Source organism: Pseudomonas sp. WT-JTC (genome assembly GCF_056711565.1).
Genome location: NZ_CM160042.1, coordinates 5,595,644 through 5,651,569, shown reverse-complemented (window position 1 = coordinate 5,651,569; position 55,926 = coordinate 5,595,644). Strand labels below are relative to the sequence as shown.

Here is a 55,926-nt window from a genome sequence, read left to right as displayed (position 1 = left end):
TTGCCTGGCACCAGATGCAAACGCTCGGGGCGCACCGACAACGCGACGTTGGCACCGACCCGCACATTGCTGCACGGCTGCGCAGGCAGCGGGTGACCGGCCGGGCCGGCGAACCAGGCCAGGCCATCTTCGACGCGGGTGACGGTGCCTTCGATGAAGTTGGTTTCACCGATGAAGTCCGCGACAAAACGATTGCGCGGGCGCTCGTAGATGTCTTCCGGGCGGCCGACCTGCTGCACTTCGCCTTCGGACAACACGGCGATGCGGTCGGACATGGTCAGGGCTTCTTCCTGGTCGTGGGTGACGAAGATGAAGGTGATGCCGGTACGCGCCTGGATGGTTTTCAGCTCTTCGCGCATGGCCTGGCGCAGCTTGAGGTCCAGGGCCGAGAGCGGTTCGTCGAGCAGCAACACTTTCGGGTGTGGCGCCAATGCACGAGCGAGGGCGACGCGCTGTTGCTGACCACCGGACAGTTGTGCCGGCTTGCGGTTGGCGAAGCGCTCCATCTGCACCAGGGCAAGCATCTCGCGCACCCGTTCGGCCATCTGCGTTTTGTTCAGGATCTTGCCCATCGGGTGGGACTCAAGACCGAAGGCCAGGTTCTCGGCGATGGTCATGTGCGGGAACAGCGCGTAATGCTGGAACACCGTGTTGACCGGACGCTGGAATGGCGGGCGGTCGGCGATGTTTTCGCCGTAGAGCAGAATCTCGCCTTCGGTAGGGAATTCGAACCCGGCGATCATCCGCAGGAGCGTGGTTTTGCCACAGCCCGAAGGGCCGAGAAGGGTGAAGAATTCGTTGTCGCGAATGTCCAGGTCGATGCTTTTGAGCGCCACCGGGCCAGTCTTTGGATCACCGTAGACTTTGCGCACTGAGCGGATGGACACCGCCAGCGTTTGCAGCGAATGCAGGGCATTCATGCGTTACCTCCGATTCCCCCATCGTCCGCGAGCGCTGTAAACAGCGGAGCCGTCGGACCATGGATATTATTTTTCTGGGCAGGATCGAGATTGCGTTCGAGTGTTGTAACCAGCTGTTCTTTTGTTCTGCTGTGGCTCGATTATCAGCGAGGGGTTGCGGGGGCGAAACTTCAATTTTAACATAGGGGCTGTTAAAAAATTTAACAGCACAAGGCGTCCGAAAACCATGCCTGACCACCGTTTGCCGCCGCTCAACGCGGTGCGTGCCTTTGATGCCGCGGCCCGGTTGGGCAGCTATGTCGAAGCCTCCAAAGCCCTGCACGTGACCCAGCCGGCCATCGGCCGCCATGTGAAGCTGCTGGAGGACTGGCTGGGCATCCAACTGTTCGAGCGCACCTCTCGCGGAGTCAACCTGACGGCGGCAGGGGAGAAGTACCACCGCAAGATCAGCGCCGCCCTGCAACTGATCATCGAAGCCGGAAAAGAGGCGCAGCCCAAACACGCCGAGCGCTGGTTGCGCATCATGGTGGTGCCGGGGTTCGCCAAGCGCTGGCTGATGCCACGCATAGAGACCATGCGCCATCTGCGTCCGGGTTTGAAATTCGCCATCGAACCCAATTCGACCTTCACCGAAGTGGATGGCAAAAGCGCTGACCTGGGCATCGTCTACGGGTTGGACGGCCAATATGCCCACTCCCGCACCAGCCTGATTTGTCCTCGGGTGTTTCCGATCTGTTCCCCCGAATATCTGGCCAGCGTCGGGCCCATCGACAGCCCCGCGGACCTGGTGAAACACAACCTGATCCACGTCGATGACGGTGAGTGGTGGAACCTGTGGTTCGCCGCCAACGACCTCGACATGCACCTCAATTCGGACATGCTCTACGTCAACAACGACCACGCGTTGTCGGTGGCCGAGAGCGGGCAGGGCATTGCGCTGGCCAACGAAGTGCTGGTGCGCGAAGAACTCCACAGCGGCAAGTTGGTGCGGGTGGTGGACGCGCAAGTGAAGCTGGAAAGCTATCGGGTGCTCACGCCGTCCACCGAGCTCTCGGCGGACGTGGTGTGGTTTATCGACTGGCTCAAGACCGAGCTGGAGCAGGACTTCCCGGAGGCGGTGATCCGCGCCTGAGCAGCGCTGCCGGATTCAACTCAAGCGGAAGCGCCCGGTGTTGTCGCTGAGGGCCTTGCTGCCGTGGCTCAAGGTGTCCGCTGCCTGGTTCACCGCGCGCGCACCTTCGAGCAAACGCAACGCCGCTTGATCGACCTGCTGGATATTGCCGCTGACCTCGTCGGCGGTACTGGCCTGCTCCTCCACCGCCGTGGCGATTTGCGCCAGGGTATCGGTGACACTTTGCACCGCGCTGGCGATTTCCCCGAGCCGCTCACCCAGGCCTGTCACTGCCTGCGCATCGGATTGTGCCTGACCACAGGCCGCTTCCATCAGGCTCACGGCTTCGTTCACCGTGTTGCGCAAGCTATCGACTGTGCCGGCAATCTGCGCAGTCGAAGATTGCGTACGTTGCGACAGACTGCGCACTTCATCGGCCACCACCGCAAAGCCGCGACCCTGTTCGCCGGCCCGAGCTGCCTCGATCGCGGCGTTGAGTGCCAACAGGTTGGTCTGCTCGGCGACGCCACGAATGGTGTCGACCACCAGCTGGATCTGCTGCCCCTGCTCGCTGACCCGGCCCAGCGCCGCTGCCGTTTCATTCAGGCGTTGATTGAGTTGCTGGATGCTCGCAGTGGTGCGCTGGCTGTCACGGCTGCTGTCGGTGGCGATGCGCCGGGTGTGCTGGGCGCTACCGGATGCCTGCTCGCAACTGTGGGCCACCCCTTGTGAGGTGGCGGCCAGTTGCGTCGCCGCCGCGGCGATCTGGCTTATCTGCAACTGCTGGGCTTCGACTTCGCCCAAGGCGTCGCTGGAGTGATGGTTGAGGGTTTGCACGGCGTGGCTCAATTGCAGGGTTTCGTGATCCACCCCTTGCAGGCTGGTGCGCAGTTGCACCACGGCGACGTTCAGCGCGGTGCTGATGGCCGCCAGTTCGTCCCGACCCTGAACTGGTACTTGCAGGCTCAGATTGCCATCGCGCAAGGCCTCGGCCAGTAGCGTGATGCCGCTGGCGCTGCGGCGGATCGAGGCCTGCAAACAGATGAACAGATACAGCGCGGCCAACAGCAGGCAGCCCAACACGGCGGCCACCACAATGAACTGGCGGATCGCCGAGCCGTGGTAGTAATCAAGGCGTTGATCCAGCGACACCAGCGATTGCTGGCGCAACGAGGCGAGGTCGGAGAGCAGGGCATCGAGACTGCGTTCGAAGTCATCCGGCTTGAGGTTGATGCTGCCGCCGAACACGCCGTCATCCAGCACCTTCAGGCCCGCGTCCAGGTGTTTGAGGCTGTCATGGTATTGCCCGGCCCAGGTTTGCAGGGCGCCAGGCAGGCGCGCTTCGAGCAGACCTGCGGTTTTCACCAACTGCTCGCGCGCATCACCGATGCGGCTGCGCAAGTCGCGCAGTTGCAAGCGACTTTGCAGAGTGAACTGCCCGGACACTACCGACGCCTGGCCCACCGCCGCCAAGCGCCCGACTCGCTCGATCAGGTCCGGCGCATGTTGGGTGGAGATCTGCGTGAGCAGGTAGGTTTCCAGCCACGGTGCCAGCGTCAGGCGATTGTCCATGGCGATCTGCTCGCGCAAGGGTTGCAGGGCGCTCAAGGCGTTGGTGAAGCGATCGTAGCCATCCGGCCACCAGCCGACATTGCTCAGGCTTTTTGAATCGAGGCCATCGAGGGTGGTTTGCAGGGCGTGATAACGCGACAGCGTTTCACCCTCGGCAGCTTCTTTTTGCAGAGCATTGCCCAACTCGGCAGTGGCCTGGCTGACGGCGGGTTGAGCCGCATCGAACGCGGCCATCGCAGCGAGGGTGGCCGGCGTTGGCTGGCGATTGGTTTCTGTGGCGCGCCACCGGGCGGCGCGATCACGCTGGGCGGCGAGCAGGTCATCCAGCGCATCAAGAGCGAGCAGTTGCCGCACCCCGGCGCGTTCGCCGGAGATCAGGCTGAGTTTGTCGCGATAGTCCTGGCCGATCATCCACAGGCTGCCGGCCAGCGGCAGGATAAACAGCAGAAACAACAGCTGGAATTTGCGTGCGAAGCCGAAATGCCCCAGCAACCCGATCCCCGGTGATAAAAAAGCCTGCATGCCCCATGACTCCTCTGGACACCACGCACCATTGGCGTGCGTCGGAGGTTGTTGCACCGCCGACTCGTGCCCTCTAAAAAGGCCTCGAAAGTTCACCCTTGCCCGCTCTGTAGGCCGACTCTGTGGCGAAACTTCCCATTGCCGGCCTCCTTTGTAAGGAAGCCGCGTTCAAGCAGACAAGCAAGGCAAGATTCAGACCATGGCTATGCGCCATCAACGTTGTGGCGATGAAATCGAAGTAGTTAGCAGGCTAAGGGGATGGCGTTGCTGCACTGAAAAATGGCACATTGGCGCACCTGCCCGTTTGCACCCACCTGTTGTACGGAAAACCCCATGGCTATCAGCAACGCCCAGACCGGTTCAGTGCCGGCGTCCGCTACGCCCCAAAGCAGCCCCTTGGTGATGCGCATCATCGGCGCGGTGGCGCTGGCGCATTTGATCAACGACCTGATCCAGTCGGTGCTGCCGTCGATCTACCCGATGCTCAAGGCCAACTATGGCCTGACCTTCACCCAGGTCGGCCTGATCACCCTGACGTTCCAGTTGACGGCCTCGCTGTTGCAGCCGTGGGTCGGTTACTACACCGACCGTCATCCCAAGCCATGGCTACTGCCGGCGGGTACGGTCTGCACCTTGATCGGGATTCTTATGATGTCGGTGGTCGGCAGCTTTCCGTTGATTCTGCTGGCGGCGGGTTTGATTGGCATCGGCTCTTCGACTTTCCACCCCGAAGCGTCCCGCGTGGCGCGCCTGGCTTCAGGCGGACGCTTCGGGCTGGCGCAATCGACCTTCCAGGTCGGGGGTAACGCAGGCTCGGCGTTCGGCCCGTTACTGGCGGCGGCGATCATCATTCCCTTCGGTCAAGGGCACGTGGCGTGGTTCGGCCTGTTCGCGGTATTTGCGCTGTTCGTGCTCTACCGGATCAGCCGCTGGTACGCCAACCACTTGAGCCTGTTCAAGCTCAAGCAGGGTCAGGCGGCGACTCACGGCCTGTCCAGGGGGCGAGTCATCAGCGCGCTGGTCGTGCTCGGGTTGCTGGTGTTCTCCAAGTATTTCTACATGTCCAGTCTCACCAGCTACTTCACCTTCTACCTGATCGAGAAATTCGACCTGTCGGTCGCCAGTTCGCAATTGCACCTGTTCCTGTTTCTGGGCGCGGTAGCGGCGGGGACATTCTTTGGCGGGCCGATCGGCGACAAAATCGGGCGTAAGGCGGTGATCTGGTTTTCGATCCTCGGCGTTGCACCGTTCACCTTGCTGCTGCCACATGTCGACCTGTTCTGGACCAGCATTCTCAGCGTGGTCATCGGCTTCATTCTCGCCTCGGCGTTCTCGGCCATCGTGGTGTACGCCCAGGAACTGGTGCCGGGCAATGTCGGGATGATCGCCGGGGTGTTCTTCGGCCTGATGTTCGGCTTCGGCGGGATTGGCGCGGCGTTGCTGGGCCATCTGGCGGATATTCACGGCATCGAGTACGTGTACTACCTGTGTTCGTTCCTGCCGTTGTTTGGGGGGTTGGCGATCTTTTTGCCGCGTACCAAAAAGGCCTGAACCAACAACCATCGAGTGTGGGGGCGGTGGTGTGGCCGAAATTTCTGTCGTGTTGCGTCCTGAATATGGTTTACGCCGGTTTCAGGACCTCTAAAAATTCAGCCGTTTCGATAGATATAGCTGTACGCGTTAATCGCCGGTACACCACCGAGATGTGCATAAAGCACCTTCGACCCATCCGGGAAAAACCCCTGGCGGACGAGATCAATGAGGCCTTGCATGGATTTTCCCTCGTAGACCGGGTCCGTCATCATGCCTTCCATGCGAGCGCACAACCGGATGGCTGCATTGGTTTCTTCTGATGGGATGCCGTAGGCCGGATAGGCATATTCTTCTTTAAGGACAACATCGTCAGCTGTGATTTCCTGGCCAAGCCCAATAAGTCTGGCCGTTTGCTGAGCAATGGCCAGCACTTGTGCCCTGGTTTGTTCAGGTGTGGCGGAGGCGTCGATACCAATCACATTGCGGGCACGACCATCCTTGGCAAATCCCACCAACATGCCTGCATGCGTGGAGCCGGTCACAGTGCAGACGATTATGTAATCAAACCTGATCCCCATCCTGGTCTCTTGTTCGCGTACTTCTTCGGCGAAGCCGACATAGCCGAGACCTCCAAATTTGTGCACAGAAGCGCCGGCGGGAATGGCATACGGTTTACCTCCTTTCGCCTTAACATCTTCCAGCGCCCGCTCCCAGCTCTCGCGGATGCCGATATCGAAACCTTCGTCGACGAATTCAATTTCGGCCCCCAGCACGCGGCTCATCAGGATATTCCCAACCCGGTCATAGACCGCATCCGGGAACGGAACCCAGCTTTCTTGAACGAGACGGCACTTCATGCCGAGTTTGGCAGCAACAGCCGCGACCTGGCGCGTGTGGTTTGACTGGACGCCACCGATGGACACCAGCGTATCTGCCTGCGAGGCAATGGCATCGGGAATAATGTATTCCAGCTTTCGGATCTTGTTACCGCCAAACGCGAGCCCGGAGTTGCAATCCTCTCGTTTGGCATAGAGCTCGACATTGCCCCCGAGACACGCCGATAGGCGATTCAGTTTCTCAATCGGCGTAGGGCCGAACATGAGTGGATAGCGTTCAAATTTATCCAGCATGACGGTTCTCCAGATCACGGATGAGCCGTTTTTAGTCTAGCAGAGCACATGTGAGAGGGCTGCGCGCTACCACGATCCCAAAAAGCAAAATCCCCGTATCAGCGAGTGATTACGGGGATTTTCAGTCTATCGGGTTCCGTGTAAATCCACGGTCACCGTTACACGTTGAAGCGGAAGTGCATCACGTCGCCGTCTTTGACGATGTAATCCTTGCCTTCCAGACGCCATTTACCGGCTTCCTTGGTACCGGCTTCGCCCTTGTACTGGATGAAGTCGTTGTAGGCGATCACTTCGGCGCGGATGAAGCCTTTTTCGAAGTCGGTGTGGATCACGCCAGCGGCTTGTGGTGCGGTGGCACCGACGCGGACGGTCCAGGCGCGGACTTCTTCGACACCGGCGGTGAAGTAGGTCTGCAGGTGTAGCATTTCGTAGCCGGCACGGATCACGCGGTTCAGGCCAGGCTCTTCGAGGCCCAGGGCTTCGAGGAACATGTCTTTTTCTTCGCCGTCATCGAGCTCGGCGATTTCCGCTTCGATCTTGTTGCACACCGGAACAACCACGGCGCCTTCTTCTTCGGCGATGGCCTTGACCACGTCCAGGTGCGGGTTGTTTTCGAAACCGTCTTCAGCGACGTTGGCGATGTACATGACCGGTTTGGTGGTCAGCAGGTGGAAGCCCTTGATCACCGCTTTCTCGTCGGTGCCCATGTTCTTCATCAGGCTGCGCGCCGGCTTGCCTTCGGTGAAGTGAGCGATCAGTTGCTCCAGCAGGCCTTTCTGGACCACTGCGTCCTTGTCACCGCCCTTGGCGTTGCGCGCGACTTTCTGCAGTTGTTTCTCGCAGCTGTCGAGGTCGGCGAAAATCAGTTCCAGGTCGATGATTTCGATATCGCGTTTCGGGTCGACGCTGTTGGAGACGTGAATCACGTTCTCGTCTTCGAAGCAGCGGACCACGTGGGCGATGGCATCGGTTTCACGGATGTTGGCCAGGAACTTGTTGCCCAGGCCTTCACCTTTCGACGCGCCGGCAACCAGGCCCGCGATGTCGACGAATTCCATGGTGGTCGGCAGGATGCGCTTTGGATTGACGATGGCCGCCAGAGCGTCCAGACGCGGATCCGGCATCGGCACGATACCGCTGTTCGGCTCGATGGTGCAGAAGGGGAAGTTCTCGGCCGCGATCCCGGATTTGGTCAGGGCGTTGAACAGGGTGGACTTGCCGACGTTAGGCAGGCCGACGATGCCGCAATTGAATCCCATGGTGTTTCCCCTCGGATAAGAGTCAGGCCTTCTGGCTGTGCAGGTTTTTCATCGCGCGGTTCCATTCCCCGGCGAGGATATCCGGCAGCACGCCGAGGGCAAAGTCGATGCTGGCATCGAGTTTTTCCTGTTCGGCGCGTGGCGCACGACCCAGGACGAAATTTGAAACCATGCTGGCGACGCCCGGGTGACCGATGCCAAGCCGCAGGCGGTGGAAAGTGTTCTGATTGCCCAGTTGCGCAATGATGTCGCGCAACCCGTTATGACCGCCATGGCCGCCGCCCACTTTGAGTTTGGCGACGCCCGGAGGCAGATCGAGTTCGTCGTGTGCCACGAGGATTTCTTCAGGCTTGATGCGGAAGAAACCTGCAAGGGCCGCCACGGCCTGGCCGCTGCGGTTCATGTACGTGGTGGGAATCAGCAGACGAACATCCTGACCCTGATGCGAATAGCGCCCGGTCAGGCCGAAATATTTGCGGTCCGCCACAAGGTTCACGCCTTGTGCGTTCGCGATGCGCTCAACAAAAAGGGCCCCTGCGTTATGCCGGGTCTGTTCGTATTCAGCACCTGGATTTCCCAGGCCAACGATCAGTTTGATGGCAGTCACGATAGGGGCCCTTCATTGGAGTGGTGGATAACATCGCCGCAATCAGGAAGTGCGGCGAAAGTGGACGAAAATTGCTCATTTACCATGATGTAAACTCCGCGTTCTCGCCCGCTTTCTCGCTATGCTCTAGTCCGCGATGTTTCCGGTCACTCCGGCGTACAGAGTAAAATTACTCTGCAGCGCCTTCTGCAGCTTCTGGAGCAACACGTGGAGCGTGGACGTTGGCAACAGCCTTGTCATCGCCGTGTGCCAGAGCAACGAACTCAACGCCTTTAGGAGCTTTGAGGTCGGACAGGTGAATGATCGAACCGATTTCAGCGTTAGCCAGGTCGACTTCGATGAACTCAGGCAGATCTTTCGGCAGGCAGGAAACTTCGATCTCGCCAACAACGTGGGAGATTTCGCCGCCTTTCTTGGTCGGTGCTTCTTCGTTGATGAAGTGCACTGGAACGATAGCGGTCAGTTTCTGGCCAGCTACAACGCGTACGAAGTCAGCGTGCATCACGTGGCCTTTGGCCGGGTGACGTTGCAGGGCTTTGATCACGACGTTCTGCTTGGTGCCACCAACGTTCAGCTCGATGATGTGGCTGTAAGCCGCTTCGTTTTCGAGCAGTTTGGCAACTTCTTTGGCCAGCATGCTGATGGATTCAGGGGCTTTGTCGCCACCGTAAACTACAGCTGGAACCAGGCTTGCGAGACGACGCAGGCGGCGGCTCGCACCTTTCCCCAGGTCGGAACGCACTTCAGCATTCAGAGTAAAATCGTTCATGTTGTATCTCCAAAATAACCACACTCGCCCCAGCGTTTGCGACCAGCGCTAAAGGCGATATGGGCAAAAAAGCCCCGCCCCGACAGGAATGCCGGGGCGGGGCGCTTTTCGTCAACGAGACATTTCGAGAAGGGCAGGGCCCTTAGCGGAACATCGCGCTGATCGATTCTTCATTGCTGATGCGGCGGACCGCCTCGGCAACTACCGGTGCGATATCCAGTTGGCGGATACGCGCACAGGCTTGTGCTGCAGCGGACAGAGGAATGGTGTTAGTCACCACCAACTCGTCCAGCACGGAATTTTCAATGTTTTCGATCGCCCGACCCGAAAGCACCGGGTGCGTGCAGTAGGCGAAAACCTTGGCTGCGCCATGCTCTTTCAGGGCCTTGGCCGCGTGGCACAGGGTGCCGGCGGTATCGACCATGTCATCGACCAGAATACAGGTACGCCCTTCGACATCACCGATGATATGCATCACTTCAGAGTGATTGGCTTTCTCACGGCGTTTGTCGATGATCCCGAGATCCACGCCCAGGGATTTGGCAACGGCACGTGCACGCACGACGCCACCAATATCCGGGGACACGATCATCAGGTTTTCGAAGCGCTGATCTTCGATGTCATCCACCAGAACCGGGGAGCCGTAGATGTTATCTACCGGAATATCGAAGAAACCCTGGATTTGGTCAGCATGCAGATCAACCGTGAGAACACGGTCGATGCCGACTACGGTAAGCATGTCAGCCACGACTTTCGCGCTGATAGCCACACGTGCGGAACGCGGACGGCGATCCTGACGGGCATAACCAAAGTAAGGAATAACAGCAGTGATACGAGTAGCCGAGGAGCGGCGGAAGGCATCAGCCATCACTACCAGTTCCATCAGGTTATCGTTGGTCGGAGCGCAAGTCGGCTGAATAATGAAGACGTCTTTACCGCGGACGTTTTCATTGATCTCGGCTGTAATTTCGCCGTCGGAGAATTTACCGACAGAGATGTCACCGAGAGGGATATGCAGCTGACGTACGACACGCCGAGCCAGATCGGGGTTAGCGTTCCCCGTAAAGACCATCATCTTGGACACGCGCAGTACCTGAAGGCTGAGGGTAACCTGGATGAGTATAGGAAAATGGCAGGGGCGGCTGGATTCGAACCAACGCATGGCAGGATCAAAACCTGCTGCCTTACCGCTTGGCGACGCCCCTGTATCTGTTGCAACGATTACCCTGTAATCGGTTCCTTTAGAGCAGACTCTGTAGCTTGCGATGCAACATCGAAACGTTGCTTCCTTTTGCTACAAACCCTGTAAGGGTCTCTGTAAGAAGGGCCGAGACTTTATCAGCTTCAGCTTTGCTTGGGAAGCCCCCAAACACACAACTTCCAGTTCCGGTGAGTTTTGCTTCGGTAAATTTACCTAACAAATTCAAAGCGTTACGTACCTCTGGATAACGCCTTGTTACCACCGGCAAGCAGTCATTTCGACTGTTTCCCTTGGGAACGGGGCGCACTTTAATGGGAGGAGTGTTACGTGTCAACAACGGATCTGAAAAAATTTCTGCCGTACTTACAGAGACTTGCGGCACGAGCACGAGATACCACGGTTCCTCCGGGTCGACAGGGGTCAGTTTTTCCCCCACACCCTCGGCGAAAGCCGCGTGGCCACGTACGAAAACCGGGACGTCGGCGCCCAGCGTCAATCCCAGGCCAGCCAGGCGATCTTCATCCCAACCCAATTGCCACAGGTGATTGAGGCCGAGCAGAGTCGTTGCAGCATTCGAACTGCCGCCGCCAATGCCGCCGCCCATGGGCAGGATTTTTTCGATCCAGATGTCGACACCCAGTGTGCACCCGGACTGTTCCTGGAGTTTTTTCGCGGCCTTGACGATCAGGTTGCTGTCGTGGGGGACGCCTGCGAATTCGGTGTGCAGTTGAATGACGCCGTCATCGCGCAGGGCATAAGTGATTTCGTCGCCGTAATCGAGAAACTGAAACATCGTTTGCAGTTCGTGGTAGCCGTCTTCGCGGCGACCGAGAATGTGCAGCATCAGGTTGAGTTTGGCCGGAGACGGCAAAGTCAGGCGATTGGCTGGCATGTCACGACCCCAGTTTGCGCGGTTGCCAGGCCTTGATCACCAGTGTGACGTCAAGGTCGGTGCCATGCAGCTTGATTCGCTCGGGCAGCCAGTAGCCGTTTTGCTGGGTGTAGTCGGTGTATTCGACCTGCCAGCCATCCTGTTCGAGGTTGGCCAGGCGACTGTCGGCATCCAGTGTCACGTGGCTTTTGCTGTCCGGAGCCGGAAGCCCGCGGACCCACCACGCCAGGTTGGACACCGGCAACTTCCAGCCCAGTTGCTCTTCGAGCAGCACTTCAGGGTTCGGTGCGTCGTAACGCCCCTGGTTGGCGACTTCCAGCGAAACCTTGCCCGGCCGTCCGGTCAGGCGTGCCGCGCCACGACCCAGCGGGCCGGAGAGGCGAATGTCGTAGTAATCCTGGCGTTGCAGCCAGAACAGCGTGCCGCTGCCCGAGTCTTTCGGGGCGCGGATGCCGATCTTGCCGTCGATCTGCCAGCCATCGAGGCTGGTCAGTTGCTGTTTGTGCTCACGCCATTGGGCTGGATTGCCGTGTCCCTCGACCGATTCGCGGGGACCCAGTCCGGCGCAACCGGCGAGCAGGGCGATAAAACTGAAAACGATGAAATGGCGCAAAAACATAATCTTAAAGAGTCTCTGATCCGGTCAGGCGTTTGATGGTGCCGCGCAGGGTAGGGCTGTCAGGCTGTTCCTTGAGGAACTTGCCCCAGACCTGTCTGGCTTCGCGCTGTTTGCCATTGGCCCACAGGACCTCGCCCAGGTGAGCGGCGACTTCCTGATCGGGGAAGCGATCCAGGGCTTGGCGCAGCAGGCGCTCGGCTTCGTCGAGGTTGCCCATGCGGTAATTCACCCAGCCAAGGCTGTCGAGTACCGCCGGGTCTTCCGGACTGATCTGGTGCGCCTGTTCGATCAGGGCCTTGGCTTCGGCGTAGCGCGTTGTGCGGTCGGACAGGGTGTAGCCGAGGGCGTTCAACGCCATGGCATTGTCCGGGTCGCGCTTGATGATCGTGCGCAGGTCTTTTTCCATCTGCGCCAGGTCATTGCGTTTTTCCGCCTGCATGGCGCGGGTGTAGAGCAGGTTCAAGTCGTCCGGGTATTTCTGCAAGGCCTGTTGCAGAACATTCCAGGCCTTGTCGCCCTGATTGTTGGCGGACAGGGTTTCGACTTCGATCAGGTACAACTGGATGGCGTAATCCGGCTGTTCATCGCGCTCTGCCGCCAGCTTGCGTTGCGCTTCGGCGGTCTTGCCGTTGTTGATCAGGATGTCGGCCTGACGCAATTGCGCCGGCAGGAAGTCGTTGCCCGGGCCAACCTTGGCATATTCGATCAGTGCGCCTTGCGGGTCGTTTTGTTCTTCGGCGATGCGGCCGAGGTTCAGGTGCGCCGAGTCGACATGGCTTTCCCGGGCGATCAGGTCTTCAAGATGACCCTTGGCCTCCTTCCAGTCCTTGGCTTCCAGGCAGACCAGCGCCAGGGAGTAACGCAGTTCGTCGTCTTCCGGGTATTGCTGGACCAGGCTCGAGAACTCGGCCTTGGCGTCGTTCATGCGGTCCTGTTCAACCAGCATGCGTGCGTAAGTCAGGCGCAGGCGCTTGTCGTCCGGGTATTTCTTGATGCTTTTCTGCAGCAGCGGCAGGGCTTCGTCACCGCGATTGAGGGTTTGCAGCAGGCGTGCGCGCAGCAGGATCGGAGCGATTTCGCCGTCATCCGGTGGATTGTTTTCCAGCAGCGTCAGCGCGCCTTTGGCGTCGCCATCCTGTTGCATCAGCAGCGCCTTGCCGAAAATCAGCTGGCTGTTGTTCGGGTGACGCTGCAACAAACGGTCGAAGCTTTTCATCAAGCCGTTGCGGGTGTCCTGGTCGGTGTCGGCCGCGGACAGCGCGAGGAAGTCGAAATGGGTGTCGCCCTTGCCTTGCAGGACTTTCTCCATATAGGCCATGGAGTCGTCATAACGCCCGGCGCGCGCCAGTTGCACGGCGGCTGCGCGTTGCGCTTCGAGGTCGCTGGGGGCGTTCCTGGCCCAGATCAGCGCGGTATCCAGGGCTGCCTGATCGGCGCCCAGGTATTCGGCGATACGGAATGCCCGCTCGGAGATGCCCGGATCCTGGGTGTTGATGGCCTGGGTCACATAATTGTCCAGCGCAATGTCGAAACGATTGCGTTGGCCAGCCAGTTCGGCGCTCAACAGGCTGAAGATGGTTTCCTCGCTGAACGAGCTGTAGACCTTGGGCTTTTCAGGGGCCGGGGTGCTGTCTTCAACCGGCGGCGTACCGTCCGACGAAACGGGTGCCAAGGCCTGGCAGCCGCTGAGGAAGACAAAAGCGAGGAGCAACGCGGAAGATCTATTCATATAGGAAGAGGACGACTAACCTGCGGTCAGATCATCATGACACAAGCTTTCGGCCAAACATAACCGAGCCGCCAATTTACCCGTGTACACCGGGTCCTTGTGTAGGAGCTGGCTTGCCAGCGATGGTCGTTAACGATGACGCGTTTTAACCGCAAAGACGCGGCGCCTGTCGGTCCATCGCTGGCAAGCCAGCTCCTACAAAGGGATGCGAAACAAGAACCGCTCTCAGTATGCGACGACGCCTACCGGGCCAATAGATATCGAGTAGTTGTTCTGACTCCGTCGAAGTAGGACAATTACCGGCTTCACGTCACAATCAGCGACTTTGAATGGCCTTCCTTGCACTCGGTATTAACCACAAGACTGCTTCAGTAGACGTCCGCGAGCGCGTGGCTTTTACCCCTGAGCAACTGGTTGAGGCCTTGCAGCAGCTCTGCCGACTCACCGACAGCCGCGAAGCTGCGATCCTCTCCACCTGCAATCGCAGTGAACTCTATATAGAACAGGATCACCTGTCGGCGGACGTCGTGCTGCACTGGCTGGCCGAATATCATCATTTGAGCTTCGACGAGCTGCGCGCAAGCGCCTATGTGCATGAAGATGATGCGGCAGTTCGTCACATGATGCGGGTGGCTTCCGGGCTCGACTCGCTGGTGTTGGGCGAACCGCAGATTCTCGGCCAGATGAAGTCAGCCTATGCCGTGGCCCGCGAGGCCGGCACTATCGGGCCATTGCTCGGGCGGCTGTTCCAGGCCACGTTCAACGCGGCCAAGCAGGTGCGCACCGACACGGCCATCGGCGAGAACCCGGTATCGGTGGCGTTTGCCGCGGTGAGCCTGGCGAAACAGATTTTCAGCGACTTGCAGCGCAGCCAGGCCTTGTTGATCGGCGCCGGCGAGACCATCACCCTGGTCGCCCGCCATCTGCATGACCTGGGTGTAAAGCGCATCGTGGTCGCCAACCGTACCCTGGAGCGCGCCAGCATTCTGGCCGAACAGTTCGGCGCCCATGCCGTGTTGCTGTCGGATATTCCGGCGGAGCTGGTGCGCAGCGATATCGTCATCAGTTCCACCGCCAGCCAGTTACCGATTCTGGGCAAGGGTGCAGTGGAAAGCGCCTTGAAACTGCGCAAGCACAAACCGATCTTCATGGTGGATATCGCCGTTCCGCGTGACATCGAGCCAGAAGTCGGCGAGTTGGACGATGTTTACCTCTATAGCGTCGACGATCTCCACGAAGTGGTCGCCGAGAACCTCAAGAGCCGCCAGGGCGCAGCCCAGGCTGCCGAAGAGATGGTCTCGGTCGGCGCCGAAGACTTCATGGTCCGCCTGCGTGAATTGGCGGCGGTGGATGTACTCAAGGCCTATCGTCAACAGAGCGAACGCCTGCGCGACGAAGAATTGCAAAAGGCCCAGCGCCTGCTGGCCAACGGCACCAGTGCCGAAGAGGTGCTGGTGCAACTGGCTCGTGGGCTGACCAACAAACTGTTGCACGCACCGAGCGTGCAGTTGAAAAAGCTCTCTGCCGAAGGTCGCCTGGATGCGCTGGCGATGGCCCAGGAACTCTTTGCCCTCGGTGAGGGCTCATCGGATAGCTTTTCGGATAAAAAACCGCAATGAAAGCGTCACTGCTCAATAAGCTGGATATTCTCCAGGATCGTTTCGAGGAATTGACCGCCCTGCTGGGCGACGGCGAGGTCATTTCCGATCAGAACAAGTTCCGCACCTATTCCAAGGAGTACGCGGAAGTTGAACCGGTCGTGAACGCCTATAAACAGCTGCTGAAAGTGCAGGCCGACCTCGAAGGCGCCCAGGCTCTGCTCAAGGACAGCGACCCGGACATGCGTGAAATGGCCGTGGAAGAAGTCCGCGAGGCCAAGGAACGCCTGGTCTCGCTCGAGGCCGACCTGCAGCGCATGCTGCTGCCCAAGGACCCGAACGACGGGCGCAACGTGTTCCTCGAAATCCGTGCCGGCACCGGCGGCGACGAGGCGGCGATTTTCTCCGGCGACCTGTTCCGCATGTATTCGCGCTACGCCGAGCGTCGTGGCTGGCGGGTGGAAATCCTCTCGGAAAACGAGGGTGAGCACGGCGGCTATAAAGAGGTGATTGCCCGGGTCGAAGGCGATAACGTCTACGGCAAGCTGAAATTTGAATCCGGTGCCCACCGCGTGCAGCGGGTGCCGGCGACCGAATCCCAGGGCCGCATCCACACGTCGGCCTGCACCGTGGCGGTATTGCCCGAGCCGGACGAGCAGGAAGCCATCGAGATCAACCCGGCCGACCTGCGCATCGATACCTATCGCTCCTCCGGCGCCGGTGGCCAGCACGTCAACAAGACCGACTCGGCTATTCGTATCACGCACTTGCCGTCCGGCATCGTGGTCGAGTGCCAGGAAGAACGTTCACAGCACAAGAACCGTGCCCGGGCGATGTCCTGGTTGTCGGCCAAGCTGAACGATCAGCAGACCTCGGCCGCGGCCAACGCCATCGCCAGCGAGCGCAAGTTGCTGGTCGGTTCCGGTGATCGCTCCGAGCGCATCCGCACCTACAATTTTGCCCAGGGCCGGGTCACCGACCACCGGGTCAACCTGACCCTGTATTCCCTCGACGAGATCCTTGCCGGCGGCGTCGAGGCGGTGATCGAGCCATTGCTGGCCGAGTACCAGGCCGATCAACTGGCAGCGATAGGTGAGTAAATGACGATCATTGCCAGTTTGTTGCGCGCCGCCGATTTACCCGACTCGCCGACGGCGCGTCTGGATGCCGAATTGCTGCTGGCGGCGGCGTTGGGCAAGTCCCGCAGTTTCCTGCATACCTGGCCGGAACGCATCGTGCCGAGCGAAGCGGCGCTGACGTTCGCCGAGTATTTGCAGCGCCGCCGCAGCGGCGAGCCGGTGGCCTATATCCTCGGCCAGCAAGGTTTCTGGAAGCTGGATCTGGAAGTGGCACCGCACACGCTGATCCCGCGCCCGGACACCGAACTGCTGGTGGAGGCTGCGCTGGAGTTGCTGCCGGCCACGCCGGCCAAGGTCCTCGACCTGGGCACCGGCAGTGGCGCGATTGCCCTGGCGCTGGCGAGCGAGCGTCCGGCCTGGAGCGTCACTGCCGTGGATCGCGTGCTGGAAGCCGTGGCCCTGGCCGAGCGCAATCGCCAGCGCCTGCATCTGAATAACGCCAAGGTGCTGAGCAGCCATTGGTTCAGCGCCCTGGAAGGTCAGCGTTTTCAACTGATCATCAGCAACCCGCCCTACATTGCAGCGGCCGATCCGCATCTGGTCGAGGGCGATGTGCGCTTTGAACCGGCCAGCGCACTGGTGGCCGGTGTCGACGGGCTCGACGATCTGCGTCTGATCGTCGCCCAGGCACCGGACCATCTCGACGCTGGCGGTTGGCTGATGCTCGAGCATGGTTATGATCAGGCCGAGGCGGTCCGCGATTTGCTGCTGACCCGCGGTTTCGAGGAAGTTCACAGCCGCACCGATCTGGGCGGTCACCAACGCATCAGTCTGGGGCGCCTGCCGTGCTGAATGATCAGGAGTTGCTGCGTTACAGTCGGCAGATTCTGCTGCAACACATCGATATCGACGGCCAGTTGCGCCTCAAGGACAGCCGCGTATTGATCGTCGGCCTCGGTGGCCTCGGCTCGCCGGTGGCGCTGTATCTCGCCGCCGCAGGGGTCGGCGAGTTGCATCTGGCGGACTTCGATACGGTCGACATGACTAACCTGCAGCGCCAGATCATTCACGACACCGACAGCATCGGCATGGGCAAAGTCGATTCGGCGATCAAACGCCTGACGGCGATCAATCCCGAGATACGGTTGATCGCTCATCGTGCGGCGCTGGATGAAGATTCCCTGGCCGCTACTGTCGCCGCCGTGGATCTGGTGCTCGATTGCTCGGACAATTTCGCCACCCGTGAAGCGGTCAACGGCGCTTGTGTGGCCGCCGGCAAACCGCTGGTCAGCGGCGCGGCGATTCGCCTCGAAGGGCAATTGTCGGTGTTCGATCCGCGTCGGCCAGAGAGCCCGTGCTACCACTGTTTATACGGGCACGGCAGCGAAGCCGAACTGACATGCAGCGAAGCCGGGGTGGTCGGGCCGCTGGTGGGGCTGGTCGGCAGTCTGCAAGCGCTTGAAGCGCTGAAGTTGCTGGCCGGATTCGGCGAACCGCTGGTGGGGCGCCTGCTGTTGATCGATGCCTTGGGTACGCGCTTTCGCGAATTGCGGGTCAAGCGTGATCCGGGCTGCAGCGTTTGTGGATCGAAACATGCGTGAGGCGCCAATCGGCGTGTTCGATTCTGGTGTCGGTGGGCTCTCGGTGCTCGCCGAGATCCAGCGCTTGTTGCCCAACGAGACGCTGATGTACGTCGCCGATTGCGGGAATGTTCCCTATGGCGAGAAAACCCCGGAATTCATCCGGCAGCGTTGCAGTGTGATGGCCGATTTTTTTCAGCAGCAGGGCGCCAAGGCTTTGGTGCTGGCCTGCAACACGGCGACGGTGTCCGGCGTCGCCGACTTGCGCCGAGACTATCCCGAATGGCCCATCGTCGGCATGGAGCCAGCAGTCAAGCCGGCCGCCGCCGCAACCCGCTCCGGTGTGGTGGGGGTGCTGGCTACCACCGGCACCTTGCAGAGCGCCAAATTCGCTGCATTGCTCGACCGTTTCGCCGCGGACGTGAAAGTCATTACCCAGCCGTGCCCCGGGCTGGTGGAGCTGATTGAAAACGGCGATCTGCATAGCCCCGAGCTTCGCCAGCTGTTGGCCAGGTATGTCCAGCCGCTGCTGGCCGCCGGCGCGGACACGCTGATTCTCGGCTGCACCCATTACCCCTTTCTCAAGCAGATGCTCCGGCAGATGATCCCCGAGGACATCAGCCTGATCGACACCGGTGCCGCCGTCGCACGGCAACTCCAGCGGCTTTTGGCCGAAGGCGAACTGCTCGCCGAAGGGCCTGCCCGTGAGGCGCAGTTCTGGACCAGCGCCGATCCGCAGCATTTCAGAAATATATTGCCGAAACTGTGGAATAGCTGTGGCGTTGTGCGAAGCTTCAACAGGTAAAAGATTGACCGGGGGAATACGAAAAATCGGGTGAGCTTCTGATTGATCGCTGACTTCTACAGCGTTGCAGGGCTGGGCAACAAAAAAATCATACGAAATCGTTCGGAAAAGGAAGTTTCTCGTGAAGCGACTATTCTGTTTGGCCGCGATTGCGGCCGCATTAATGGGGCACACCTTTACTGCGCAGGCGGCAGGTGTGGAGTTCGCGGTTGGTCAGACCAGCGATTCGACCATGACGTATCGACTGGGCATGCAATTCGATTGGGACCAGAGCTGGTGGCAGAGTGACGTCGGTCGCATGACCGGCTACTGGAGCGGTGCCTACACCTATTGGGAAGGCGACAAGACCTCAAGCAACAACAGCCTGTCGTTCTCTCCGGTGTTCGTTTACGAGTTTGCCGGCCAGAACGTCAAACCGTTCGTTGAAGCTGGCATTGGCGTGGCGGTGTTCTCCCATACCCGACTCGAAGACAACAACATCGGCGGTGCTTTCCAGTTTGAAGACCGGCTCGGTTTTGGCCTGCGCTTCAACGGTGGCCATGAAGTCGGGATCCGCGCAACGCACTATTCCAACGCCGGGCTCGCCAGTTCCAACGACGGTGTAGAAAGCTACTCGCTGCATTACACGTTGCCGTTGTAAGACACGACGCTGTACTAAATGTGGGAGCGGGCTTGCTCGCGAAAGCAGTGGATCAGTCGACACTGTAATTGACTGATCTGACGCTTTCGTCGGATCGCCGCCCGGAGACAAGCCCGCTCCCACATTTGTATTTGGGTGACTTCAAACTAGCGATACGCCGTCGAAATCCCCTGGCGTTCGTCGATGCACTCCGGTGCACCCATCTCGAACTCCCGGCAGATCAGCGGGCGTTTTTCGTAGATGGTGCACATCATCGAGTTGCGATCCAGTGCGGCACACCAGCCGTCGTCCAGACGCAGCATGACTTCCCCGCCCCAATCATCGGTATCGATGAACCGTTCAGGCACACCCGTATCGGTGATCAGCATGACTTCGAGCTGGCAGCAGCAGGCTGCGCAGGTCGAACACGTGACCGCGGGTTCCGCGATTTGCGTATGGGGGATGGTATTCATGGCGCGCAGTGTAAGGCAGTCACCGGGTGCTGTGTGAAAGGTCGGACGGACGCAGGTCCGCCCCCGAAACTCCCCTTCCGATGATGGCGATTTTCACGGTTGATCCTTGAACGGCGGCTGGCTGCGCACCATGCGTTTACCTATCTCCAGTTTCACATGGTCCGGCAGTCTGGAGAGCGGCCACAGGGTAGCCATGAACGCTGCCGGGAAAGCGATTTCCAGCGGGCGGTCCTTGAGCTTTTCGAAGATGTACCGTGCGGCTTTCGCCACCGGCCAGCTCAAGGGCATGGAGAAGTCGTCTTTCGTCGTCAGCAGCGTTTCAACAAAACCGGGGCTGATCACCGTGACTTCTATGCCTTCGGGAGCCAGGTCGATGCGCAGGGATTCGAACAAATGACGCAACCCGGCCTTCGAGGCGCCGCAGGCTTCTGCCTTGGGCAGCGGCAGGTAAGTCACCGCACTGGCCATGGGCACCATATGCGGTGCGGTGCCAGCCCGTAGCAAAGGCAGGGCAGCCTCGATGCAATAGCTGCTGGCCAACAGGTTGGTGCGCACCACGTGCTCGACAATCGACGCATCGAACTGCCTGGCGTCCACGTACTCGCAGGTGCCGGCGTTGAGTATCACGGTGTCCAGCGAACCCCAATCCTCGGCAATTTGCTCGCCGATTTCGCGCACGGTCTGGCTATTGGTCAGGTCTCCGGCGACCACCAGCACTTGTCCCGGATAACGTTGCGACAAGACTTTCAGTGGCGCAACTGACCTTGAGCTTACCGCCAGGTGCGCGCCGGTTTTCAGGATTTTCTCGGCCAGCGCGGCACCAATACCGCTGCTGGCGCCGGTCAGCCAATAACGGCGAGGAGGTGTACGACTCATCCCAAGCTCCTTTTCAGCCAGGCAACAGCCCGGTCCGCTAAATGTTGCAGGTTGTCTTTGTCGAGCGCCATGAACTGCCGGCATACGGCTGCAGGAAACTACTCACAGGCACTCCCGGCCAGTTCGGCGGACAGTTGCCGTGACGGCAGATTCTTGAATGCGGCCAAGGCGCGTGTACGCGAAGCATTCAGGTCGACGATCGGTGACGGGTAATCCACAACACTGAAAAGGCCGCCGAGACTGGCGGGGTTGTGCACGTCTTTTTTACTCACCCCGGCCAGTTCCGGTAGCCAGTGCTTGATGAACAGGCCTTCGGGGTCGAATTTTTCCGACTGGCTCAACGGGTTGAAAATCCGGAAATAAGGCGCCGAGTCGGTACCGGTGGAGGAACTCCATTGCCAGCCACCATTGTTCGCCGCCAGGTCACCATCGATCAGGTGTCGCATGAAAAAGCGTTCGCCTTCGCGCCAGTCGATCAGCAGGTTCTTGGTCAGGAACATCGCCACCACCATACGCAGGCGGTTGTGCATCCAGCCGGTAGCCAGCAGTTGGCGCATGGCGGCGTCGATGATCGGCAAACCGGTACGCGCCTGTTGCCAGGCGGCCAGTTCTTCGGGGGCATCGCGCCAGGCCAGCGCTTCGGTTTCCGGGCGAAACGCGCGGTGCCGGGACACCCGTGGGTAGCCCACCAGGATGTGTTTGTAGAACTCGCGCCACAGCAGTTCGTTGATCCAGGTGACGGCGCCGGTCTTGCCGCTTTCGAACTCACCCTGATTGCTGTTCAAGGCGGCGTGCAGGCATTGGCGGGGAGAAATCACTCCGGCCGCGAGATAGGCCGAGAGCTGACTGGTGCCGGGTTTTGCCGGGAAGTCGCGCTCGTTATGGTAATGGTCGATCTGTGCATCGCTGAAGCTGTCGAGGCGCTGCCGGGCTTGGGCTTCGCCCGCCGGCCACAGGCTGCGCAGGTTATCACCGGGCGTCGTAAAACCCTCGACACTCAAGGGGATCGCATCGCTGGCAATGTTCAGCGGCGCTTGCCTGTGTGGTGCGCGGACCAGGCTGGGCAGCGAGTGGTGCAAGCGTTCGTAGCAGACTTTGCGGAACTGGCTGAAGACCTGAAAGTAAGTGCCGGTCCGGGTCAGCACACTCCCGGGCTTGAACAGCAATTGATCGAGGTAGCGGTGAACTTCGATGCCTTCGGCCCCGAGTGTCCTGGCGACCGCCGCATCGCGACGGGTTTCATGGATGCCGTACTCTTCGTTGAGGTACACCGCGTCGATCTGCCATTGCCGGCACAGATTCAGCAACACGGCTGGCGCATCCTCCCAGCGCGGTGCCCGGCGGACCAGCAGGGGAATGTTCAGTTGACCCAGTTCGCGGCTCAATTCGCGCAGGTTACGCAGCCAGAAGTCCACTTTGCAGGGCGCGTCGTCGTGTTCCAGCCATTGTTCCGGACTCAGCAGATACACGGCCACGCACGGCCCGCGGGCCGCGGCGGCCGAGAGGGCGGTGTTGTCGTGTAGGCGCAAGTCGCTGCGCAACCAGATCAATTGCATGTTGGTATCCACGCGATTCATTTAAATCAGCCCGCGCTGAATGAGTGCCTGATGTGCCGACAATGGATCTTCGGCCAGGTACAAATCAGCGATCTCGGGAGTACTTGCGGACAACTCGGCGTGGTGGATGCATACCGTTGGTCCGGCAATCATTCTTGGGCAACTGATGCCTTTGAAAAGTTTCGGCAGTTGCGCCAGGTTCATGGCCTTGCTGGAGTACAGCAGAACCCCGCGGGGTCGCAGCAGCTCGACCGCCAGTGCCAGTTCACCGACAGGCAGTGGCCCGTCGAAGACCTCCACCGGGCAATCGGCACTGCTGATCAGCCAGGCCGTTAGCCACAGCTGAGGCTCCATGGGCAAGTCCGAGTGGTTGATCAACAGCAGTGGTGCGCTGCGCAACTGACGATTGTTATGGTAGATGCGTGCGCCGAACTTGCTGCGCAACCAGGCACAAAAAAAGACTCGCTCCATCTGCGCCCCGAACTGGCTTTGCCAGCGTAGCTCCAGAGCGGCCAGCAGGGGCATCAGCAATTGCTCGCACAGGGTTCGCGGCGGATACAGCGCCATCGCCTGATTGACGCTGTCATCCAGGGCGCGTTCCTGTAATCCGCTGACCGCCTGCAGCAACGTTTGCAGCAAGGCGTGCCAATCGTTGTCGACGGACTCGCTGAAGGCTTGCGGCGTATCGAGCAATTGCTTGACCTGGCTGACGGCAACGCCACGGTTGAGCCAGGTGAGGATGGTCAGGATGCGTTGTACATGGTCGGCCGAAAACAACCGGTGCCCCTTGGGCGTGCGTTGCGGCACGATCAGGCCGTAGCGCCGCTCCCATGCGCGCAAGGTCACGGCATTGACGCCGGTTTGCCGCGCCACTTCACGGATCGGCAGCCAACCTTCGTCCAGCGCCTTGTTAAAGTCATCGCCGAGGTCATCGCGGGCGCTGGTGTCGGGTGCTTTTTTCATTGGATGGCGTTTCGCAGGCTGAGGTCTTCCGGGGGCGGTTGCAGGTAAACCTGCTGTGCGATGTACGGATCGGGGTGTCGGTTAAAGTGATGTTTGAGCAGTGTCAACGGCACCACCAACGGCACGATGCCCAGGCGATACTGGCTGATCACGTGTTGCAACTCCTGCTTGTCTTCGCGGCTGATGGCCTGTTTCAGGTAGCCACTGAGGTGTTGCAGGACATTGGCATGAGTGCCGCGGGTGGCGCACTTTTTCAGGGCCGCCATCAGTTCAATGAAATAGCGCGCGCCAAGCTCCTTCGGATCGGTATGGCCCATGTTGCCCAGCAGGTTGCCGAGCACTTTGTATTGCTGTGGATTGTGCGCCATCAACAGGTATTTGTAGCGCGAGTGAAAGTCCGTGAGACCGCGCCGGGTCAGGCCTTCCTGGCACAGCTGCTGCCAGGCGCTGCAGGCGAATACGCGAGTGAGGAAGTTTTCCCGCAGCTCCGGATCGTTGAGCCGGCCGTCTTCCTTCACCGGCAAATCCGGGTGCAGCAGGCAGGCGCTGATGGCGATTTTCGGTTTGGCGGGGGAGTGGGGCATCGGAGCACCTCGAATCTGAACCTGTACAAACATTCGAGTCTGTACAAGACAACTTCATCATAGATTCAAAGTTGTACAAGTCAAATTATATGTATAGGTATTTTGACCGGCTGCTGTCCATGACGACAGCAGCGACTTGCTCGGATCGATGCTCTTTACTGCAGGTGTTCATGCAAGCGGCGGGCAGCTTCCTGACCGCTGAGCCAGGCCCCTTCGACGCGTCCGGACAGGCACCAGTCGCCACAGGCGTACAGCCCCAGGTCGGCATCGGCCAGGGTGCCCCATTCGTGACTGGTGGCAGGGCGGGCGTAGAGCCAGCGGTGGGCGAGGCTGAAGCTCGGCGCGGGCATGGAGTCGTGCAGCAGTTCGGCGAATGCGCCATGCAGCTGTTCGATCACAGCCTCCTTGGGCAGGTCAATGTGCTGGCGACTCCAGGCGCTGGTGGCGTGCAGCACCCAGGTGTCGAGGGTGTTGTCGCGTCCGGGTTTGCTACGGTTGCGGGCCAGCCAGTCGAGTGGGCTGTCCTGTACGAAGCAGCCTTCCATGGGGGTTTCCAACGGTGTTTCGAAGGCCAGGGCAATCGCCCAGGTCGGGTCCATCTTCACCCCGGCGGCGGCGCCCGCGAGCTTCGGCGCAGATGCCAGCAGAGCCGTGGCCTGTGGGGCTGGCGTGGCGATGACCACGTGGCTGAACGGCCCGTGGGTGAAGCCCTCGGCGTCCTGCAGATGCCAGTGTTCTTCACCGCGATAGACCTCGGTGATCCGGCAGGCGAAATGCACTTCAAGGTCACCGAGCAGGGAGCGGGTAATGGCGCTCATGCGGGGCGTACCGACCCAGCGGGTCTGCTCGTCCGGCGACAGGTTGAGCTGGCCGCCATGGTAGGTGTACAGCTGCGGCGTCCACTCGGCGACCCAGCCGTTGGCTTGCCAGCGCTGGACTTCCGTGACAAAGCGGCGATCGCGGGCGGTGAAATATTGCGCGCCCATGTCCAGAGCACCCGCATCGCTGCGCTTGCTTGACATGCGCCCGCCGCTGCCGCGGCTTTTATCGAACAGTTGAACCACGTGCCCGAGGTCGGTCAGGGCCTGGGCGGCGGAGAGTCCGGCAATGCCGGTGCCAATGATTGCGATAGGTACAGTCATAGGGGCCTCGTTTACCTTTCTGTACAGACTACGCCGGGGTTGAAACCTGTACAATATTGTTTTTTGGTATAACTTTTAGCGTTCTCGTTCTGACAGCTTGGCCTATTGTTAAACATAGCGCCTGCTCGATACCAAAGATCCCTGCTTATAAAAATAGACTAATGGACAGGGTAAAACGCCACGCGAGGAAGAAGTCATGCACATATTGCTGACCGGCGGTACTGGTTTGATAGGACGTCAGCTCTGCCGGCACTGGTCAGGGCAGGGCCATCGCCTGACAGTCTGGAGTCGCAAGCCTGAAAAGGTCGCGAAAATATGTGGTGCCCAAGTGCGTGGAGTTGCTCGGCTGGAGGATCTGGGGCAGGAGCCGGTGGATGCGATCGTCAACCTTGCCGGAGCGCCAATTGCCGACCGTCCCTGGACGCACAAGCGCAAAGCCTTGTTGTGGAGCAGCCGGATCACGCTGACTGAAACCCTGTTGGCGTGGCTTGAAAGCCTCGAGCAGAAACCAAGGGTCTTGATTTCCGGTTCGGCTGCTGGTTGGTATGGCGATGGTGGCGAGCGCGAACTGACCGAGGACACGGCGCCGGTCAGCGAAGATTTCGCCAGCCAGTTATGCATCGCCTGGGAAGAGACTGCACAGCGGGCTGAAACGCTGGGCATTCGCGTCATTCTCATCCGTACCGGGTTGGTGCTATCGGCGGAGGGCGGCTTTTTGTCGCGGCTGTTACTGCCGTTCAAACTGGGCCTGGGAGGGCCGATCGGCAACGGCCGGCAGTGGATGCCGTGGATTCATATCGACGATCAAATCGCCCTGATTGATTTTCTTCTGCACCGCAACGAGGCCAGCGGTCCCTATAATGCGTGCGCGCCCAGACCGGTGCGCAACCGCGAGTTTGCCAAGGCGCTGGGCAGCGTGCTGCATCGCCCGGCGTTCATGCCGATGCCGGCCCTCGCATTGAAGGTGGGGCTGGGCGAGTTGTCCTTGCTGTTGCTGGGTGGCCAACGGGCCACGCCGGTTCGCCTGTTGAAGGCGGGTTTCACTTTTCAGTTCACGGATTTGCGCGCGGCTCTGGACGATCTGTCCGGTCGCCTTTGAAATAGGACGTTGCATGACCGATCACGCGTTGCTTCTGGTCAACCTGGGTTCACCTGCCTCCACCTCGGTGGCGGATGTGCGCAGCTACCTCAATCAATTTCTGATGGACCCGTACGTGATCGACCTGCCATGGCCGGTTCGACGCTTGCTGGTGTCGCTGATCCTGATCAAGCGCCCCGAGCAGTCGGCCCACGCCTATGCCTCGATCTGGTGGGACGAGGGCTCGCCGCTGGTGGTGCTCAGCCGCCGCCTGCAACAAGCCATGACCGGCCAGTGGCAGCATGGCCCGGTCGAACTGGCGATGCGCTACGGCGAGCCGTCGATTGAATCGACGCTGGTGCGCATGGCCGCCGCGGGGCACAAGCGAATCACGCTGGCGCCGCTGTATCCACAGTTCGCCGACAGCACCACCACTACCGTCATTGAGGAAGCCAGACGTGTGGTGCGCGAGAAGAGCCTCGACGTACAGCTGTCGGTGCTCCAGCCGTTCTACGATCAACCGGAGTACCTCGATGCGCTGGTGGCCACGACCCGGCCGCATTTGCAGCAGGACTTCGATCACCTGTTGATGAGTTTTCATGGGTTGCCGGAACGGCATCTGAAGAAGCTCAACCCCGGGCACAGCTTCGAGGGTGGCGGTGATTGCTGCGCCGGGGCGCCACCCGAGGTGGTCGCCACCTGTTATCGCGGCCAATGCCTGCGTACGGCGGCAGAGTTTGCCAAGCGCATGGGATTGCCGGAGGGCAAGTGGTCGGTGTCGTTCCAGTCGCGTCTGGGGCGCGCCAAGTGGATCGAACCCTACACCGAAGCGCGCCTCGATGAGTTGGCCAAAAGCGGCGCGAAAAAGATTCTGGTGATGTGCCCGGCATTCGTGGCCGATTGCATCGAAACACTGGAAGAGATTGGTGATCGCGGGAAGGAGCAATTCCGCGCAGCAGGGGGAGAGGACCTGGTGCTGGTGCCGTGCCTCAACGATGACCCGCATTGGGCGAAGGCGTTGAGTGCGTTGTGCGAGCGAGCGCCTCTGGCGCTTTAAAAGCTTCACGAGCAAGCCCGCTCCCACAGGGTCGGTGATTAACCTGTGGGAGCGGGCTTGCTCGCGAAGTGGGTCTTTCAGTCAGCGAAGAATCCGAGTCTGCTTAGATCAGCGGCTCATTCGCCTTCTTGTGCTTCCAGCTGTCATTGCCCGGCAGGATCAGATTCAAACCAATCGCCACTACCGCGCACAGCGCGATGCCCTTGAGGCCGAAATCGTCCGGCCCGGTGCCGGTGCCGATCAGCACGCCGCCGATCCCGAATACCAGGGTCACCGAAACGATCACCAGATTGCGCGCCTCGCCCAGATCGATCTTGTGGCGGATCAGCGTGTTCATCCCCACCGCCGCAATCGAACCGAACAACAAGCAGAGAATCCCGCCCATCACCGGCACCGGAATGCTTTGCAGCAGTGCACCGAACTTGCCGATAAACGCCAGGCTGATGGCGAAGATCGCCGCCCAGGTCATGATTTTCGGGTTGTAGTTCTTGGTCAGCATGACCGCGCCGGTCACTTCGGCGTAGGTGGTGTTGGGTGGGCCGCCGAACAGGCCGGCCGCCGTGGTGGCAATGCCGTCGCCGAGCAGGGTGCGGTGCAGGCCCGGCTTCTTCAGGTAATCGCGACCAGTCACGCTACCCACGGCAATCACGCCGCCGATGTGCTCGATGGCCGGGGCCAGGGCCACCGGAACGATGAACAGGATCGCTTGCCAGTTGAATTCCGGCGCGGTGAAGTTCGGGATGGCGAACCACGGTGCCGCAGCAATCTTCGCAACATCGACCACACCGAAGTAGAACGACATGCCGAAACCGACCAGCACGCCGGAGATGATCGGCACCAGGCGGAAGATGCCCTTGCCGAAAACCGCGACGATCAGCGTGGTCAGCAGCGCGGGCATCGAGATCATCATCGCCGTCTGGTAATGAATCAATTCACTGCCATCGCCAGCCTTGCCCATGGCCATGTTGGCGGCAATCGGCGCCATGGCCAGGCCGATCGAAATGATCACCGGCCCGATCACCACCGGCGGCAGCAGGCGGTCGATGAAACCGGTGCCTTTGATCTTCACCGCGAGGCCGAGGAAGGTGTAGACGAATCCCGCCGCCATCACACCGCCCATGGTCGCCGCCAGGCCGAACTGGCCCTTGGCGAGAATGATCGGGGTAATGAAAGCAAAGCTCGATGCCAGGAACACCGGCACCTGACGCCCGGTGACGATCTGGAACAGGATCGTCCCCAGGCCGGCCGTGAACAGCGCCACGTTCGGGTCGAGACCGGTAATCAGCGGCATCAACACCAGAGCGCCGAAGGCCACGAACAGCATCTGCGCACCCGACAGCACCGTGCGCCAGAGCGGATCGTTGAACTCTTGCTGCATGCTCACGCGTCCTTCTGCTTGGTGCCGAAGATCTTGTCACCGGCATCGCCCAGCCCTGGGATGATGTAGCCGTGCTCGTTGAGTTTCTGATCAATGGAAGCGGTGTAGATGATCACGTCCGGGTGAGCTTTCTCGACCACAGCGATGCCTTCTGGCGCGGCGACCAGCACCATGGCGCGGATGTCCTTGCAGCCGGCTTTTTTCAGCAGGTCGATGGTGGCAACCATCGAGCCACCGGTGGCAAGCATCGGGTCGATGATCATTGCCAGGCGTTCGTCGATTTCCGGTACCAGTTTTTCCAGGTAGGTGTGGGCTTCAAGGGTTTCCTCGTTGCGAGCCACGCCGACGGCGCTGACCTTGGCGCCCGGGATCAGGCTGAGCACGCCTTCGAGCATGCCGATGCCGGCACGCAGGATCGGTACCACGGTGATTTTCTTGCCGGCGATTTTCTCGACCGATACGGTGCCGCACCAGCCCTCGATATCGTAGGACTCCAGCGGCAGGTCTTTGGTGGCTTCATAGGTCAACAGGGCGCCGACTTCCTGAGCGAGCTCACGGAAATTCTTGGTGCTGATGTCTGCGCGGCGCATAAGGCCAAGTTTATGACGGATCAGCGGGTGGCGGATCTCATGGATGGGCATGGGGAAAGGCTCCGGCGGCGGGCAAAAAAACCGGCCTAGATTAATCTATCCGAGGGTGTTGTCCTATAGACATACAGTACGTTAGTCCACAAACGCTTGATCTGGCCGTGCGGGATGCGTACCTTTGCCCGCTTTTCCTGACTTCCAACCCCCTGGAGAGCGCCATGTCCGCTGATCTCGAGCATATCCGTCAAATCATGCGAGAGGCTGACTGCCTGTACACCGAAGCTGAAGTCGAGGCGGCCATCGCCCGCGTCGGTGCACAAATCAACGAACAAATGGCCGACAGCAACCCGGTGGTGTTCTGCGTGATGAACGGCGGGCTGATTTTCTCCGGCAAGCTGCTGACCTATCTGCAGTTCCCGCTGGAAGCGTCCTACCTGCACGCCACCCGCTATCGCAACGAAACCAGCGGCGGCGACCTGTTCTGGAAAGCCAAGCCGGAAGTGTCCTTCATCGACCGTGATGTGCTGATCATCGACGACATCCTTGATGAAGGTCACACCCTGGGCGCGATCATCGACTTCTGCAAACACGCTGGCGCACGTAAAGTGCACACTGCCGTGTTGATCGACAAAGACCACGACCGCAAGGCCCGGCCGGACCTCAAGGCCGATTTCGTCGGTCTGCCGTGCATCGACCGTTACATCTTCGGTTATGGCATGGACTACAAAGGCTACTGGCGTAACGCCAACGGGATTTTTGCCGTTAAAGGAATGTAAGAACATGATCGCGCCTCGCTTTCTGGATCAGACCCTGTTCACCGAGTTGGCCGGGAAAGCCGCGGCCAATCCTCGTGGGCGCCAGCATCACAACTTCCATCAGATGGAAGACGCTTGCCATCGCATGGCGGTGGGGTTGCAGCCGTCCACGTATATCCCGCCTCACCGGCATTTGGGCGACAACAAGGCCGAAACCCTGTTGGTCCTCAAGGGGCGGCTGGGTGTGTTGATCTTTGACGAGACCGGTACGGTGCTGAGCAAGACCGTGCTTCAGGCCGGTGGCGACTGTGTTGGCGTGGACCTGCCGGCCGGTGTGTTCCACGGCTTGGTGGTGCTGGAGGCCGACAGCCTGATGTTCGAATGCAAGGCCGGCCCTTACCGTCCGGTCGGTGAAGGTGAACTGGCGCATTGGGCGCCACGCGAAGGCGAGCCCGGTGTTGCCGAGTATCAGGCCTGGATGCACGCGCAGTTCGATTGATATACACCACTTGTAGGAGCGAGCTTGCTCGCGATGGACGTGAACGATGACGCTTGTCTGGAAAAAGCGTCGCCTTCAATTACATCGCGAGCAAGCTCGCTCCTACACCCGTCCTCTGGAGCCTGCCATGAGCCGTTCGATCCGCTGCTGTGCCGCCCTGTTGCTGACCCTCAGCCTGCCACTTGCCGCGGCCCCGGCGCCCATGCACAGTCAATTTCTGCCGCCGGACGATCTCACTCTGCGCGCTGCTGATCCCGAGCAGCAACAACTGCTGCAGGTTACCGAGTATTCGGTGGTGGTCGGCAGCCAGCGTCAATCCAGTCAACAGCCCATTCCGGTCACTTCGCCCCTGCTGATTCGACTCAAGGGCAAATCCCTGAACAAGGGCGCCAGCATCAGTCAGGTGCTGGTCAATTTCGACGGCGAAAGCAAAAGCCTGAAGAAGCCGGTCTATGACGCGCCGAGCAAGACCCTGACCCTCTATTACCCGCTGGCGCAATACCGGGTGGTGATCGACTTGTTGCGCAACGACACGGTGTATTGCCAGTTTCTCAGCTACGCCAATGGGCATGTCTGGGCCGATCTGCACACCGGCAGCACTCGTCCGCGTTGAGCCCTGTGCCTGCGCAGGGGTAAACTGCCCGCCCCGTGAAATGTCTGCGAGCTGGAGTCGGCAATGCGTAAAGATAAAAAACAAGTGATTGGTGACGAGATCGGCGATGAGCAGATCAAGTTGTTCCTCGATTTCGAACCGGTCGACGCGACTTCTCCGTCCCTGCACAAACTGGTCAAGGCCTACCGTGGCCTGCGCATCGACGATTTCGAGCGTTTCCTGACGTTCTTCGTCGAAGCGGGTTACGACGTGAATGGCAAGGATGAGCACGGCAATGACTTCGTTGCCCTGATCAAGGATCAGCGCAACGCGGCGGATTACATCGAGCTGATCGAGAAAGCTCGCGGCTGAGTAAATTTCAGCCATAAAAAAACGCCCCGTTCTCACCGAGAACGGGGCGTTTTTCATGGCGCCGAATCAAGCGTAGCTTTCGGTCTCGCTGCTGGCTTCAACCAGTTCCAGGGCAACGTTGTTCTGCGCGTTGATCTTGCGATACAGCGCAGCGTCGGTTTCCAGAACTTTTTCCCGGGCCGGGAAAATTTCGGCCAGTTTGGTGGCCCATTCGCCCTTGGCTTTGCTCGGGAAGCATTTTTCGATCAGCTCGAGCATGATCGAAACGGTCACCGAGGCACCTGGAGAAGCGCCGAGCAGTGCCGCCAGGGAACCGTCCTTGGCCGCGACCAGTTCGGTACCGAATTGCAGGATGCCGCCTTTTTTCGGGTCTTTCTTGATGATCTGCACCCGTTGGCCGGCCACTTCCAGACGCCAGTCTTCGGGTTTCGCCTGCGGGTAGAAGCGACGCAGGGAATCCAGGCGCTGCTCCATCGACTGCATCACTTCGCTGACCAGGTATTTGGTCAGGTCCATGTTGTTTTTCGCCACGGCGAGCATCGGGCCGATGTTGCCGGCGCGAACCGACATCGGCAGGTCCATGAAGGAACCGTGCTTGAGGAACTTGGTGGTGAAGCCGGCGTACGGTCCGAACAGCAGGGACTTCTTGCCATCGACTACGCGGGTGTCAAGGTGCGGCACGGACATGGGTGGCGAACCTACTGCGGCCTGGCTGTAGACCTTGGCCTGGTGGTGCTTGACCACTTCCGGGTTGTCGCAGCGCAGCCACTGGCCGCTGATCGGGAAGCCGCCGAAGCCTTTGCTTTCTTCGATGCCCGAGGCTTGCAGCAGCGGCAGTGCCGCGCCGCCAGCGCCGAGGAAGACGAATTTGGCGTCGACTTCACGGGTATTGCCGCTGTTGACGTCCTTGATGCTGACGGTCCAGCCGCCGTTGCTGCGCTTGAGGCCGGTCACGCGCTTGCAGTACTTGACCTGGGCATCGGGTGCGCTGGTCAGGTGCTTGAGCAACTGGTTGGTCAGAGCGCCGAAGTTGACGTCGGTGCCATTGATCACGCGGGTCGCGGCGAGGGTTTCGCCAGGATCGCGGCCAGGCATCATCAGCGGCATCCACTCGGCCATTTTGGCCTTGTCTTCGGTGTATTCCATGTCGGCGAAGGCGTGGTGCTTGCTCAGCACCCTGAAGCGTTCCTTGAGGAAGGACACGCCGCTGTCGCCCTGCACGAAACTCAGGTGTGGCACCGGGCTGATAAACGATTTGCACGAGCCGAACGTGCCTTTTCGGGTCAGGTACGACCAGAACTGCTTCGACACCTCGAACTGGGTGTTGATGTGCACGGCTTTCTTGATGTCGACGGCGCCATCGGCTGCCTGCGGCGTGTAGTTGAGCTCACACAGCCCGGCGTGACCGGTACCGGCGTTGTTCCACGGGTTGGAACTCTCCGCAGCACCGGAATCCATCAGCTCGACGACTTCCAGCTTGATCGCGGGGTCGAGCTCTTTGAGCAGTACCGCCAGGGTGGCACTCATGATGCCGGCCCCAACCAGTACTACGTCGACTGCTTCGTTATGCGCCATTTAACGCGTCTCCAAAATCTGCAGCACCAAATTGTCGGCATGGCTGCCAGGAGTGACGGGGCGTGTCAGTGTTGCCCCAGGTACCCATGGCAGTGTCGCCATGTCCGAATCTTCGCAATTTATCGCAACTTCGACGGACGCTACCTGCCGGGCCTATGAGCCATATGAACTCATTTCAGCGCGCGGGAGGCAATTCGACTTATGGTCGATACATCCGTTTGTGCAACCAAATCCGTAGCGGACAGGCTTCAGGCTCCGGTGTTAGAGGAATACTCGGTCCTGTGTCGTTGGGCTGTTGTAGACGCTAATGGTGCATGTTCAGACGCAAAACTATTCATTTGCTCGCCACACTCTTGTGAAGTTGTGAAAACCCGTTTTTTTCACGCTCTTTTGAAGACGTGAACCTCAAAAAGGGCTGTCCCAGCCTGGCACCGTGCCCGGATGGATTGCCGCCATGGGATACAGGGCAGGCAAAACGGGCAAACAGCTCAGTGACCGAGCGTAATGACAGCTCTGCAGATTCGCGAAAAGTGGAGGTTTTGCTCAACGAAACAGCAAGCGCGCCAGCTTCACTCGATCTGTGTGGGCGGCTCTCTGTGGGCGGTGCGGGGTGTCAACACAAGCGCATTGACGATGCTGCGAGGCCCGATCAGGAGACGTCCTTATAATCGGGGGGAGATTGTATCTAAGAAACGCAGGGAATTGGTCGTGTTTAATGACTTTTATTAGGTGTTTGGTCAGGTCGTCATCAATTGCTGTGCACGCGAGCGTGGCTGCTGCTGTTGCGAAACGACGCGGGCACCGGCCGGCAGCGGCTGATTCAGCCAGTTCAGGCGGATTTCTTCGATTTCAACCCAGCCATCACCCATGGGCTGGAGGCTGCACTGCTTGAACGCCTGGCAATGGCCATTGCTGTCGAGCAGGGCAAAGCAGCGGTGCAGTGGGCGTGGTGCGAACAACGAGACGAGGTATCGCATGGCAAATTACCTTGTAGGGCGGTTATTGTGAAAATAGCCCACTAGCCGTTACGTGCAAGTGTATGGGCGATGACAGATAGGTGACAAGAACCGCTTTCCCAGGGAGTTGTCAGAGATTTCATCAAACACGGTGAGGTGCTGGTTCCCCGCGGTGGCGCACCGCTATACTGCTGGCCTGTTTGTGCCTGATTCTGGAGAGAAGAGCATGTTGCAACGCCTGTTGTTCGGTTTGATCACTGTGACCAGTTTGACCCTGGTTGGCTGCGCCCACAGCCCGCAACAACTGAGCCCGGAACCCAAGCTGACCGCCCAGCTGGCCCCGGTCGGCCATGGCCAGCCCGTTGTGGTACGTGTAGTGGACGGTCGTCCGTCGCCAACCCTGGGAACCCGTGGCGGCCTGTATCCGGAGACCAGCGCGATCACCGTGCAGGGCGCGCAGATCCTGCCGAAACTGCAGGCCCAGGCTGAAGCCGCCGTGCGTCTGTTGGGCTTTACCCCGACGAACAATGCCATGAATGCACCGCAACTGACCGTGACCCTGGCAGAGTTGAAGTACCAGTCGCCCAAGGAAGGCATGTACGTGACCGAAGCCACCATCGGCGCGACGTTCCGCTCGGATGTACAGAACGCCAACCGTCGCTACAGCGGCCGTTATGGTTCGTCCCTGGACCAGCGCTTCGGTATGGCGCCGAACCAGGAAACCAACACCAAGCTGGTCAGCGATGTGTTGAGCGATGCGTTGACCCGCCTGTTCAAGGACCCGACCGTGGGCCAGATTCTCGGCGAGTAATGCGAGCCCACTGTAGGAGTGAGCTTGCTCGCGATGGGCTTAAGGGCGCCGCGGGGTATCAGAACTCCCGCGTAATCGTTAACGACCATCGCGAGCAAGCTCGCTCCTACAGGGGGCAAGGGAATCACGCGGCTTGCGAGTAGAAATCCAGCACGCTCACACCGGTCAGCAAATCCGTTTCCGGCAAATCCGCATGTTGATGTCCACCCAGGGCGCAATACACCAGCCAATGGCGGTCTTGAACATTGAAAGCGAGGCTGCCGACGAGGGCTTGTTGTTCTTCGCTGGGGGTGATGAGGTAAAGACGATCCTGGTTTTCGGCGTGGAGCATGACGAGGTCCGTGTCGGTTTCGAGGCGCGCATGGTCGCCGATACAGATGACGAAGCCGTGACTCAGGACAGCCATTAGTCAATTGCTTCGTTATTTGTCGGAAACAGAGGGCAGGGGCGCAGGGTTTCGGTAGAATCCGCGCCGCGGTCGCCGGTCCGGCACCTGCCACCTGTTTTACTTGAGGTCTGTGATGTCGCTGCACTTGATGACGCTGTTTACCGCCCATCCCGCCAAATTGATCAATCTGCTGGCCTTGCTCTTAGCCTTCCCGGGCGGCTGGTTGTTGCACGCCACCCGTCGTCGCGAACTGCGCGCGATGGCCAGTTTGCAGGCGCAGCGCCAGAGCAGCCCCAGCGTAGAGCCCACGCTGGACTGGGCGACCTTGCGCAGGAACCGGTTTTTCTACATTTTCGGTTTTGCCTGCATGGGGATGGCGCTGCTGGTGTCGTGGATCAGTACGCAGGTCTGAAGTCTTGACGCAGCACCCTCGCAGAAACAGAAACGGCGCCTCGAAGGCGCCGTTTTTGCATCTGGCCGAAACCGCTTACAGCGGCAACCCTGCCTTCACCCGGTACTGATTGCGTACCGGCGTCGCATATTGCAACACCAGGAATGGACGATGCTCTTCGGGGCAGGCGTCCAGGCGGCGTTGCCATTCTTCCTGGGCCTTGGCCAGTTCCTCGGCCGGGAACACTTGCGCAGCTTTTGGTACCTGCAGTTGCGGGTCAGCGTCCTTCCACTGCGCATAAGCCAGGTAATGCACCGGGAACAAGCGATAGCCGCTGAGGATTTGCTTGTCCATCTCGACCGCCAATTGCTTGGTATCTTCGAACAGGTCGGTGATCGGCGCGGCAAAGTTCACATGCACCCGGCCCTTGTAGCCGGTGATGCCCTTGGCGATGCTCACGTCATCCTCGCCCGGCACTTTGGTGTAGCTGCCGGTGGTGGCGCGGATGTAAAGCTCGCGGGCCTTGGCCTGATCGCACGGGTCGTATTCGTAGCTGATCGACACCGGGGTCAGGTTCAGCGACTGAATGACTTCACCGAACGGCTCGTCCTTGCGGCTCATGTGGAACATCTTGAGGATTGCCGATTCGGTACGGTCGTCACCGTCCTTGGCACGCCCCTCTGCCTGGGCGATCCAGATCGAGGCGCAATCATTGCGGATCGAATGGTTGATGTACGCCGACAGCAATTGATAAGCCGCCATTTTCTCCCGACGTCCGCTGATCGAGCGGTGCACGATGAAGCTCTTGTTCAGGCGCATCAGGTCGCTGACGAAAGGCTTTTGCAGCAGGTTGTCGCCAATGGCGATGCGCGGGGTCGGCAGACCGGCGTGGTACACGGCATAGTTGACGAAGGCCGGGTCCATCACGATATCGCGGTGGTTGGCGATAAACAGGTAGGCACTGCCGGACTTGAATTGCTCTACCCCGGTATAGGTGACACCGTCGGTGGCGCGCTCGATGGTATGGTCGACGTAATGCTCGACTTTGTCCTGTAATGTGGCCACGGAGGTCACGCCGGCAAACTCACGGCGCAGCCGATGGGCTATAAGAGGTTTGAGCGCCCAGCCTAAAGCGCCGGCGAAACGCGGGAAGCGGAAGTGGGTGAGGATATCTAGAAACGCCTTGTCGCCGAGCAGCCGTGCCAGCACTGCCGGGACTTCACTGTCGTCGTAAGGTCGGATGGCATCGAATTCGCCCATCATGCTCTCTTGTTAGAAACGGCTAGGGTAAGTAAAGGTTTTGATCGAAAACCGGCGGGGCACGGTCTGAAAAAGTAGCCAGACAAAAATAGCCCTGCAAATAGACCGGCGATTATACGCACAAGTCACTTGGGAGACCGCGATGCTGGAAAACGCGCTGTATGAATGTCCGTATTGTGGTGAGGAGGTAGAGACTACTCTGGATTTGTCCGGTGGCGATCAGACCTACATCGAGGACTGCCAGGTATGCTGCCGGCCGATAACGTTTGTGTTGCAGGTTCATGGAGAGGAATGGCATCTCGAAGTGTTCAGTGAAAACGAGTGAGGAGCGTGTATGCAGCGCATCTACGATCCGGAAAACCTGATGGAAGGCGAGTTGCTGCAAGGCATGCTCGCCAGCGAGGGTATCGAGGCGCATCTGGTCGGTCGTGATTTGCTCGGGGGCAGCGGCGAGTTGCCGATCTATGGCCTGCTCGGGCTGTCGGTCGAGAACGACCAGGCCGAATACGCCCGCGAGCTGATCACCGCGTACAATGCCGCGCTGCCGCTGTCCGGTGATGAACCGGACAGTTTTCCCGGCACGCTGGTCTGTTAGGCTGGCGTTCGTTTGATCAAGAGCCGTGTTGCCCCATGTGTGGACGTTATGCCCTGTTTCGCTGGAATCCCGCCTTCGCGGCGCTGCCCGGTTTTCCCGCCGACCAGCAGGCGCAGTGGAACATTTCCCCCAATGATTCGGTGTTGATGCTGCGGGCCGGGCCGAACGGCCAGCGCACGTTGGCCCGCGCCCGCTGGGGCCTGACGCCGCCTTGGCTGACCGACCTGTCGCGGACCCCGGCACACGCCCGAGCCGAAACCGTGGCCGAACAACCGATGTTCCGCGAAGCCCTGCGCTTGCGCCGCTGCCTGTTGCCGGCCAATGGTTTTTACGAATGGCGCGGCACCACCCGCAAGCGGCCGTACTGGCTGACGCCGGGGGAGGGCTCGTCATTGTTCTTTGCGGCGATCTGGGAGGCGTATCCCGTACAGGAGCAGGTGTGGCTGAGTACGGCGGTCATTACCCAGCCAGCCGCCAGTCAGCGTCGACCGTTGATACTCGATGAGGCGGGGCAGGCGGCATGGCTGGATCCGGATACGCCGCTGCATGCTTTGCAAGCCTTGCTGGCCAGTGAGCCCGCCGCGTTGCGCGAGCGGGTGTTGGCGAACATGGTGAATGATCCGAAGCTCAATGGGCCTGAGTGTCTGACGCCGGGTTGATGTGTTGGGTGTGCTGACGCCTTCGCTGGCAAGCCAGCTCCTACAGAGGATTTGTGAACACCGCAGATCCCTTGTAGGAGCTGGCTTGCCAGCGAAGAGGCCCTCGGATCAGACCCTGAACTGATTGATCAACCGCCGCTGCTGCTCGGCCAGTTTGGTCAAGTCCGCACTGGCTGCACTCGATTCATCCGCACCACCGGCCACCTCATTGGCCACTTGCCCGATGTTGATCACGTTGCGGTTGATGTCGTCCGCTACCGCACTTTGCTCCTCGGCCGCGCTGGCGATCTGAGTGTTCATGTCGTTGATCACTGACACCGCCTGGGTAATGGTTTCCAGTGCTTCGGCGGCCTTGGAGGCGTGCAGTACGCTTTCGTCCGTGCGGTTCTGGCTGTCCTCCATGACTCGCACCACATCCCGCGTGCCTTGCTGGAGTTGCTGGATCATGGTCTGGATTTCTTCGGTGGCCTTTTGTGTCTTCTGCGCCAGGTTACGCACTTCGTCTGCCACCACGGCAAAACCTCGGCCCTGTTCGCCGGCACGGGCGGCTTCGATGGCTGCGTTCAAGGCCAGTAGATTGGTCTGCTCGGCGATCCCGCGAATGGCGGTGAGGATGGCATTGATGTTTTCGCTGTCCTTGGCAAGGGTTTGCACCACACCGACGGCCCGGCCGATCTCCACGGCAAGGGCACCAATCGAGTCCGACGTGTCACGCACGATCTGCATGCCTTGGCTGGCGGCCTGGTCGGCATGGCTGGCGGCCTGTGCGGCCTGGGTCGCATTGCGCGCCACGTCCTGGGCGGTGGCGGTCATCTCCTGCACGGCGGTGGCGACCTGATCGATCTCGGCCATTTGTTTGTGTACACCGGTGTTGGTGCGGATGGCGATGTCGGCGGTGTGTTCCGAGGAATCGCTGACGCTCTGCACCGAAGTCACCACCTGGGTGATCATCGCCTGCAACTTGGCCAGGAAAGTGTTGAAGCCTTTGGCGATCGAACCCAGCTCATCGGCGCGGTCGCTGGTCAGGCGCCGGGTCAGGTCACCCTCGCCCTGGGCGATGTCGTCGAGCATGGCCACCATCTGCTTGAGTGGGCGGGCGATGCCGTGGCCTACCAGCCAGATCACCAGCAAGCCGATACCGGCAATCACCAGACCGACCATCGCCATGCCGAAGGTGTCGGATTTGCGCTGTGCGTTCAGGTCGGCCTGGAGTTTTTGCAGGTCGGCCATCACCGCGTTCAGCGGCAGTTGCAGCATCAAGGTCCAGCGGGCGTCGGTCTGGCCGATGCCGAAAGGCAGGTACAGCTCGATCCGGCCCTGGGCCTTGTCGACGCTGTAGGTGACTTCGCCGCGCTTGAGATTGGCCATGTTGGCAATCTGTTTGCTGTCGAGGATGTCACTGACTTTTTCACCGAATTTGCTCGGGTCCTTGGTGTACGCAACGATCCGGCCATTGCCGCCAACCAGGGCCATTTCACCTGCGCCGCCGTAGAGTTTCTGGTTGGCGCCAAGGAGCATTTCCTGAATGAAGTTCACCGACAGGTCGGCGCCGACGATGCCCTGGAAAGCTCCGTTGAGCATGATCGGCTCAATAAAGGAGGCAAGCATGACGATTTTGTCGCCCACTTTGTAAGGCGCCGGATCGATCACGCAGGATTTTCTGGTTTCTTTCGAGCACAGGTAGTACTCACTGGCGCGCACGCCGGTGGACAGGGTCTTCTGGTCGTCGACGTCTACCAGTTTGTCCAGGCCCAGGGTGCCGTCGTCGTTGCGGAACCACCAGGGCAGGAAACGCCCGTTGCTGGCGTCGATGCCGACCACCTGGGTGCCGACGTAGGCCGCATCGTTGTGATCCAGTGCGTCTTTTTCCCAGCCGATGTAGGTGCCGAGGATTTTCGGGTTCTTGACCACGTTTTCCTTGATCAGGCCGATCAGTTGCTCGCGGCTGAGGCTCAGGGCGGGCTTGCCATCGGCAGCCGGTGTGCCGATCAGGGCATTGATCCGCACCAGTCCGCCGGCAATCAGCAGCGGTGCTTCGAGTTCACGCTGGATCTGGCTGACCTGGGTTTGCGCCAGGGACGTCAGGCGCTGTTCGATGACTTGCTCGAATTGGGCCTGGGTCCGCCCCTGGATCATGTCTTGCGTGCGGGCGCCGGAAAACAGCGCGTACACCACCAGCGCTGCCACGACACTAAGGACGATGGCGCCGGCAAGGGCCGCCACGGAAAACTGGATCGACTTGAATTTCATGGGGGCTCCGCGCGCGAAAGGACGTCTGCGGAGGTGTATCGGCAGGGTGTCGGGCGAGCATGAGCGCGGGCCGTTGAAATGGCTGTTTTTGCGTGGCGGATGTCGCAAATGAATCAATGCGCGGCGTGATGGGCTGCGGCTCGCCGCGGAATGTGAATTTTTTCCTGCACCGACGAGAGCTTTGTCTGAATTGTGCGTCTTATGTCCGTTGTATCTGGCGTCGATACAATTCCACGCCTAGGATACGCGGCATGTTTTCAGGGAGTTTTTCGATGAACAAGACATTGGCTTTGTGTGCGCTGAGCGCAGGCCTGCTGCTCGCCGGTTGCCAGTCGGTCAATACCACCAGTGGCGGTGCTGTCGGCGTTGAGCGCAAGCAGTACATGTTCAGCATGTTGTCCTCGCAAGAGGTCGACCAGATGTATGCCCAGTCCTATCAGAAGACCGTGGGCGAAGCGTCCAGCAAAGGTGTGCTGGACAAGTCCAGCAATGAAGCCCGGCGGGTTCAGGCGATTGCCGACCGGCTGATTGCCCAGGCGCCGAACTTCCGTCCGGACGCGGCCCAGTGGAAGTGGGAAGTCAACCTGATCAAGAGCGATGAACTCAACGCCAACTGCGGCCCTGGCGGCAAGATCATTTTCTACACCGGGTTGATCGACAAACTGCAGCTGACCGATGATGAAATTGCCGCGGTCATGGGCCATGAAATCGCCCACGCCCTGCGCGAGCACGGTCGTGAGGCAATGTCCAAGGCTTATGGGATCGAGATGGCCAAGCAGGGCGCCGGCGCCTTGTTGGGGCTGGGCCAGGACAGTCTGGCACTGGCGGACACGGTGGCCAACTATGGCATGACGTTGCCCAATAGTCGTGAAAACGAAAACGAAGCGGATTTGATTGGCCTTGAGCTGGCTGCACGCGCCGGCTACAACCCGAACGCCGCGATCAGCCTGTGGGGCAAGATGAGCAAGGCCAGCGAAGGCGCGCCGCCGGAGTTCATGAGCACTCACCCGTCTTCCAGCAGCCGGACCGCTGCGTTGCAGGCGGCGATTCCGAAGGTGATGCCGCTGTACGAGCAGGCCAGGAAGTACTGATAGTCATGCGGTGAGGCTGCGGGCCTCTTCGTCGGAACGCCGCCCGGAGCAAGCCCGCTCCCACACTGAATCTCCATTGACTGCAAATTTTGTGTGCGCTGGAGACCCCATGTGGGAGCGGGCTTGCTCACGAAGAACGATAACGCGGTCGAACGACCTATCGCGTCAAACCCACCCGCTGCTCTGCATCGCCTTGTACACCGCGACAATCGCCAGGATGAAGAACGCTGACGCCGCCAGTCGACGGATCAGGGTCAACGGCAATTTGTCCGCGGCAAAGTTACCGGCCAATACCACGGGCACGTTGGCAATCAGCATGCCGAGGGTGGTGCCGATGATCACCAGCCACAACTCCGGATATTGCGCAGCCAGCATCACGGTTGCGATCTGGGTCTTGTCGCCGATTTCCGCCAGGAAGAACGCGATCAGCGTGGTCAGGAATGGCCCGAACTTGCGGGCGGTACTGGCTTCGTCGTCATCCATCTTGTCCGGCACCAGAGTCCACAGTGCGGTCGCTGCAAAGCTTGCGGCGAGGATCCAGTGCAGCATCGTATCCGAGAAGAAACTGCCGACCCAGGCACCGACTGCACCGGCGGCCGCGTGGTTGGCCAGGGTTGCGGCGACGATACCAGCGATGATCGGCCAGGGCTTGCGGAATCGGGCAGCGAGAATGAGCGCGAGCAGTTGCGTCTTGTCGCCGATTTCGGCCAAGGCAACGATTGCGGTAGGTACGAGTAGTGAATCCAGCATCAGGGGGTTTCCTAAGGGGCGGGTCGACACGGCTATGACACGTACAGCCTTCCCGCCCCGGGTAAGGTGTTCGTGTCATAGGTCTTGTCAAACCCTGCGATCCATCTGATGTGGATGCTTGGGTCGCATGCGCCATGGTCTGAGGACCAAGTATGTTGACGCATGCCGGACGAGCGTGGCGCTCGTGGGAGACTACTCCCCTAGGACGGAGCGGATTCTGCCTAGGCAAAATCCATTCGGCAAGCCTTCTTTTTCAAAAAAGCCTTAGCCGCGTTTAGCCCGGTAGATGCGAAAACCCTGGCCTTCGGCCTTGATCGTGCATGGGCCCAGATGCTCTTCGATCAGTGGCTGGTACTTCAGGAAGCTGTTCGCCACCAAGCGCAGTTCGCCGCCGTTTTTCAGATGTTTGGCCGATTTTCGCAGCAAGTTCTCCGTCGCGAAATAGTCGGTGTGCACGCCGACATGGAACGGCGGATTGCTCAGGATCGCACTCAAACCCATCGGTGCCGCATCGATTCCGTCACCGGTAATCACCTCGGCTTCCAGACCATTGGCCGCCAGTGTCAGGCGACTGCTGGCGGCGGCAAAGGCGTCCACATCCAGCATCGTCACCTGATTGTGCGGATAGCGACGTTTCACCGCCGCGCCCAAGACCCCTGCGCCGCAGCCGAAGTCGAGCAAGTGACCGCCGGGCAGTTTGTCCAGGTGCTCCAGCAGCAGCGCGCTGCCGCGATCGAGGCGACCGTGGCTGAACACCCCCGGCAGGCTGATGACCTTCAACGGACCTTCGGCCAGCGGCAGTTCGTAGGTCTGTGCCAGGCTTTCCAGCGGTTTGGCTTGTGGCGCATCGGCCACGGTGACCAGCCAGAGCTGGCAATGCCGCGCACTGTCGAGCTTGCGTGGCTTGCCGAAAGGGTTGAGTTGCTTGGCTGCACCTTCGATGCCGCTTTTTTTCTCGCCCACCAGATACACCTCGCGGCCTTGCAGCCGTGAGGCCACAGCGTTGAGGATGTAATCAGTCAGGTCCCTGGCCTTGGGCAAAAACACCACGGCGCTATCGAACCCGCGCTCAGGCGCGTTCACGCCAAAATGGCTGCGCCCGGCAAAGCGGGCTTCCAGCGCGGCCTGATCGCCGGCGTGCCAGCACCAGCCATGAGCCTCGGGCAGACGGCCCAGCAAGTCGTCGGCGGGCAAACCGGCCAACAGCACCGAACCCTGGAATAACTCGGCCTGACGAAGCAGTACTTCACTGCGCGGATCCATAACTGCTCCCGTGAAAAAAAAGTGCCGCAGTTTATCAACTGACGACCCGCAGCGCCTTACCGCTGAAATATCCCAGTGCGTTTTCGGTCACTTGGCCAACGATTCGCTGGCGCGCTTCGCGGCTGCCCCAGGCGTTGTGCGGGGTGACGATCAGGCGCGGGATGTCGTGGGCCAGCAGCGGATTGCCATTGATCGGAGGCTCGACACTCAGTACGTCAGTGGCGGCGCCGCCCAGATGCCCGTTGCGCAAGGCGTCGGCCAGCGCCTGTTCGTCGATCAGGCCACCGCGGGCAGTGTTGACCACGAATGCGCCGGGCTTCATTGAGGCCAGTTCTCGGGCGCCGATGAAATGCCGGGTGTGTTCGTTGAGCGGGCAGTGCAGGGTCAGGGCATCGACTTGCGGTAACAGTTCATCCAGTGGCAGGCGGTCCGGCCGGGCAGGGCGCCCGGGAATTTGCCCCAGCAGAACGCGCATGCCGAAGGCTTCAGCCAGGCGTGCGACTGCGCCACCCAATTCGCCATGGCCCAGCAGGCCAAGGGTTTTGCCTTCGAGCTCGACAATCGGGTAATCCAGTAAACAGAATTGTCTGGCTTGCTGCCAGCGGCCATCGCTGACGGCTTTTTGATAATCGGCCAGGCGCGTGGCCAGGTTGAGCAGCAGCATGATCGTGTGCTGCGCCACCGATGGCGTGCCGTAACCCTGACAGTTGCACACGGTAATCCCGTGGGCGCGGGCGGCGGCGAGGTCGACGTTGTTGGTGCCGGTGGCAGTGATCAGGATCAGCTTGAGATCAGGGCTGGCGGCCATGGCGGCGGCATCGATCAGGATCTTGTTGCTGATGGCGACGGTAGCGCCCTTGAGGTGTTCGATGACTTGATCGGGCAAGGTCTGGGCGAACAGCTGCAGTTCGCTGAAACAACTGCGCAGCGGGTTGAGGTCAAGGTCGCCGAGGTCCAGGGACGGGTGGTCGAGGAAAACGGCGCGGCGAGTGTTCGTCATCAACTGTACCTTTTGTGCAATGAACTGAAGGCGTAACCTGCCGAGCCTACCAGATGGAATTAATAGTTACGCTTGGCCTAAAGGAGCCCCCATGTACTGGACAGAGTTCTTGACCGTTGCCCTGATTCACCTGCTGGCCGTGGCCAGCCCCGGCCCGGACTTTGCCGTGGTGGTGCGTGAGAGTGTCACCCACGGTCGCCGCGCGGGCACCTGGACTGCGCTGGGCGTGGGTACTGCGATCTTCCTGCACGTGGGTTATTCCCTGTTGGGGATCGGCCTGATCGTGTCCCAGTCGATCGTGCTGTTCAATGCCTTGAAATGGGCCGCCGCCGCTTACCTGCTGTACATCGGTTACAAGGCACTGCGCGCGCAACCGGCCAAGCCTGTGGCGGACGATCTGCACAAGGAAGCCGGGGAGCGCACGGCCCGTGGTGCCTTCACCTCAGGTTTCGTCACCAATGGTCTCAACCCGAAAGCCACGCTGTTCTTCCTCTCGCTGTTCACCGTGGTGATCAACCCGCACACACCACTGGCCGTGCAGGCCGGTTATGGGGTTTACCTGGCGGTGGCGACGGCGACCTGGTTCTGTCTGGTGGCGATGTTGTTCAGCCAGCAACGCGTACGCGCCGGTTTCGCACGCATGGGGCACTGGTTCGACCGGACCATGGGCGCGGTGCTGATTGCGATTGGCGTGAAGCTCGCCTTTACCGAGATGCGTTGATCAGATATCTGTCCTTGTAGGAGCGAGCTCGCTCGCGATGCTCGTCAACGATAACACTTGATATCTGACACCCCGCGAAAATCCCGGGTTCATCGCGGGCAAGCCCGCTCCTACGGGTAATCAAGCCCTATGAGTGATGGCGCAACGCTAGCATTGGTGGGGCTCTGCAAATCATTCCTTTGGCTGATTTGGCTGACGATCAAGGGCACTACAGTGCGTACTTTCAGTCACGACCGTGCAGTCAGATTAAAGGGATTATTATGTTGCAGACTCGCGTTATCCCCCCGGCCGAAGGCGCTTACCAGTACCCGCTGTTGATCAAACGGCTACTGATGTCCGGTGCCCGTTATGAGAAAACCCGCGAGATCATCTACCGCGACAAGTTGCGCTACAGCTACCCGACCCTGATCGAGCGGGTGGCGCGTCTGGCCAACGTGCTGACAGCGGCCGGGGTCAAGCCCGGGGATGCGGTGGGTGTGATGGACTGGGACAGCCATCGTTACCTGGAATGCATGTTCGCCATCCCGATGATCGGTGCGGTGATCCACACCATCAACGTGCGCCTGTCGCCGGAACAGATCCTCTACACCATGAACCACGCCGAGGACCGCTTTGTGCTGGTCAACAGCGAGTTCGTCGGGCTCTACAAGGCCATCGAAGGGCATCTGACCACAGTCGACAAAACCCTGCTGCTGACTGACCTGCCGGAAAAGACCGCTGACCTGCCGAACCTCGTCGGCGAATACGAACAGCTGCTGGCCGCGGCGAGCCCGCAGTACGACTTCGAGGATTTCGACGAAAACTCGGTTGCCACCACGTTCTATACCACCGGCACGACCGGCAATCCCAAGGGCGTGTACTTCACCCATCGGCAACTGGTGCTGCACACCATGGGCGTGTCGACCATCATGGGCGCGATCGATAGCGTGCGCCTGCTGGGCACCAACGACGTGTACATGCCGATCACCCCCATGTTCCATGTGCACGCCTGGGGCTTGCCGTATGTGGCGACCATGCTCGGACTCAAGCAGGTGTACCCCGGTCGCTATGACCCGGAGTATCTGGTGGAGTTGTGGCGCAAGGAGAAGGTCACGTTCTCCCATTGCGTACCGACCATCTTGCAGATGGTCCTCAATGCCAAGGCCGCGCAGAACGTCGACTTCGGCGGCTGGAAAATCGTCATCGGCGGCAGCGCCCTGAACCGCACGCTGTACGAAGCGGCAAAAGCCAAGGGCATTCAGTTGACCGCAGCGTACGGTATGTCGGAAACCGGGCCGCTGGTGTCGTGCGCGCACCTCAACGACGAATTGATGGCCGGCACTGAAGACGAGCGCACCACCTACCGGATCAAGGCCGGCGTACCCGGGCCGCTGGTAGAGGCGGCGATCGTCGACACCGAGGGTAACTTCCTGCCTGCCGACGGCGAGACCCAGGGCGAGCTGGTGTTGCGCGCACCGTGGCTGACCGAGGGGTATTTCAACGAGCCGCAGAAGGGCGCCGAACTCTGGGCCGGCGGCTGGCTGCACACCGGCGACGTGGCGACCCTGGACAGCATGGGTGTGATAGACATTCGTGACCGCATCAAGGACGTGATCAAGACCGGTGGCGAGTGGATTTCCTCCCTGGACCTCGAAGACCTGATCAGCCGCCATGCGGCGGTACGCGAAGTAGCAGTGGTGGGGATCCCTGATCCGCAATGGGGCGAGCGACCGTTTGCCCTGCTGGTGCTCCGTGAGGGGCACACAATCGGGGCCCGGGAACTCAAGGAACACCTCAAGCCGTTTGTGGAACTGGGGCACTTGAGCAAGTGGGCGATTCCGAGCCAGATCGCCCTTGTTACTGAAATTCCCAAGACCAGTGTCGGCAAACTCGACAAGAAGCGCATTCGTGTCGACATCACCGAATGGCAGGCCACCAACAGCACCTTCCTCTCGACGCTTTAAGCGCCTCTTGGCGTGCCCGAAAGGGCACGCCAGCCCCACCAAGCAAGCGCTTGGCTTGTCAAATCGAAAATTTCAGCCATTCTTGCCGGGCCGACGGGCGTCGGACTGGCGAAAGGACTGTTCCAGAGTGGCTGGCAGCTGCAAATCACACTTTAGAGGGATCAAGCACTACTACCTGCTGGCTATAGTCCGCTCAAGGATTTTTAAGAACGGGGCAACCGCACAAACCGGGGCGATGCAACTTTGGAATGACTTTGGGATGCCATGGCTCCCGGTTATCCACAGCGTTTTTAGAAGTGCTCACTGCCATAACAATAAAATGCACATGGAGTAGCGTCGATGACATCAGCAAACCAGTTCTGGCGCCGGGCGAAACTGCCCCTGGCTGTCAGTCTTGCCTCTACGCTCGCCGGGCCAGCATTCGGCGTCAGTTTCAACGTAGGTGAAATCGAAGGTCAGTTCGACTCATCCCTGTCGATTGGTGCCAGCTGGTCTACTCAGCAGCCGAACAAGAACCTCATCGGTGTCAACAACGGTGGCAAGGGTCTGTCCCAGACTTCTGATGACGGTCACCTGAACTTCAAGAGCGGGGAAACCTTCTCGAAGATCTTCAAGGGCATCCATGACCTTGAACTGAAATACGGCGATACCGGTGTTTTCGTCCGTGGCAAATACTGGTACGACTTTGAACTGAAAGACGAAAGCCGTCCGTTCAAGGACATCAGCGACGACGGCCGCAAAGAAGGCGCCAAGTCCGCTGGCACTCAACTCCTCGACGCCTTCGTCTACCACAACTACTCCATTGCCGATCAGCCAGGTTCCGTGCGCCTGGGCAAGCAGGTCGTGAGCTGGGGTGAAAGTACCTTCATCGGCGGCGGCATCAACTCGATCAACCCGATCGACGTGTCCGCGTTCCGCCGTCCGGGTGCCGAGATCAAGGAAGGCCTGATCCCGGTCAACATGTTCTACATCTCCCAGAGCCTGACCGAAAACCTTTCGGCCGAAGCCTTCTACCAACTGGAATGGGACCAGACCGTCGTCGATAACTGCGGCACGTTCTTCTCCCAGCCGGACATTGTTGCCGACGGCTGCGACAACAACCTGCGCGTGCTGAACAAGCGCTCGCAAATTCCGGCCATTGCCCTGGGGCCTTTGGCCGCCAACGGCGTCGACGTCAACGAAGAGGGTGTTCTGGTGCGTCGTGGCCCCGATCGTGATGCCCGTGACAGCGGTCAGTGGGGCGCGTCCTTCAAGTACATGTTCGATCCGCTGGACACCGAGTTCGGCGCCTACTTCATGAACTACCACAGCCGTGCGCCGATCTTCAGCGCCACTGGTGCGCCGCAGTCGGTCTACAACACGGCAGCGGGACTCCCAGGTCCGTTCGCCGCGCTGGCGCCATTGCTGGTGGCGGGTAATTCGCAATACTTCATCGAATACCCGGAAGACATCCGTCTCTACGGCCTGAGCTTCTCCACCACCCTGCCTACCGGTACGGCGTGGAGCGGTGAGATCAGCTACCGTCCGAACGCTCCGGTGCAGCTCAATACCACCGACATCCTGTTCGCTGGTGTACGTCCTTTGAACGGCCTGGGCAACGCGTCGCTGCTGTCCGCTGCACCGGGTACTGACCTGCACGGCTATCGCCGTAAAGAGATCACCCAGTTCCAGACTACCCTGACGCACTTCTTTGACCAGGTCATGGGCGCCAGCCGTCTGACCCTGGTGGGCGAAGTGGGCGTGACTCATGTCGGCGGGCTGGAAAGCTCCTCCGATGTCCGTTACGGCCGTGACCCGGTCTACGGCCCGGGTGAGTTGCCTGCTACCAACGGCCAAAATACCTGCGTGACGCTTAACGCCGGCACCATCCGCGGGGCCGGCCCGGGTACTCCAACCAACAACCTCAGCCGCAATTGCACCAACGAAGGCTTCACCACCCCGACTTCGTGGGGCTACCGCGGTCGCGCCATCTGGGAATACAACGACGTGTTTGCCGGTGTGAACCTCAAGCCGAACGTTGCCTGGTCCCATGACGTGAGCGGTTACTCGCCTGGCCCTGGCGGCAACTTCGAGGAAGGCCGCAAGGCGGTGAGCCTGGGTGTCGACGCCGAGTACCAGAACACCTACACCGCGAGCCTGGCGTACACCAACTTCTTCGACGGCAAGTACACCACCGTGGATGACCGCGACTTCGTTGCGCTCAGCGTCGGCGTGAACTTCTAAGCACTGTATTCTCAGGACGAACGCACATATGAAAATAACAAAGAGTCTGTTCCACGCCGGTGTTCTGGGGCTTTCGCTGCTGGCGACCAGCGTCATGGCAGCGGTTCCCCAGGCCGAGGCTGACAAGCTGGGCAAGAGCTTGACCCCGATGGGCGCCGAAATGGCGGGTAACGCCGACGGTTCTATCCCGGCCTGGAAGCCGATGCCGAAGAATGCCGGCACCGCTGACAGCAAGGGCTTCCTGTCCGATCCGTACGCCAGCGAAAAGCCGCTGTTCACCATCACGGCGCAGAACGTCGATCAGTACAAAGAGAAGCTCGCCCCGGGCCAGTACGCGATGTTCAAGCGCTACCCGGAAACCTTCAAGATGCCGGTGTACCCGTCCCATCGCGGTGCCACCGTGCCGGATGACGTGTTCGCCGCCATCAAGCGCAACGCCACCAACACCAACCTGGTGTCCGGCGGTAACGGTCTGGAAAACTTCGAAACGGCCGTGCCGTTCCCGATTCCGAAAAGCGGCGTGGAAGTCATCTGGAACCACATCACCCGCTATCGCGGGGGCAGCGTGACCCGCCTCGTGACCCAGGCCACACCACAGCCGAACGGTTCGTTCAGCCTGGTCTACTTCCAGGACCAGTTCGTGTTCCGCGACAAGATGAAGGATTACGACCCGAAAAACCCGGGCAACATCCTGTTCTACTTCAAGCAGAAAGTGACCGCGCCGGCACGTCTGGCCGGTGGTGTGCTGCTGGTGCACGAAACCCTCGACCAGGTGAAGGAGCCGCGCTCGGCGTGGGTCTACAACGCCGGTCAGCGTCGTGTGCGCCGTGCACCGCAAGTGTCCTATGACGGCCCGGGTACTGCAGCCGATGGCCTGCGTACCTCCGACAACCTGGACATGTACAACGGTGCGCCGGATCGCTACGACTGGAAGCTCGAAGGCAAGAAAGAGATGTACATCGCCTCCGATGCCTACAAACTCGATGATCCGAAGCTCAAGTACGCCGACATCATTAAGGCCGGCCACATCAACCAGGACCTGGCTCGTTACGAGTTGCGTCGTGTGTGGCATGTGGTTGCAACCCTGAAGGAAGGTCAGCGTCACATCTACGCCAAGCGTGACTTCTACATTGACGAAGACACCTGGCAAGCAGCGGTGATCGATCACTACGACGGTCGCGGTCAACTGTGGCGCGTCGCCGAGGCCCACGCCGAGAACTATTACGACAAGCAAGTGCCGTGGTATGCCCTCGAAGCCCTGTATGACCTGCAGTCGGGTCGTTACCTGGCGCTCGGCATGAAGAACGAAGAGAAGTCGGCCTATGACTTCGGCTTCACCGCCACCACCAGCGACTTCACCCCGGCAGCCTTGCGTCAGGATGGTGTTCGCTAAGGTGAACTGAGTAGCGACGCACCCTCTGAAAACGCCCCGACTGGTTCGGGGCGTTTTTTTTTGCTTGTAGTCTTTTTGTAGCCATTTGTAGCAATTACCTTCATTCCCTATCCGATTACGGCTAGTCTGCGGACATCTGCAACGCCGCCACCCGCAATTCAAACAAGAGCCGGTTATGACTGATTTGTCTACACCCCCAGGTTCTGCTCATGTTGCCGTCGCGACACTGGACGGGCGCTTCTTCCGCCCGCCGTTGCCCGACGGCCATGTGCTGCGTCCGCGTTTGTGCGAACGGCTGAATGCCGGGCTCGCAGGCAGGTTGTTGCTTGTCAGCGCACCGGCAGGGTTCGGCAAGAGTTCGTTGGCGGTGGAGTTTTGTCAGGGCTTGCCAGAGCACTGGCAAAGTCTCTGGCTGGGGTTGAGCCCGAGAGACAGTGACCCGGGGCGTTTTCTCGAACGCCTGCTCGAAGGCCTTCAGGACTATTTTCCGCACCTGGGCAGGCAATCCCTCGGGCTGTTGAAAATGCGCCAGCGCCATCAGCCGTTCGCGTTCGAAGAGTGGCTGGACGGCCTGCTCGACGAGTTGGCCGTGCACCTGTCCACAGCGAGGCCATTGCTGCTGGTGCTGGATGATTACCATCTGGCCCAGGGGCCGGTACTGGACCGTTGCCTGCAGTTTTTCCTCAATCATCTTCCGGATGGCTTGCTGGTGATGGTCACCAGTCGGCAACGTCCCGACTGGCACCTGGCGCGGCTGCGGCTGTCGCGACAACTGCTTGAGTTGCATGAACAGGATTTGCGCCTGACCCGTGACGAGGCCTTGAGCCTGCTCGACCGGCACAGCAGTTCCTTGCGCGGTGAGGCACTGGAGAGTCTGATCCAGCGCAGCGAAGGCTGGGTCGCGGGGTTACGCTTCTGGCTACTGGCCGCTTCGGAGGCGGGCACCGATGGGACGCTGCCGCAATCGTTGCACGGTGGGGAAGGGCTGATCCGTGATTATCTGCTCGAAGAAGTCATCGATTGCCTGCCCGCCGAGGTCCAGTCGTTCCTCTATGACACGGCGCCCCAGGAACGTTTTTGCAGCGAACTGTGCGATGCCGTCCGCGACGCCCATGACAGCGCAGAGATCCTGCGTTTCCTGTTGGCTCACCAGGTGTTCCTGGTGCCGCTGGACGAGCATGGCCATTGGTATCGTTACCACCACCTGTTTTCCGATCTGTTGCGCACGCGGCCGACTTCCCAGTCGATGGTCCCGGCCGCCAGCCTGCACCTGCGTGCCTGTCGCTGGTTCAATGCCCAGGGATTGCTCGATGAGGCCGTGGAGCAGGCCCTGCGTGCCGGTCACCTGGACGTCGCGGCGAACCTGGTGCAGAACCTCTCCGAAGAGCAACTGCTGGCCGAGCAGAATGTCGGCATGTTGCTGCGCTGGAAAATGGACTTGCCTGACAGCTTGCTGATCAGCACGCCGCGACTGATCGTGCTGTATAGCTGGGCGCTGGGGATGGCTTGCCAGCTGGATGCCGCCGAGGAGCTGGCCAGCCATTTGAGCCGCTTCCTGCCTGCTCCGTCAGCCACCGCCCAGAAGTCCATGCTGGCTCAATGGCTGGCATTGAGCGGCATCATTGCCCGTGGGCGCGGCAACCGCGAACTGACGCTGCGGTACTGCCGCGAAGCGTTGGAGAGTCTTCCGACCAAGCGTTACGGCCAGCGCCTGATGTGCCTCTCGACCCTGTCCAACCTGGCCATTGCCGATGGTGATTTGTGGCAGGCGCGGGGGCTGAACCGCGAATCGCTGGAGCTGGCGCAACGGGTCGGCAACCCGTTGTTCGAAGCACTGGCGCACTACGACCGTGCCCGGGTGTTGCAAGCGCGCGGGGAAATCTGTCGGGCGCTGGAAGAGGTCCGTCAGGGAATGCAGCGCCTGCAGAGCCTGTCTGCGCAACGGCTGTATGCGGTTCGCGCCCGGCTGACCTTGTACGAAGGCTTTTTGCTGGCCCAGCGCATGCAGCCGCAATTGGCCCGGGTGCGCTTGCAGGCCGGGTTGAGCGAGGCGCGTGCCTGTCGTGACATCAGCGTGCTTATCGGCCACTGCGTGATTGCCAGGCTGGAAGGCTGCAGCGGTGAGTTCGCCAAGGCCTTTGCCGAACTTGCCGAAGCCGAACGGCTGATGCACATCTGGGATGTGCCGCCGATCTACTACCTGGCGATGATTACCCTGGTCAAATGTGAACTCTGGCTGGCCCAGGGGCGCACCGATCTGGCTGAAGCCTGGCTGGCGCGTCTGGGCCAGACCTATAACGGTGAATACGGGGCAGCACCGCCAGAGTTCCACCCGCAATTGCCGCTGCATATCGAATTGCAGCAAGCCTTGCTGGATGCCATCCAGGGCCAACCGATGCTGGCTGAAGGGCGTTTGAATGCGCTGCTTGAACATGGCCAGCAAAGCGGTCGACAGATGCTCAGTGCCATGGCGTTGACCCAGAAAGTGGCGCTATTGCTGGGCACCGGACGGGAACCGGAAGCACGCAAGGCCCTGGCTCAGGCGCTGGACGTCGCCGGTGGCGGGGTGCTGCAACCCTTTGAGTGCTTGTTGACCGATTACCCGGACTGGCTGCGTGGGCAACTTCAACTCTGTCCGCCAACCCCCGTTTCCCTGAGCCTCAGTGAAAAACTGCCGGCACTGGCTGCCCGCTCCGGCCAGGAGTCCGGCGTCGCCGCGGAACAGCTCAGCACGCGGGAACTGGCGGTATTGCGATTGATTGCCCAGGGCTGTTCAAACCAGGAAATCAGCGATCAGCTGTTTATCTCCCTGCACACGGTCAAGACCCACGCCAGCCACATCAACAGCAAGCTCGGGGTCGAGCGGCGTACACAGGCCGTGGCGCGGGCCAAGGAGCTGGGGGTGTTGGTGTAACGTGCAGCGGACTTTCCAGCGTGGGGGGCTGGTATTAGTGACTCTGTACTGCAAGAGGGGAGTTGTGGTCAAAAAAACGGGCCAAATTTGAAAACATTGGCCAGCAATCAGCCCGGGAGCGCTCCACATTGTTCAATACGGCTACTCTCAGTGCGACTCTCAATTTCTCCGTCTGGCCCAATGTAGATATCTGTGTTTGGCCATTTCGGTTTGACCCGTATGCAGTGTGATTTACCTCCGTTATTCCAGTAAAACTCCATAAAAAATTTCGCGTCTGGGAAGATATGACCGGGGCCTCCAGTCACTTCACCAGGGTAAAGTTCTCCCTTCGAGATCTCGTGCTGCACATTCAGGATGTAGCCTAGGCGCCCTTGGCCTTTTTCAGAAAAGTAGAAGTTCACCTGAGGTGCGGCGAAGTACCAAAAGAGGATGGGTGCGAGCAATAGAATGACCAAACCGCACCATGTATTCCTGGAATGGGGCTTATTTACAGATATGGTCACGAATACCATCACCCCAGCTTGTGCGTGGTAAACCCAAGACTTCATCCATCAGCATCTTCACTGTTATCCCGCCGTTCGGTTGAAGTCTGTAGAGTTTGATGCCAATGCTGATAGATACCCTGTCTCCGATGTCGTCCCACGCTCGCATCCCTTCGATGTCCGCCGACCGACGTGGCCCCGGTCTTTTATCCCATTTTTGTATTTTACGGATGGAATCTGAGGCAATTTGTTCGACTCCAGCTCCATCCAAAAGGAGACTTTCGGAAAGTCCTCCCGCCATCCCTACGTACCCATAGTGCACGTTTGACCATATGTCGTAGAAGTAGTCGAACATACCTTGTTTCTGCCAGGGGCCGCCAAACTGTAGCCCTATCGTGACCTTGTGATCCCAGGGTCTGTTCTGACCTACGCGCTCTGCCCAAAGAGCCATGGCCGTCACCCTGTTTCCTGACTCAATTGCTTTGAAGTTGGGTGGGGAAAGGCGTGCGTACCAAGGTAGTTTTCTGAACTTCTTTTGCTCACCATCAGCGTCAAAATTGTTGAGGTTCTTCATCTTCACTACGGACGGATGAGTAATATTGCGGTTCATTTCCCCGGCAATGTAGCTCGCTACCTCTTCCATCATGTCCGGGTCGTTGCAAACGACAGGTCGCGTTTTTATCTCAACTGTTTTTTGATCACTTTGTAGAGATTTTGTCGTCGATACTTGATCAGAATGCCTCGTCGGATGAGCAACACTTTGAGTGTGCTCGGAGCGGGTGGCGCGAGGCGAAGGTGCGGGAGCAATCAGCCGATTGGTACCTGGTGGGCAGCCGCAGTGAACTTCTGCACCGTCCAGTACAGTTGGAACGCCGTGCCATTTCATAGCGGGTAGGCTGTCAACGATAACGCCGGTTCTGCCGCATTTTTTACACGCAGTGGTCTTGTCCCCGAGTCGTAGCACAGCACGCCCTCCATGCGTTGCACAGGGCAAGCTACTGATACACATGGCTCCTGTCGTGGTCAGGTCGCCGTGCAATCCTTGTCCTAACCCGTTAGCTGTTCCTCGCCCCATGATTCAGTCCTTGTGTTGTTTGCAGGGACGAGCACGCTAGGCTTGGCGGCACGGGAGTTAAATCAGACGTTTCCTTGAATGATGTAGGTGGATTCTGCAATCAGGCAGGTGATAGGCGGCGGACGGCATCGGCGATGTCGGCGGGCTGTGCCAGAATAGGCCATCCATTTACTCCAGGAACGCCCATGGACGCTGTCAAACCTGCGCTTATCCGCGAAACCTTCCCCGTCGGTCCTTTGCAGTGCAACTGCACAATCATCGGCGATCCGGTGACGAAAAAGGCCATCGTTGTCGATCCGGGTGGCAATCATGAGCTGATCCTGGCGCGTCTCGATGCCCTGGGGCTGAAAGTGGTCAGTATCATCCATACCCATGCCCACCTCGATCATTTCCTCGCTTCCGGTCAACTCAAGGAGAAAACCGGCGCGACACTGCATCTGCACAAGGAAGACCAGTTTCTGTGGGACAACCTGGAAATGCAGTGCCAGATGTTCGGTGTGCCTTATACCCCGGTGCCGTCACCGGATCGCTGGCTGGCCGATGATGAAGAACTGGCCTGCGGCTGCGGTGTGGCGTTGCACACGCCGGGTCATACACCGGGCTCAATGAGCTTCTGGTTTTCCGAGGCCAGGCTGCTGATTGCCGGCGACACGCTGTTTCGTCGCGGAGTCGGGCGCACGGACTTGTGGGGTGGCGACCAGGCGACCATAGTGCGTTCGATCAAGCAGC

52 protein-coding genes, 1 tRNA gene, 2 pseudogenes and 1 riboswitch (2 of these 56 only partly in view) are annotated in these 55,926 nt (G+C 60.0%); of the genes and pseudogenes, 26 read left to right on the top strand and 29 right to left on the bottom strand.

Translation table 11 applies throughout. From position 1 onward, the window contains the following. Positions 1-920: the 5' portion of an ABC transporter ATP-binding protein gene (locus tag AC06G5_RS25635; protein WP_413427033.1), read on the bottom strand. Its footprint begins 199 nt before the window's first position; 920 of the gene's 1,119 nt are visible here — the first part of the coding sequence; it begins with the start codon at positions 918-920; the stop codon falls past the left edge of the window. Positions 921-1,146: 226 nt separating this feature from the next. On the opposite strand from AC06G5_RS25635, the gene AC06G5_RS25630 reads away from it, so the two are divergent. Further along, on the top strand, positions 1,147-2,052 hold the full coding sequence (locus AC06G5_RS25630; RefSeq protein ID WP_413427035.1) for a LysR substrate-binding domain-containing protein: 906 nt from the start codon (positions 1,147-1,149) through the stop codon (positions 2,050-2,052). A gap of 15 nt (positions 2,053-2,067) precedes the next feature. Here AC06G5_RS25630 and AC06G5_RS25625 read toward each other — a convergent pair whose 3' ends face one another. Next, the gene (locus tag AC06G5_RS25625) at positions 2,068-3,603 is read right to left on the bottom strand and encodes a methyl-accepting chemotaxis protein (protein WP_480459931.1); all 1,536 of its coding nucleotides are present in this window, start codon (positions 3,601-3,603) and stop codon (positions 2,068-2,070) included. Positions 3,604-4,458: 855 nt separating this feature from the next. Here AC06G5_RS25625 and AC06G5_RS25620 point away from each other — a divergent pair. Then, complete coding sequence (locus AC06G5_RS25620; protein WP_480458544.1) at positions 4,459-5,676, top strand: MFS transporter; 1,218 nt, start codon at positions 4,459-4,461, stop codon at positions 5,674-5,676. Between the two features lie 98 nt (positions 5,677-5,774). On the opposite strand, the gene AC06G5_RS25615 is transcribed toward AC06G5_RS25620, so the two are convergent. The 9 genes from AC06G5_RS25615 to AC06G5_RS25575 form a co-directional block, all read right to left on the bottom strand. Further along, positions 5,775-6,788 (bottom strand): 1-aminocyclopropane-1-carboxylate deaminase, encoded by a 1,014-nt coding sequence (locus AC06G5_RS25615; protein ID WP_413704022.1) that lies wholly within the window; start codon positions 6,786-6,788, stop codon positions 5,775-5,777. 158 nt (positions 6,789-6,946) lie between these two features. Continuing rightward, a complete protein-coding gene (gene ychF / locus AC06G5_RS25610; protein WP_413427041.1) occupies positions 6,947-8,047 on the bottom strand; it encodes a redox-regulated ATPase YchF in 1,101 nt (366 codons plus the stop codon). 22 nt (positions 8,048-8,069) lie between these two features. Then, on the bottom strand, positions 8,070-8,654 hold the full coding sequence (gene pth / locus AC06G5_RS25605; RefSeq protein ID WP_007973893.1) for an aminoacyl-tRNA hydrolase: 585 nt from the start codon (positions 8,652-8,654) through the stop codon (positions 8,070-8,072). Between the two features lie 169 nt (positions 8,655-8,823). Beyond that, positions 8,824-9,423 carry a 50S ribosomal protein L25/general stress protein Ctc gene (locus AC06G5_RS25600; protein WP_008016617.1) on the bottom strand — a complete coding sequence of 200 codons (600 nt, stop codon included), beginning with the start codon at positions 9,421-9,423 and terminating at the stop codon, positions 8,824-8,826. A gap of 142 nt (positions 9,424-9,565) precedes the next feature. Beyond that, positions 9,566-10,507 carry a ribose-phosphate pyrophosphokinase gene (locus AC06G5_RS25595; protein ID WP_003171603.1) on the bottom strand — a complete coding sequence of 314 codons (942 nt, stop codon included), beginning with the start codon at positions 10,505-10,507 and terminating at the stop codon, positions 9,566-9,568. A 46-nt stretch (positions 10,508-10,553) separates the two neighbouring features. Then, positions 10,554-10,628, bottom strand: a tRNA-Gln gene (locus AC06G5_RS25590). A 36-nt stretch (positions 10,629-10,664) separates the two neighbouring features. Further along, positions 10,665-11,516 (bottom strand): 4-(cytidine 5'-diphospho)-2-C-methyl-D-erythritol kinase, encoded by an 852-nt coding sequence (gene ispE, locus AC06G5_RS25585; protein WP_413427043.1) that lies wholly within the window; start codon positions 11,514-11,516, stop codon positions 10,665-10,667. Position 11,517: 1 nt separating this feature from the next. After that, the gene (gene lolB, locus AC06G5_RS25580) at positions 11,518-12,135 is read right to left on the bottom strand and encodes a lipoprotein insertase outer membrane protein LolB (protein ID WP_413427045.1); all 618 of its coding nucleotides are present in this window, start codon (positions 12,133-12,135) and stop codon (positions 11,518-11,520) included. 4 nt (positions 12,136-12,139) lie between these two features. Then, positions 12,140-13,864, bottom strand: coding sequence for a tetratricopeptide repeat protein (locus AC06G5_RS25575; protein WP_413427047.1), 1,725 nt, complete (start codon positions 13,862-13,864; stop codon positions 12,140-12,142). Between the two features lie 329 nt (positions 13,865-14,193). Between AC06G5_RS25575 and hemA the strand changes: the two genes are divergently transcribed. The 6 genes from hemA (at position 14,194) to AC06G5_RS25545 (ending at position 19,566) form a co-directional block, all read left to right on the top strand. Then, entirely contained in the window at positions 14,194-15,483 is a 1,290-nt protein-coding gene (gene hemA, locus AC06G5_RS25570; RefSeq protein WP_008016623.1) for a glutamyl-tRNA reductase, read from the top strand. Continuing rightward, positions 15,480-16,562, top strand: a complete 1,083-nt coding sequence (gene prfA / locus AC06G5_RS25565; protein WP_413427049.1) for a peptide chain release factor 1 — start codon at positions 15,480-15,482, stop codon at positions 16,560-16,562. The genes hemA and prfA overlap by 4 nt, the downstream gene beginning before the upstream one ends. Then, positions 16,563-17,393 carry a peptide chain release factor N(5)-glutamine methyltransferase gene (prmC, locus tag AC06G5_RS25560; RefSeq protein WP_007973878.1) on the top strand — a complete coding sequence of 277 codons (831 nt, stop codon included), beginning with the start codon at positions 16,563-16,565 and terminating at the stop codon, positions 17,391-17,393. Beyond that, a complete protein-coding gene (locus AC06G5_RS25555; RefSeq protein WP_413427051.1) occupies positions 17,387-18,142 on the top strand; it encodes a molybdopterin-synthase adenylyltransferase MoeB in 756 nt (251 codons plus the stop codon). Before prmC ends, AC06G5_RS25555 begins: the two co-directional genes overlap by 7 nt. Beyond that, positions 18,135-18,926: a glutamate racemase gene (gene murI / locus AC06G5_RS25550; RefSeq protein ID WP_413427053.1), complete on the top strand. Its 792-nt coding sequence runs from the start codon at positions 18,135-18,137 to the stop codon at positions 18,924-18,926. The genes AC06G5_RS25555 and murI overlap by 8 nt, the downstream gene beginning before the upstream one ends. A 121-nt stretch (positions 18,927-19,047) precedes the next feature. Next, on the top strand, positions 19,048-19,566 hold the full coding sequence (locus AC06G5_RS25545) for an acyloxyacyl hydrolase (RefSeq protein WP_413427055.1): 519 nt from the start codon (positions 19,048-19,050) through the stop codon (positions 19,564-19,566). Positions 19,567-19,712: 146 nt separating this feature from the next. Here the strand turns inward: AC06G5_RS25545 and AC06G5_RS25540 are convergent, their stop codons facing one another. The 6 genes and pseudogenes from AC06G5_RS25540 to AC06G5_RS25515 all read right to left on the bottom strand — a co-directional run bounded on the left by AC06G5_RS25540 (position 19,713) and on the right by AC06G5_RS25515 (position 25,139). Beyond that, the gene (locus AC06G5_RS25540; protein WP_008016637.1) at positions 19,713-20,018 is read right to left on the bottom strand and encodes a YkgJ family cysteine cluster protein; all 306 of its coding nucleotides are present in this window, start codon (positions 20,016-20,018) and stop codon (positions 19,713-19,715) included. A gap of 93 nt (positions 20,019-20,111) precedes the next feature. Next, positions 20,112-20,894 carry an SDR family NAD(P)-dependent oxidoreductase gene (locus AC06G5_RS25535; protein WP_413704024.1) on the bottom strand — a complete coding sequence of 261 codons (783 nt, stop codon included), beginning with the start codon at positions 20,892-20,894 and terminating at the stop codon, positions 20,112-20,114. A 98-nt stretch (positions 20,895-20,992) separates the two neighbouring features. Then, positions 20,993-22,450: a deoxyribodipyrimidine photo-lyase gene (gene phrB, locus AC06G5_RS25530; protein ID WP_413427059.1), complete on the bottom strand. Its 1,458-nt coding sequence runs from the start codon at positions 22,448-22,450 to the stop codon at positions 20,993-20,995. 21 nt (positions 22,451-22,471) lie between these two features. Then, on the bottom strand, positions 22,472-23,413 hold the full coding sequence (locus tag AC06G5_RS25525; RefSeq protein ID WP_413427061.1) for a MerR family transcriptional regulator: 942 nt from the start codon (positions 23,411-23,413) through the stop codon (positions 22,472-22,474). Further along, positions 23,410-23,955: pseudogene (locus tag AC06G5_RS25520) on the bottom strand (YbgA family protein); the annotation flags it as partial. The pseudogene AC06G5_RS25520 and the gene AC06G5_RS25525, both read right to left, overlap by 4 nt. Positions 23,956-24,152: 197 nt before the next feature. Then, the gene (locus AC06G5_RS25515; protein WP_480458543.1) at positions 24,153-25,139 is read right to left on the bottom strand and encodes an NAD(P)/FAD-dependent oxidoreductase; all 987 of its coding nucleotides are present in this window, start codon (positions 25,137-25,139) and stop codon (positions 24,153-24,155) included. A 196-nt stretch (positions 25,140-25,335) separates the two neighbouring features. Between AC06G5_RS25515 and AC06G5_RS25510 the strand changes: the two genes are divergently transcribed. Further along, complete coding sequence (locus tag AC06G5_RS25510) at positions 25,336-26,238, top strand: TIGR01777 family oxidoreductase (RefSeq protein ID WP_413704026.1); 903 nt, start codon at positions 25,336-25,338, stop codon at positions 26,236-26,238. 13 nt (positions 26,239-26,251) lie between these two features. Further along, the gene (hemH, locus tag AC06G5_RS25505; protein WP_413427066.1) at positions 26,252-27,274 is read left to right on the top strand and encodes a ferrochelatase; all 1,023 of its coding nucleotides are present in this window, start codon (positions 26,252-26,254) and stop codon (positions 27,272-27,274) included. A 103-nt stretch (positions 27,275-27,377) separates the two neighbouring features. Here hemH and AC06G5_RS25500 read toward each other — a convergent pair whose 3' ends face one another. Both AC06G5_RS25500 and upp read right to left on the bottom strand, forming a co-directional pair. Next, on the bottom strand, positions 27,378-28,652 hold the full coding sequence (locus AC06G5_RS25500; RefSeq protein ID WP_413427068.1) for a uracil-xanthine permease family protein: 1,275 nt from the start codon (positions 28,650-28,652) through the stop codon (positions 27,378-27,380). A gap of 2 nt (positions 28,653-28,654) precedes the next feature. Then, positions 28,655-29,293, bottom strand: coding sequence for a uracil phosphoribosyltransferase (gene upp, locus AC06G5_RS25495; RefSeq protein WP_102671705.1), 639 nt, complete (start codon positions 29,291-29,293; stop codon positions 28,655-28,657). A gap of 164 nt (positions 29,294-29,457) precedes the next feature. Here upp and AC06G5_RS25490 point away from each other — a divergent pair, with 164 nt between their 5' ends. From AC06G5_RS25490 to AC06G5_RS25475, 4 genes are all read left to right on the top strand, one after another. Next, positions 29,458-30,015, top strand: coding sequence for a hypoxanthine-guanine phosphoribosyltransferase (locus tag AC06G5_RS25490; RefSeq protein WP_007981338.1), 558 nt, complete (start codon positions 29,458-29,460; stop codon positions 30,013-30,015). A gap of 4 nt (positions 30,016-30,019) precedes the next feature. Beyond that, positions 30,020-30,493 carry a WbuC family cupin fold metalloprotein gene (locus tag AC06G5_RS25485; RefSeq protein WP_413427071.1) on the top strand — a complete coding sequence of 158 codons (474 nt, stop codon included), beginning with the start codon at positions 30,020-30,022 and terminating at the stop codon, positions 30,491-30,493. 127 nt (positions 30,494-30,620) lie between these two features. Then, the gene (locus tag AC06G5_RS25480) at positions 30,621-31,106 is read left to right on the top strand and encodes a hypothetical protein (protein ID WP_413427073.1); all 486 of its coding nucleotides are present in this window, start codon (positions 30,621-30,623) and stop codon (positions 31,104-31,106) included. Positions 31,107-31,169: 63 nt separating this feature from the next. Then, positions 31,170-31,457: a PA4642 family protein gene (locus AC06G5_RS25475; RefSeq protein ID WP_008016652.1), complete on the top strand. Its 288-nt coding sequence runs from the start codon at positions 31,170-31,172 to the stop codon at positions 31,455-31,457. Positions 31,458-31,523: 66 nt separating this feature from the next. On the opposite strand, the gene mqo is transcribed toward AC06G5_RS25475, so the two are convergent. Together mqo and AC06G5_RS25465 are read right to left on the bottom strand one after the other, a co-directional pair. Then, complete coding sequence (gene mqo / locus AC06G5_RS25470; RefSeq protein ID WP_413427075.1) at positions 31,524-33,032, bottom strand: malate dehydrogenase (quinone); 1,509 nt, start codon at positions 33,030-33,032, stop codon at positions 31,524-31,526. A gap of 737 nt (positions 33,033-33,769) precedes the next feature. Further along, the gene (locus tag AC06G5_RS25465; protein ID WP_413427077.1) at positions 33,770-34,009 is read right to left on the bottom strand and encodes a hypothetical protein; all 240 of its coding nucleotides are present in this window, start codon (positions 34,007-34,009) and stop codon (positions 33,770-33,772) included. Positions 34,010-34,214: 205 nt separating this feature from the next. On the opposite strand from AC06G5_RS25465, the gene AC06G5_RS25460 reads away from it, so the two are divergent. Then, positions 34,215-34,799: a YajG family lipoprotein gene (locus AC06G5_RS25460; RefSeq protein WP_007973847.1), complete on the top strand. Its 585-nt coding sequence runs from the start codon at positions 34,215-34,217 to the stop codon at positions 34,797-34,799. Between the two features lie 124 nt (positions 34,800-34,923). Here the strand turns inward: AC06G5_RS25460 and AC06G5_RS25455 are convergent, their stop codons facing one another. Continuing rightward, complete coding sequence (locus AC06G5_RS25455; RefSeq protein ID WP_085724026.1) at positions 34,924-35,130, bottom strand: hypothetical protein; 207 nt, start codon at positions 35,128-35,130, stop codon at positions 34,924-34,926. A 190-nt stretch (positions 35,131-35,320) separates the two neighbouring features. Between AC06G5_RS25455 and AC06G5_RS25450 the strand changes: the two genes are divergently transcribed. Then, positions 35,321-35,599: a hypothetical protein gene (locus AC06G5_RS25450; protein ID WP_008016658.1), complete on the top strand. Its 279-nt coding sequence runs from the start codon at positions 35,321-35,323 to the stop codon at positions 35,597-35,599. Between the two features lie 75 nt (positions 35,600-35,674). On the opposite strand, the gene AC06G5_RS25445 is transcribed toward AC06G5_RS25450, so the two are convergent. Beyond that, complete coding sequence (locus AC06G5_RS25445; RefSeq protein WP_413427080.1) at positions 35,675-36,841, bottom strand: 1-acyl-sn-glycerol-3-phosphate acyltransferase; 1,167 nt, start codon at positions 36,839-36,841, stop codon at positions 35,675-35,677. A gap of 139 nt (positions 36,842-36,980) precedes the next feature. On the opposite strand from AC06G5_RS25445, the gene AC06G5_RS25440 reads away from it, so the two are divergent. Genes AC06G5_RS25440 through AC06G5_RS25430 form a run of 3 tightly spaced genes read left to right on the top strand, consistent with a single transcriptional unit; the run spans position 36,981 to position 38,092 of the window. Then, positions 36,981-37,163, top strand: a complete 183-nt coding sequence (locus AC06G5_RS25440; RefSeq protein WP_085715945.1) for a CPXCG motif-containing cysteine-rich protein — start codon at positions 36,981-36,983, stop codon at positions 37,161-37,163. Positions 37,164-37,172: 9 nt separating this feature from the next. Further along, a complete protein-coding gene (locus AC06G5_RS25435; RefSeq protein WP_007979315.1) occupies positions 37,173-37,433 on the top strand; it encodes a putative signal transducing protein in 261 nt (86 codons plus the stop codon). A gap of 35 nt (positions 37,434-37,468) precedes the next feature. Continuing rightward, positions 37,469-38,092, top strand: coding sequence for an SOS response-associated peptidase (locus tag AC06G5_RS25430; protein ID WP_480458542.1), 624 nt, complete (start codon positions 37,469-37,471; stop codon positions 38,090-38,092). A gap of 108 nt (positions 38,093-38,200) precedes the next feature. Here AC06G5_RS25430 and AC06G5_RS25425 read toward each other — a convergent pair whose 3' ends face one another. After that, positions 38,201-38,944 carry a methyl-accepting chemotaxis protein gene (locus AC06G5_RS25425; protein WP_413427788.1) on the bottom strand — a complete coding sequence of 248 codons (744 nt, stop codon included), beginning with the start codon at positions 38,942-38,944 and terminating at the stop codon, positions 38,201-38,203. Between the two features lie 111 nt (positions 38,945-39,055). Continuing rightward, a pseudogene (locus AC06G5_RS25420) lies at positions 39,056-39,253 on the bottom strand (HAMP domain-containing protein); the annotation flags it as partial. Between the two features lie 1,361 nt (positions 39,254-40,614). Between AC06G5_RS25420 and AC06G5_RS25415 the strand changes: the two are divergent. Further along, entirely contained in the window at positions 40,615-41,433 is an 819-nt protein-coding gene (locus AC06G5_RS25415; protein WP_413427786.1) for a M48 family metallopeptidase, read from the top strand. Between the two features lie 165 nt (positions 41,434-41,598). Here the strand turns inward: AC06G5_RS25415 and AC06G5_RS25410 are convergent, their stop codons facing one another. From AC06G5_RS25410 to AC06G5_RS25400, 3 genes are all read right to left on the bottom strand, one after another. Then, positions 41,599-42,183, bottom strand: coding sequence for a TMEM165/GDT1 family protein (locus AC06G5_RS25410; RefSeq protein ID WP_008016665.1), 585 nt, complete (start codon positions 42,181-42,183; stop codon positions 41,599-41,601). An 89-nt stretch (positions 42,184-42,272) separates the two neighbouring features. Further along, positions 42,273-42,397, bottom strand: a riboswitch (yybP-ykoY riboswitch). A 50-nt stretch (positions 42,398-42,447) separates the two neighbouring features. Then, entirely contained in the window at positions 42,448-43,446 is a 999-nt protein-coding gene (locus AC06G5_RS25405; protein ID WP_413427785.1) for a methyltransferase, read from the bottom strand. Positions 43,447-43,480: 34 nt separating this feature from the next. Next, positions 43,481-44,446, bottom strand: a complete 966-nt coding sequence (locus AC06G5_RS25400; RefSeq protein WP_413427784.1) for a 2-hydroxyacid dehydrogenase — start codon at positions 44,444-44,446, stop codon at positions 43,481-43,483. Positions 44,447-44,537: 91 nt separating this feature from the next. On the opposite strand from AC06G5_RS25400, the gene AC06G5_RS25395 reads away from it, so the two are divergent. The 5 genes from AC06G5_RS25395 to AC06G5_RS25375 all read left to right on the top strand — a co-directional run bounded on the left by AC06G5_RS25395 (position 44,538) and on the right by AC06G5_RS25375 (position 53,640). Then, positions 44,538-45,167, top strand: coding sequence for a LysE family translocator (locus tag AC06G5_RS25395; RefSeq protein WP_480458541.1), 630 nt, complete (start codon positions 44,538-44,540; stop codon positions 45,165-45,167). 260 nt (positions 45,168-45,427) lie between these two features. Continuing rightward, positions 45,428-47,110 (top strand): fatty acid--CoA ligase, encoded by a 1,683-nt coding sequence (locus AC06G5_RS25390; protein ID WP_413427783.1) that lies wholly within the window; start codon positions 45,428-45,430, stop codon positions 47,108-47,110. Between the two features lie 339 nt (positions 47,111-47,449). After that, on the top strand, positions 47,450-49,333 hold the full coding sequence (locus AC06G5_RS25385) for a DUF1302 domain-containing protein (RefSeq protein ID WP_413427782.1): 1,884 nt from the start codon (positions 47,450-47,452) through the stop codon (positions 49,331-49,333). Between the two features lie 28 nt (positions 49,334-49,361). Then, positions 49,362-50,726, top strand: a complete 1,365-nt coding sequence (locus tag AC06G5_RS25380; RefSeq protein ID WP_413427781.1) for a DUF1329 domain-containing protein — start codon at positions 49,362-49,364, stop codon at positions 50,724-50,726. 175 nt (positions 50,727-50,901) lie between these two features. Then, entirely contained in the window at positions 50,902-53,640 is a 2,739-nt protein-coding gene (locus AC06G5_RS25375) for a winged helix-turn-helix domain-containing protein (RefSeq protein ID WP_413427780.1), read from the top strand. A gap of 483 nt (positions 53,641-54,123) precedes the next feature. Here the strand turns inward: AC06G5_RS25375 and AC06G5_RS25370 are convergent, their stop codons facing one another. Next, complete coding sequence (locus tag AC06G5_RS25370; RefSeq protein ID WP_413427779.1) at positions 54,124-55,197, bottom strand: polymorphic toxin type 44 domain-containing protein; 1,074 nt, start codon at positions 55,195-55,197, stop codon at positions 54,124-54,126. A 185-nt stretch (positions 55,198-55,382) separates the two neighbouring features. On the opposite strand from AC06G5_RS25370, the gene AC06G5_RS25365 reads away from it, so the two are divergent. Beyond that, on the top strand, positions 55,383-55,926 hold the 5' portion of the coding sequence (locus AC06G5_RS25365) for an MBL fold metallo-hydrolase (protein WP_413427778.1). It continues 101 nt past the right edge of the window; the window shows 544 of its 645 coding nt (coding positions 1-544); its start codon is at positions 55,383-55,385; the stop codon falls past the right edge of the window.

What these genes read in the sequence shown, in the direction of transcription:
- AC06G5_RS25630 (WP_413427035.1), top strand. Translation starts at nt 1,147, where the DNA reads ATGCCTGACCACCGTTTGCCGCCGCTCAACGCGGTGCGTGCCTTTGAT.
- AC06G5_RS25625 (WP_480459931.1), bottom strand. Translation starts at nt 3,603, where the DNA reads ATGGACAATCGCCTGACGCTGGCACCGTGGCTGGAAACCTACCTGCTC.
- AC06G5_RS25620 (WP_480458544.1), top strand. Translation starts at nt 4,459, where the DNA reads ATGGCTATCAGCAACGCCCAGACCGGTTCAGTGCCGGCGTCCGCTACG.
- AC06G5_RS25615 (WP_413704022.1), bottom strand. Translation starts at nt 6,788, where the DNA reads ATGCTGGATAAATTTGAACGCTATCCACTCATGTTCGGCCCTACGCCG.
- ychF (WP_413427041.1), bottom strand. Translation starts at nt 8,047, where the DNA reads ATGGGATTCAATTGCGGCATCGTCGGCCTGCCTAACGTCGGCAAGTCC.
- AC06G5_RS25600 (WP_008016617.1), bottom strand. Translation starts at nt 9,423, where the DNA reads ATGAACGATTTTACTCTGAATGCTGAAGTGCGTTCCGACCTGGGGAAA.
- ispE (WP_413427043.1), bottom strand. Translation starts at nt 11,516, where the DNA reads ATGCCAGCCAATCGCCTGACTTTGCCGTCTCCGGCCAAACTCAACCTG.
- lolB (WP_413427045.1), bottom strand. Translation starts at nt 12,135, where the DNA reads ATGTTTTTGCGCCATTTCATCGTTTTCAGTTTTATCGCCCTGCTCGCC.
- AC06G5_RS25575 (WP_413427047.1), bottom strand. Translation starts at nt 13,864, where the DNA reads ATGAATAGATCTTCCGCGTTGCTCCTCGCTTTTGTCTTCCTCAGCGGC.
- hemA (WP_008016623.1), top strand. Translation starts at nt 14,194, where the DNA reads ATGGCCTTCCTTGCACTCGGTATTAACCACAAGACTGCTTCAGTAGAC.
- prfA (WP_413427049.1), top strand. Translation starts at nt 15,480, where the DNA reads ATGAAAGCGTCACTGCTCAATAAGCTGGATATTCTCCAGGATCGTTTC.
- prmC (WP_007973878.1), top strand. Translation starts at nt 16,563, where the DNA reads ATGACGATCATTGCCAGTTTGTTGCGCGCCGCCGATTTACCCGACTCG.
- murI (WP_413427053.1), top strand. Translation starts at nt 18,135, where the DNA reads ATGCGTGAGGCGCCAATCGGCGTGTTCGATTCTGGTGTCGGTGGGCTC.
- AC06G5_RS25540 (WP_008016637.1), bottom strand. Translation starts at nt 20,018, where the DNA reads ATGAATACCATCCCCCATACGCAAATCGCGGAACCCGCGGTCACGTGT.
- AC06G5_RS25535 (WP_413704024.1), bottom strand. Translation starts at nt 20,894, where the DNA reads ATGAGTCGTACACCTCCTCGCCGTTATTGGCTGACCGGCGCCAGCAGC.
- phrB (WP_413427059.1), bottom strand. Translation starts at nt 22,450, where the DNA reads ATGCAATTGATCTGGTTGCGCAGCGACTTGCGCCTACACGACAACACC.
- AC06G5_RS25525 (WP_413427061.1), bottom strand. Translation starts at nt 23,413, where the DNA reads ATGAAAAAAGCACCCGACACCAGCGCCCGCGATGACCTCGGCGATGAC.
- AC06G5_RS25515 (WP_480458543.1), bottom strand. Translation starts at nt 25,139, where the DNA reads ATGACTGTACCTATCGCAATCATTGGCACCGGCATTGCCGGACTCTCC.
- AC06G5_RS25510 (WP_413704026.1), top strand. Translation starts at nt 25,336, where the DNA reads ATGCACATATTGCTGACCGGCGGTACTGGTTTGATAGGACGTCAGCTC.
- hemH (WP_413427066.1), top strand. Translation starts at nt 26,252, where the DNA reads ATGACCGATCACGCGTTGCTTCTGGTCAACCTGGGTTCACCTGCCTCC.
- AC06G5_RS25500 (WP_413427068.1), bottom strand. Translation starts at nt 28,652, where the DNA reads ATGCAGCAAGAGTTCAACGATCCGCTCTGGCGCACGGTGCTGTCGGGT.
- upp (WP_102671705.1), bottom strand. Translation starts at nt 29,293, where the DNA reads ATGCCCATCCATGAGATCCGCCACCCGCTGATCCGTCATAAACTTGGC.
- AC06G5_RS25490 (WP_007981338.1), top strand. Translation starts at nt 29,458, where the DNA reads ATGTCCGCTGATCTCGAGCATATCCGTCAAATCATGCGAGAGGCTGAC.
- AC06G5_RS25485 (WP_413427071.1), top strand. Translation starts at nt 30,020, where the DNA reads ATGATCGCGCCTCGCTTTCTGGATCAGACCCTGTTCACCGAGTTGGCC.
- AC06G5_RS25480 (WP_413427073.1), top strand. Translation starts at nt 30,621, where the DNA reads ATGAGCCGTTCGATCCGCTGCTGTGCCGCCCTGTTGCTGACCCTCAGC.
- AC06G5_RS25475 (WP_008016652.1), top strand. Translation starts at nt 31,170, where the DNA reads ATGCGTAAAGATAAAAAACAAGTGATTGGTGACGAGATCGGCGATGAG.
- mqo (WP_413427075.1), bottom strand. Translation starts at nt 33,032, where the DNA reads ATGGCGCATAACGAAGCAGTCGACGTAGTACTGGTTGGGGCCGGCATC.
- AC06G5_RS25465 (WP_413427077.1), bottom strand. Translation starts at nt 34,009, where the DNA reads ATGCGATACCTCGTCTCGTTGTTCGCACCACGCCCACTGCACCGCTGC.
- AC06G5_RS25460 (WP_007973847.1), top strand. Translation starts at nt 34,215, where the DNA reads ATGTTGCAACGCCTGTTGTTCGGTTTGATCACTGTGACCAGTTTGACC.
- AC06G5_RS25455 (WP_085724026.1), bottom strand. Translation starts at nt 35,130, where the DNA reads ATGCTCCACGCCGAAAACCAGGATCGTCTTTACCTCATCACCCCCAGC.
- AC06G5_RS25450 (WP_008016658.1), top strand. Translation starts at nt 35,321, where the DNA reads ATGTCGCTGCACTTGATGACGCTGTTTACCGCCCATCCCGCCAAATTG.
- AC06G5_RS25445 (WP_413427080.1), bottom strand. Translation starts at nt 36,841, where the DNA reads ATGATGGGCGAATTCGATGCCATCCGACCTTACGACGACAGTGAAGTC.
- AC06G5_RS25440 (WP_085715945.1), top strand. Translation starts at nt 36,981, where the DNA reads ATGCTGGAAAACGCGCTGTATGAATGTCCGTATTGTGGTGAGGAGGTA.
- AC06G5_RS25435 (WP_007979315.1), top strand. Translation starts at nt 37,173, where the DNA reads ATGCAGCGCATCTACGATCCGGAAAACCTGATGGAAGGCGAGTTGCTG.
- AC06G5_RS25430 (WP_480458542.1), top strand. Translation starts at nt 37,469, where the DNA reads ATGTGTGGACGTTATGCCCTGTTTCGCTGGAATCCCGCCTTCGCGGCG.
- AC06G5_RS25425 (WP_413427788.1), bottom strand. Translation starts at nt 38,944, where the DNA reads ATGGCCGAGATCGATCAGGTCGCCACCGCCGTGCAGGAGATGACCGCC.
- AC06G5_RS25415 (WP_413427786.1), top strand. Translation starts at nt 40,615, where the DNA reads ATGAACAAGACATTGGCTTTGTGTGCGCTGAGCGCAGGCCTGCTGCTC.
- AC06G5_RS25410 (WP_008016665.1), bottom strand. Translation starts at nt 42,183, where the DNA reads ATGCTGGATTCACTACTCGTACCTACCGCAATCGTTGCCTTGGCCGAA.
- AC06G5_RS25405 (WP_413427785.1), bottom strand. Translation starts at nt 43,446, where the DNA reads ATGGATCCGCGCAGTGAAGTACTGCTTCGTCAGGCCGAGTTATTCCAG.
- AC06G5_RS25400 (WP_413427784.1), bottom strand. Translation starts at nt 44,446, where the DNA reads ATGACGAACACTCGCCGCGCCGTTTTCCTCGACCACCCGTCCCTGGAC.
- AC06G5_RS25395 (WP_480458541.1), top strand. Translation starts at nt 44,538, where the DNA reads ATGTACTGGACAGAGTTCTTGACCGTTGCCCTGATTCACCTGCTGGCC.
- AC06G5_RS25390 (WP_413427783.1), top strand. Translation starts at nt 45,428, where the DNA reads ATGTTGCAGACTCGCGTTATCCCCCCGGCCGAAGGCGCTTACCAGTAC.
- AC06G5_RS25385 (WP_413427782.1), top strand. Translation starts at nt 47,450, where the DNA reads ATGACATCAGCAAACCAGTTCTGGCGCCGGGCGAAACTGCCCCTGGCT.
- AC06G5_RS25380 (WP_413427781.1), top strand. Translation starts at nt 49,362, where the DNA reads ATGAAAATAACAAAGAGTCTGTTCCACGCCGGTGTTCTGGGGCTTTCG.
- AC06G5_RS25375 (WP_413427780.1), top strand. Translation starts at nt 50,902, where the DNA reads ATGACTGATTTGTCTACACCCCCAGGTTCTGCTCATGTTGCCGTCGCG.
- AC06G5_RS25370 (WP_413427779.1), bottom strand. Translation starts at nt 55,197, where the DNA reads ATGGGGCGAGGAACAGCTAACGGGTTAGGACAAGGATTGCACGGCGAC.